Origin of the sequence: Pseudomonas sp. XWY-1 (genome assembly GCF_002953115.1) — a bacterium.
Classification (GTDB): domain Bacteria; phylum Pseudomonadota; class Gammaproteobacteria; order Pseudomonadales; family Pseudomonadaceae; genus Aquipseudomonas; species Aquipseudomonas alloputida.
In genome coordinates this window covers 1,060,340-1,115,476 of record NZ_CP026332.1, presented here as the reverse complement: position 1 = coordinate 1,115,476, position 55,137 = coordinate 1,060,340, and the positions used below count along the sequence as shown (strand labels likewise).

The following is a 55,137-nucleotide window of genomic DNA, read 5'->3' as shown; positions in this document are numbered from 1 at the left end:
AACCCTGAATCATGCAGTTGGTCAGCCACAGGGCGTTAGCCGGCACATGGTTGGCGTTTTCCTTGGCCAGAAAGCGCGGCATGGTCTTGTCCCGCGCCGTGGCGTAAAGGATTTCGGCACACAGCAGCGCCCATGAAAGCAAGGCGCCAAGCAGCGAGACCGCCAGGCCGAGGCTGATCAGCAAGGCGCCCCAGGGGCCGACGATATGCTCCAGCACCGAGGCCAGCGAGGGGTTCTGCAGCCCGGCCAGTTCCGGTTGGGTCATGATGCCCAGCGACAACACGTTGACCAGCACCAGCAGCGCCAGCACACCCAGAAAACCGATGACCGTGGCCTTCCCAACGTCTGACCGACGCTGGGCGCGCCCGGAATACACACTGGCGCCCTCGATGCCGATGAACACGAATACGGTCACCAGCATCATGTTGCGCACCTGCTCCAGCACGCTGCCGAATTGTGGGTTGCTCAAGCCCCAGATATCCCGGGTGAAGATGTCGGCGCGGAAGGCAAATGCAGCGATCACCACGAAAATCAGCAAAGGCACCACTTTGGCGACGGTGGTGACCTGGTTGATGAAGGCCGCCTCCTTGATACCGCGCAGCACCAGAAAATGTACCGACCACAGCAGCAGCGATGCACAACCGATGGCGATGGGTGTGTTGCCTTCGCCGAACACCGGGAAGTAGAAGCCCAGGGTGCTGAACAGCAGCACGAAGTAGCCGACGTTGCCCAGCCAGGCGCTGATCCAGTAGCCCCAGGCCGAGGAAAAGCCCATGTACTCGCCAAAGCCGGCCTTGGCGTAGGCATATACCCCCGAGTCCAGTTCCGGCTTGCGGTTGGCCAGGGTCTGGAACACGAAGGCCAGGGCCAACATGCCGACCGCGGTGATCCCCCAGCCGATCAGCACTGCGCCCACATCAGCACGCGCGGCCATGTTCTGCGGCAGAGAGAAAATACCGCCGCCAATCATCGACCCGACCACCAGCGCGATCAGCGCGCCCAGGCGCAGCTTCTGTCCCGGTTCGCTCATGAGCCTCCCTTTCTTCGAGCCCTGTCATGCGTTTGAAACAGCCTTGCGGGCTATATGAATATCGTTACTTATACTAAAGCTGTGCGTTCAACCTATATCACTCATAACTGCTTTGTCTATGTGCCTGCTCTCTCAAAACTAGCAGCAGTCCGGCAACTAGAAAAGAAACGGATAAAACTCGAAATTCTTGTGGAAAATTTGCGAAAGCGGCAAAAGCAGCTAGTTTCAAGCATCGCAGGCTGAACAGAGCGTTTGCTCTAGAAGGACATGGAGGTGCCAGTACGCAAGGCCTGCAGCTCAAGCTGTCGGCACTCTCCAGGAGCACCCGTGAAGGAAATTTCCTACCTTCACGTCGCCTTAAACTGACGCAAGTCAGGTCAAGGCAAAGGCGTCGGATCTATTCTGTCGTCAACTTTCTCCTGGCAGGAGTTGTTAAATGTCTGATTCATCCGGAAAACTAAAGCTCGGCGCGTTAGTTGCACTTGTCGTCGGCTCGATGATTGGCGGTGGTATCTTCTCGCTGCCGCAAAACATGGCCGCCAGCGCAGGAGTTGGGGCCGTCCTGATCGGCTGGGCGATCACCGCAGTCGGCATGCTGACCCTGGCCTTCGTGTTCCAGACCCTGGCCAACCGCAAGCCTGACCTGGATGGCGGGGTGTATGCCTACGCCAAGGCTGGTTTCGGCGACTACATGGGCTTTTCCTCGGCCTGGGGCTACTGGATCAGTGCCTGGCTGGGCAACGTCGGCTACTTCGTGCTGCTGTTCAGCACCCTGGGCTACTTCTTCCCGATCTTCGGTGAAGGCAACACCCCAGCCGCCATCATTGGCGCGTCGATCCTGTTGTGGGCGGTGCACTTCCTGGTACTGCGCGGCATCAAGGAAGCCGCCTTCATCAACCTGGTCACCACTGTGGCCAAAGTGGTGCCGCTGGTGCTGTTCGCCCTGATCTGCCTGTTCGCCTTCAGGCTCGACATCTTCACCGCCGATATCTGGGCCATGGGCACGCCAGAGCTTGGCAGTGTCATGAACCAGGTGCGCAACATGATGCTGGTCACCGTGTGGGTGTTCATCGGCATCGAGGGCGCGAGCATCTTCTCGGCGCGGGCGGAAAAACGCACCGACGTGGGCAAGGCAACGGTGATCGGCTTCGTGACCGTGCTGCTGTTCCTGGTGTTGGTCAACGTGCTGTCGCTGGGCATCATGACTCAACCGGAACTGGCCAAGCTGCAGAACCCGTCGATGGCTGCGGTGCTGGAACATGTGGTCGGCCACTGGGGGGCGGTGCTGATCAGCGTCGGCCTGGTCATCTCGCTGCTCGGGGCGCTGCTGTCGTGGGTGCTGCTGTGCGCCGAGATCATGTTCGCCGCAGCCAAGGACCACACCATGCCGGAGTTCCTGCGCCGCGAGAACGCCAAACAGGTACCGGCCAACGCCCTGTGGCTGACCAACGCCATGGTGCAGATCTTTCTGGTCATCACGCTGTTCTCGAACAGCACCTACCTGTCCCTGATCTACCTGGCCACCTCGATGATCCTGGTGCCCTACCTGTGGTCGGCAGCCTATGCGTTCCTGCTGGCACTGCGCAGCGAAACCTACGAGCAAGCCCTGGCCGAACGCAAGAAGGACCTGATCATCGGTGGTATCGCCCTGCTGTACGCCGTCTGGTTGCTGTACGCCGGCGGCGTGAAATACCTGCTGCTCTCGGCCCTGCTCTACGCACCTGGCGCGATCCTGTTCGCCAAGGCCAAGCGTGAGGTGGGCCAACCGGTCTTCACCAACGTGGAAAAACTGATCTTCGCAGCCGTGGTCATTGGCGCCCTGGTGGCAGCCTTTGGCCTGTATGACGGCTTCCTGACCCTTTGACCCACGTCTTCGCTCAATTGGAGGAATGAAACCATGTCCGCTGAAAAACAGAAGTACGGTGTCCACTCCGAAGCCGGCAAACTGCGCAAAGTGATGGTTTGCGCCCCGGGCCTGGCGCACAAGCGCCTGACGCCGAGCAACTGTGACGAACTGCTGTTCGACGATGTGATCTGGGTCGACCAGGCCAAGCGTGACCATTTCGACTTCGTCACCAAGATGCGCGAGCGTGGCGTGGATGTGCTGGAGATGCACAACCTGCTGACCGATATCGTGCAGAACAAAGAGGCGCTCAAGTGGATCCTCGACCGCAAGATCACCCCTGACACCGTCGGCGTAGGCCTGACCAACGAAGTACGCAGCTGGCTCGAAGGCCTGGAGCCACGCCACCTGGCCGAATTCCTGATCGGCGGCGTGGCGGGCCAGGACCTGCCGCAGAGCGAAGGCGCCGAAGTCGTGAAGATGTACAACGACTACCTGGGCCACTCCAGCTTCATCCTGCCACCACTGCCCAACACCCAGTTCACGCGCGACACCACCTGCTGGATCTACGGCGGCGTGACGTTGAACCCGATGTACTGGCCGGCGCGTCGCCAGGAAACCCTGTTGACCACCGCCATCTACAAGTTCCACAAGGAGTTCACCGAGGCCGACTTCCAGGTGTGGTATGGCGACCCGGACAAGGACCATGGCAATGCCACGCTCGAAGGCGGTGATGTGATGCCGATCGGCAATGGCATCGTGCTCATCGGCATGGGTGAGCGCACCTCACGCCAGGCCATCGGCCAGCTCGCGCAAAACCTGTTCGCCAAGGGCGCCGTCAAGGAAGTGATCGTCGCCGGCCTGCCAAAGTCCCGCGCCGCCATGCACCTGGACACTGTCTTCAGCTTCTGCGATCGCGACCTGGTCACGGTCTTCCCGGAAGTGGTGAAAGAGATTGTGCCATTCATCATCCGCCCGGACGAAAGCAAGCCTTACGGAATGGATGTACGCCGCATCAACAAGTCGTTCATCGAGGTGGTGGGCGAGCAACTGGGCGTGCAGCTGCGCGTGGTCGAGACCGGCGGCAACAGCTTCGCCGCCGAGCGCGAGCAGTGGGATGACGGTAACAACGTGGTGGCCATCGAGCCGGGCGTGGTCATTGGCTACGACCGCAACACCTACACCAACACCCTGCTGCGCAAGGCTGGCATCGAGGTCATCACCATCAGCGCCGGCGAACTGGGCCGGGGCCGTGGCGGCGGCCACTGCATGACCTGCCCTATCGTGCGCGACCCGATCGACTACTAACGACCATTACGCCCGGCCGCACCCATGAAGTGGCGGCCGGGACATCACCGAACTCAAGGAGAAACTGTCATGGCGTTCAACATTCACAACCGCAACTTGCTCAGCCTGGAACACCACACCACCCGCGAGTTGCGCTACCTGCTGGACCTGTCCCGCGACCTCAAGCGCGCCAAGTACACGGGCACCGAGCAGCAGCACCTGAAGGGCAACAACATCGCCCTGATCTTCGAAAAAACCTCCACCCGTACCCGTTGTGCCTTCGAAGTCGCAGCCTATGACCAAGGCGCCAACGTCACCTACATCGACCCCAACTCCTCGCAGATCGGCCACAAGGAAAGCATGAAGGACACCGCCCGTGTGCTCGGGCGCATGTATGACGCCATCGAGTACCGTGGCTTCAAGCAGGAAATCGTCGAAGAGCTGGCCAAGTTCGCCGGCGTACCGGTGTTCAACGGCCTGACCGACGAATACCACCCGACCCAGATGATCGCCGACGTGCTGACCATGCGTGAGCACAGCGACAAGCCGCTGCACGACATCAGCTACGCCTACCTGGGCGATGCCCGCAACAACATGGGCAACTCGCTGCTGCTGATCGGCGCCAAGCTGGGCATGGATGTGCGCATCGCCGCGCCCAAGGCACTGTGGCCACACGACGACCTGGTCGAGCGCTGCAAGCAGTACGCTGAAGAAAGCGGCGCACGCATTACCCTCACCGAAGACCCGAAAGCCGCGGTCAAAGGTGTCGACTTTGTCCATACCGACGTGTGGGTATCGATGGGCGAGCCGATCGAAGCCTGGGGTGAGCGCATCAAACAGCTCAAGCCTTATCAGGTGAATGCCGAACTGATGAAGTCCACCGGTAACCCACGGACCAAGTTCATGCACTGCCTGCCGGCATTCCACAACTCCGAAACCAAGGTAGGCAAGCAGATCGCCGAACAATACCCGGACCTGGCCAACGGCATCGAAGTGACCGATGACGTGTTCGAGTCGCCAGCGTGCATCGCCTTCGAGCAGGCGGAAAACCGCATGCACACGATCAAGGCGATCCTGGTATCGACCCTGGCTGATCTATAGGTAGCCCGCAGTCCCTGTGGGAGCGGGCGTGCCCGCGAAGGCGTCAGCCGCATCATCGATGATGTCAGGTCTGGCCTCTTCGCGGGCATGCCAGCTCCCACAGCGAACTCCGCATCCTCCGTGCAGCGACAGTCCATTCATTCTTTCGCTAAAGGACATTCCACATGCGTATCGTTGTTGCATTGGGCGGCAACGCCCTGCTTCGTCGCGGCGAGCCCATGACCGCTGACAACCAGCGCGCCAATATCCGCACCGCCACCGAACAGATCGCCAAGATTCACCCTGGCAACGAGCTGGTCATCGCCCACGGCAACGGCCCGCAAGTGGGTCTGCTGTCGCTTCAGGCCCTGTCGTACAAGCCAGACGAGGCCTACCCGCTGGACGTGCTGGGTGCCGAGACCGAGGGCATGATCGGTTACATGATCGAACAGGAACTGGGCAACCTGCTGGCCTTCGAGGTGCCATTCGCCACCTTGCTCACCCAAGTGGAAGTGGACGCCAATGACCCGGCCTTCAGGGATCCGACCAAGTTCATCGGCCCGGTCTACAGCAAGGAAGAGGCCGAGCGCCTGGCCAAGGAAAAGGGCTGGGTGGTCAAGGCCGACGGCGACAAGTACCGCCGCGTGGTAGCCAGCCCGAAACCCAAGCGCATCTTCGAAATTCGCCCGATCAAGTGGCTGCTGGAAAAAAGCAGCATCGTGATTTGCGCAGGCGGTGGCGGCATCCCCACCATGTACGATGAAAACGGCAAGCTCAAAGGCATCGAGGCGGTGATCGACAAAGACCTGTGCTCGGCGCTGCTGGCCGAGCAATTGGAAGCCGACCTTCTGATTATCGCCACCGACGTCGATGCAGCCTACATTGACTGGGGCAAGCCGACGCAGAAGGCCATCGCCCAGGCCCACCCGGACGCGTTGGAAACGCTGGGGTTTGCCGCCGGCTCCATGGGGCCGAAGGTGCAGGCCGCCTGCGACTTTGCCCGCAACACCGGCAAGGTGGCGGTGATCAGTTCGCTGGAGAACATCGAAGGCATCGTCAAAGGCAAAGCCGGCACTCGGGTTTCCACCGAGAAGCCGGGGATCAGCTACCGTTGAATGCAGTCGGCGGGCTTACGCGGCCCGCCATTTTCGACCTTCCAAAGGAGATAGCCATGGCCCAGTATCAGCCCGGTCATGTACACATCGAGCGCTCTGCGCTGAACAACGCCGACCACAGCTATGACCTGAACATCGAGTACGAGGCCGTGTCGGACCCCAAGGAAGGCAGAGGCATTCAGTTCCACATGCATGGCAGCATCGAAGGCAAGACGGTGGAAGAAAAGTTCTTCCTGGCCAAGGACCAGGCCTTGCCCAGCTTCCTCATGCTACTGACCCGCAAGGCGCAGTCATATCTGGCGCCGCCGAAGAAATTCGAGACCCTGAGTTCGCCGCACAAGCTCTATGACCATATGTTCGCGGACATTCGCGAAAAGCTCGATGTGAAATCGGGCGACCCGATCAAACCTGAACATCTGGAGTGACCCTTTTCGCGAGCAAGCCCGCCCCCACAGCAGCAAGCCTGTGGGAGCGGGCGCGCCCGCGAATGCGCCACCGCCAACCTTGGGCCTGACACCCGTCTCAGGGCATACTGGCGGCCTCCATTGCCAACTGTTCGAACCCCATGCGCATCCACGTCAGCTTCATCGACCGCGTCGGTATCACCCAGGAAGTCCTCGCCCTGCTCGGTGCCCGCAACCTCAACCTGGACGCCGTGGAGATGGTCCCGCCGAACGTCTACATCGACGCCCCCACCCTCAGCCCCGCCGTACTTGAAGAACTGCACGACGCGCTGTTCGAAGTACACGGCGTGCAATCGGTGGACGTGGTCGACATCCTCCCCGGCCAGCGCCGCCACCTGCAACTCGATGCCCTGCTGGCCGCCATGAGCGACCCGGTGCTGGCGGTAGATAGTGCAGGCCTGGTGCTGTTGGCCAACCCGGCGCTGATCGAACTGTGCGGCCGCGAATCTGCCGGCCGCTCGGTGGGTGAGCTGTTTGGCGACCCCGCGCTGCTGCAGGCGCTGCTGGACAACAACTTCCACCTGCCCATGCGCGAAATGCAGCTGAACGGCCATAGCCTGCTGCTGGACGCCATGCCGATTACCAACGCCGGTGGCCTGCTGACGCTGTATCCCCCCTCGCGCATGGGCGAACGCCTGTCGGCCCTGCACCACGACCACGCCGAAGGCTTCGATGCCTTGCTGGGCGAGTCGCCGGCCATCCGCACCCTCAAGGCCCGCGCCTTACGCGTGGCTGCGCTCGATGCACCGCTGCTGGTGCATGGCGAGACCGGCACCGGCAAGGAACTGGTAGCCCGCGCCTGCCATGCCGTCAGCAGCCGCCACGCGGCCCCGTTCCTGGCCCTGAACTGCGCCGCGCTGCCCGAGAGCCTGGCCGAAAGCGAGCTGTTCGGCTACGCGCCCGGGGCCTTTACCGGCGCGCAACGAGGTGGCAAGCCTGGGCTGATGGAACTGGCCAACCAGGGCACCGTGTTCCTCGATGAAATTGGTGAAATGTCGCCCTACCTGCAGGCCAAGCTGCTGCGTTTTCTCAGCGATGGCAGCTTCCGCCGGGTGGGTGGCGACCGTGAAGTGAAGGTGGATGTGCGCATCATCAGCGCCACCCACCGCGATCTGGAGCGCATGGTCGCCGAAGGCAGCTTCCGCGAAGACCTGTTCTACCGTCTGAACGTGCTTAACCTGGAGGTACCGCCGCTTCGCGACCGTGGCCAGGACATCCTGATGCTGGCGCACTTCTTCATGCAGCAGGCGTGCACGCAGATCCAGCGCCCAGCCTGTCGGCTGACCCCCTCCACCCATTCGGCACTGCTGGCCAACCCTTGGCCGGGCAATGTGCGCCAGTTGCAGAACGTGATCTTCCGCGCCGCGGCTATCTGCGAGGGCAACCTGGTGGATATCGGCGACCTGGATATCGCCGGCACCTCGGTGGCACGCGGGCAAGACGGCGAAGTGGCCAGCCTGGAACAGGCTGTAGGTGATTTCGAGCGCGAACTGTTACAGCGCTTATACGCCAGCTACCCGTCAACACGGCAACTGGCCGGGCGCTTGCAAACTTCGCACACGGCTATCGCGCAGAGGCTGCGTAAATATGGAATACCCGGGAAACCATGAGGACTGTGGTCAAAACCCATGATTGAATCGGACTTTTCCTAGCCGCTGAGCCACAATTAACTGGAGTGCTCCCCGTAGAATGGCGACATTGTAATTTTGCTTGTCACCTTGAACGAAGAGTACCCTGATGTTCGAACTCGATTTTTACGGGACACTTGTAGCCGCCTCTTTGGTACTGCTACTGGGACGCGGCCTGGTTGCACGCATTGGTTTCCTGCGCGCATACAATATCCCGGAGCCTGTTGCAGGCGGCCTGGTCGTTGCCTTGTCACTCCTGGCATTGCGCAGTTTCGATGTACACGTCCAATTTGATACCTCGTTGCAAACACCGTTGATGCTGGCATTCTTCGCTACCATCGGCTTGAGTGCAGACTTCGCAAGCCTGAAGAAGGGTGGACGGGTGGTCGCCGTATTCCTTCTGGTGGTGACGGGTTTGCTAATGGTTCAGAACGCCATGGGCATCGGCCTGGCAACAGCATTGGGGCTCGACCCGCTGATGGGCCTGCTGGCCGGTTCGATCAGCTTGTCGGGTGGCCACGGCACAGGCGCTGCCTGGGGCGCGACCTTCACTGAGCGGTTCGGCCTGGCTTCGGCTTCGGAACTGGCAATGGCCTCTGCCACTTTCGGCCTGGTGTTGGGCGGTTTGATTGGTGGCCCAGTCGCCCGGTTGCTGATCAAACGGGTCGAAACGCCTGGGGTGCAAGAAGAAGCACCGCAATTACCCAAAGGCTTTGAACAACCGGACAAAGAGCGCCTGATCACCTCGTTTTCATTTATAGAAACCTTGGCACTTATTGCTGTCAGCTTACTGACCGGTACCTTACTTAATGGCTTGTTGAAAGGCACAGCATTCGAACTGCCGACATTTGTTTGCGTACTCTTCGTCGGCGTACTGTTGCGCAATGGGCTTCGGGCTTTAGGTGTTTACAAAGTATTCGAACGGGAAGTGTCGGTACTGGGCAATGTGAGTTTGTCCCTGTTCCTGGCCATTGCCTTGATGTCGCTCAAGTTGTGGGACCTGGCAGCCCTGGCATTACCCTTCTTTACCTTGTTGGCCGCACAGACACTGGTCATGGCGCTGTTCGCAATCTTCGTGACGTTCAAGGTAATGGGGCGCAACTACGATGCAGCAGTTCTGGCTGCCGGCCACTGTGGCTTCGGCCTGGGTGCTACACCGACAGCCATCGCCAACATGCAAGCGGTGACACAACGCTATGGTGCCTCGCACCTCGCCTTCCTGGTGGTGCCGATGGTGGGGGCGTTCTTCATCGACATCATCAATGTCATCGTGATCAAGCTGTACCTGGCATTGCCTTGGTTTGTTGCGGGTTAAGCGAGGTCACGAACCTGTGAAGCCAGGGCAGGCAATCAGCACGTCGTTCTGAGTTGCGTGGGGCCTGCCGGCACAGCCTACCAACGCAGCATGCGGGGGCCCCACCAGGCACCGAGTACCGTCGGCACGAGCATGCCGAGGACATACCACACCCCCCAGAACGGCACGCCCATTTCCGGGCAATGCAGGCAGTAGGCCACTGTTGCGCTCGAGCCCGCCAGCAGGCCACCGGCAGCACCTGCCAGCCGCAACCGGGTCGGCGCCAGGCCTTTCAGCGCCCAGAACACGGTGACAAAGGCTGGCACCGACAGCAACGCGATATTCAGTGCGCAGGTACGCCATGTGCGCCCGAACAACAGGTCGGCGCGCGCCTCCACAGGCGCCCCGGCGATACTCACCGCCGCCCCGCACCAGACAAGCAGCAGTGGCAAGCCAAGCATCTTCCAGCCTGCAGCGCCCTTCCCTCCTGGCCTGGCCAAGCGGCTCGTCAACCACAGCCCGATCAACGCCAAGCTGGTTGGAAAGGCGACTTTGCCCCAGAACAGCGGGGTTTGTGCGACCTCCGTGATATCACTACGTACACCGTAAAGGGTAATAGTCAGCAGCAGTGCTGCGGTCAGCCCGCCCAGCACAGCCACTGCCATCCGCCTGCCAACGGCGTGGCGCGGCACTGGCCCTTCGCCTGCGGCCAGCAAGGCAATCAAATCGTCAGTCTTCATGGTTGTTGGCTCCTCCAATCAGCCTGGATAGCGCTTTCAGACCTCGATGTATCCCAACCTTTACCGCTGAACTGGAAAGCCCGGTAAGTTGTGCCGTCTCTTCGACAGACAACCCCTCCAGCTTGACATGAACAATCGGCAGTCGTTGCCGCTCTGGCAGCTGTTTGAGCAGCTTGGTCAGGTCTCGGCTGGCCTCGGCTGATTCAACCTCCGAGACGGCAAACAGTTGCGCATCATCGTCCAGCACATCATGCCGGGCGTCGCGACGTGAAACACTTCGCAGATGATCCGCCAGCTTGTAACGGGCGATCGCCTGCACCCAGGCAGTCAAAGGCTGCTGCGGCTGGTAAGTGTGGCGCGCGTTATGCACCGCCAGCAGCACATCCTGCACCATGTCCTCTATCTCGGCCGGGCGCCTGCTCAGACGGCTGCGCAGAAACGCACGTACATGCAGCGCAAGCGTGCCAAGAAAATCCTGATAGGCCAGCTGGTCGCCTGTCAGCCCCTGAAGCAACAGTGCTTTCAACCGGGCCTCGCGAGCCTCGAGCTCATCCTGTGAGTTAGTTCGCTGCATGGGTCGCCTGGGTTACACCCTGAATACAATTGACTTGATTCATCCGCTCCCGCCGTGTGGCACGCAGGTGCTGCAAATATGCCATGCCCTTGGCTTCAACATCAGGTCGTGAAGACACGCCCTGAAAAAATTTCTTCCAAGGCTGTAACCCTTTTTACGCGAGGCACGAATTACTCCATGAGCCGCCGGTATAGACCACGGCCACACTCTCAGGAGATTGACCATGAAAACCCTCGCCCTCACCACCGCAGCACTCGCGCTTGCCACGCTTGCAGGCGCCGCCATGGCGGCCGACAGCACGCAACCCGCAGGCAATGGCGCTGCCATGGAAAAATGCTACGGCGTCGCCATGGCAGGAAAGAACGATTGCAAGGCCGGCGCCGGCACCAGCTGCGCTGGCAGTGCGAAGAAGGACTACGACGGCATGCACTGGAAAAACGTCCCCGCCGGCACCTGCACATCGATCAAGACACCCGCCGGCATGGGCTCGCTGACACCTATCAAGTCTTGATCAGGGGAAACCGACCATGAACGCAGACGCACGAATGGGCGCCGGAGTCAGCCTGAAGGCCGAGCACTACGACCAGGCGCTGGCGTGCAATCTCGAAGGGCTCTGGTTTGAAGTTCACCCGGAGAACTACATGGTCGGTGGCCCTCGCCTTGCCTGGCTGAACCGAATCGCAGAGCGGCACCCGGTCTCATTGCATGGTGTGGCACTTTCGCTTGCGGCTGACGCGGCCCCCGATCAGGACCATCTGCAGCGTCTGCGCGCACTGTGCGATCAGACCAAACCGGTACTGGTATCAGAGCACCTGGCCTGGTCAACCTGGCAGGGGCACTACCATCCAGACCTGCTGCCATTTCCGCGCAGCAACGAAGCCCTGCAGCGCATCGCTGAAAACATCCAGCGATGCCAGGAGGTTTTGGGCCGGCGGATATCCATCGAAAACCCCAGTCATTACTTGCAGCTGCAGGGCCATGACTGGGACGAGATCGACTTTCTTGGCGAACTGACACGTCGCACCGGTTGTGGTCTGTTGCTGGACATCAACAACGTCTACGTGAGCGCTCACAATTTGGGGTTCTCGGCAACTGCCTACCTGGACCGCTTTCCAGCGCAAGCCATCACAGAAGTTCATCTGGCCGGGCACAGCGACGACGACCAAGGCAGCCTGTTGATCGACTCTCATGATGCGCAGGTGGCCGAGCCTGTATGGGCGCTGTACCGCAAACTGGTTTCCCGTGTCGGCCCGCGCCCGACCCTCATTGAACGTGACGACAAGCTTCCCCCGTTCACCGAACTGCTTGCTGAACGGTCCATTGCACAGTCGATCATGACTTGCCCAGGTGTATTACCATGAACCTTTCCCTTGGTCAGTTCCAGCAAGCGTTCATCGAGGCGCTCTATTCCCGTCCCGCTCCCCAGCTTGCGGGCGTGACCGAACAAGCGGCGTTCGCGGTTTATCGCAACACGGTGTTGGCCGGCTGCGTGGATGCGCTGCGCGCAAACTTTCCGAGCGTGTGCACACTCGTCGGGCGCACCTGGATGGATGAGACCGCGGCAATCTATGCGCGGCAATTCCCCCCCAGCGATCCCCGGTTGATCTGCTACGGCGCGACCTTCCCGGATTTCCTCGAAGACATTCAGTCACAGCACGCTGTGCCGTATCTGGCGGAAGTCGCCCGCCTGGACCTGCGTTGGACAGAAGCCTTCAGTGCGCCGTACGAAACGTGCCTGAACCTTGTCGAACTGGCAGGCATGACCCCCAGCGATCTTGATCACGGTTGCTTGCACCCCCGTGCCAGTGCTCGCTGGTACTGGTGCGAGGCGCACCCTGTGTACACCCTGTGGCGCTGCGCCCGCGAGCAGGTTGCCTGGCCCGATGACCAACCATGGGTGGGCGAAGGGGTGCTGTTTGTCGGCACCGCTGATGGCGTATGCCACCAGCCACTGGGAAAAGGTGGCCATGCGTTTCTCAAGGCCTGTGCTGCCGGACAGTCGCTGATGCAGGCCTCGGACCTGGCGCGACACGCTGAAACCGACCTGGATTTCACCGAGATGCTCGGGCGCCTGATGACGGCCCAGGCGTTTCGCTCACTCGCCTTCACAGGAGTACACCACCATGGCTAGTGCCGATTTCACACCTCCGGCCAGCAGCCTGCGGCGCGCCTGGAACCACGTTGCACAGAGCCTCGAGCGGCGTTTGAGCGATGACCTGTTGTGCCTGGTCGCCCGGTTCGGGATCGCCTCGATATTCTTTCTTTCCGGACGCACCAAAGTGGAGGGTTTCCTCACCCTTACACCCGGCACCTATGAGCTGTTCCGCACCGAATACGCGCTGCCGCTACTCTCGCCCTGGCTTGCAGCGCACCTGGCCGCCTACGCTGAGCACTTGTTCCCGCTATTGCTGGTGCTCGGGCTGATGACCCGGCTATCGGCGCTGGCACTGCTGGGCATGACGTTGGTGATCGAAGTGTTCGTCTACCCCGATGCGTGGCCCACCCACCTGACCTGGGCGGGGCTCTTGCTGCTCCTGGTTGCCCGAGGCGCCGGCGCGTTTTCGCTGGATCATCTGCTGAAAGTGAGATGACCGAAGGCCATTGGCACCTCGCCAGTCCAGGCACCACATGTATCGTTTTCGCTACGTCGTAGCGAAAACGATACACACCCTCCTCGCCGTCGGTGCACAAGGGTTTGATGCTCAAACCCTTTTCCTCTCAGAGGCACCTGTAACGATATCATTCCACACGATAAATACGGCTTCTCCGTAAATTTACGTAATCTATTGATAAATAAGAAGTTTTATAGGTTGGCCGCATTATTGCTAAGGGAATCCTACCCTAAGAGCGCGGCGCCACCGCGCCCCCAACGCCCTGCTTCCCGAGGATTCCCCATGAGCGAGTTGCGTTTCACTGAAGATCACGAATGGCTGCGCGTCGAAGCCGATGGCAGCGTCACCGTGGGCATCACCGCCTACGCCCAGAATGCCCTTGGCGACGTGGTTTTCGTGCAACTGCCAGAGTTGCAGCAGTATGAGAAAGGCAGCGAAGCGTCCACCGTCGAATCGGTCAAGGCCGCCAGCGGCGTGTACATGCCACTGACGGGTGAAGTGGTCGAGGTCAACGGCCAGCTCGAAGACAGCCCTGAACTGGTCAACGAAGACCCGATGGGCGAAGGCTGGTTCTTCCGCTTCATCCCTGCCGATGCAGAAGCCGTAACCGCTCTGCTCGACCAGGACGCCTACGACCGCCTGCTCAAAGCCAACGACGACGCCTGAGGAATCCCGCCATGACCATCAACCTCGGCACCGCCAACGAATTCATCGCCCGTCACATAGGCCCGCGCGCCGCTGACGAACAGGCCATGCTCACTGCACTGGGCTTCGACTCGCTGGACGCCATGACCGCTGCGGTCATCCCCGACAGCATCAAAGGTACCAGCGTGCTTGGCTCGCACGACGGCCAGAGCGAGGCCGACGCGCTCGCTGCGCTCAAGGCCATCGCTGGCAAGAACCAGCTGTTCAAAAGCTACATCGGCCAGGGCTACTACAACACCCACACTCCGGCACCGATCCTGCGCAACCTGCTGGAAAACCCGGCCTGGTACACCGCCTACACCCCGTATCAGCCAGAAATTTCCCAAGGCCGCCTGGAAGCGCTGCTGAACTTCCAGACCCTGATCAGCGACCTCACCGGCCTGCCGATCGCCAACGCCTCCTTGCTCGACGAAGCCACTGCTGCGGCCGAGGCCATGACCTTCTGCAAGCGCCTGTCGAAGAACAAGTCCAGCCATGCCTTCTTCGCCTCCGTGCACTGCCACCCGCAAACCCTCGACGTGCTGCGCACCCGTGCCGAGCCGCTGGGTATCGAGGTTGTGGTTGGCGACGAGCGCGAGCTGGGCGATGTCAGCGCCTTCTTCGGCGCCCTGCTGCAATACCCTGCCAGCAACGGTGAAGTGTTCGACTACCGCGAGGTCGTGCAGCGCTTCCACGCGGCCAACGCCCTGGTCGCCGTAGCGGCAGACCTACTGGCCCTGACCCTGCTGACCCCACCGGGCGAATTCGACGCCGACGTGGCCATCGGTAGCGCCCAGCGCTTCGGCGTGCCACTGGGCTTCGGTGGCCCGCACGCGGCTTACTTCGCCACCCGCGACGCGTTCAAGCGCGACATGCCTGGCCGCCTGGTCGGCGTGTCGATCGACCGCTTCGGCAAAACCGCCCTGCGTCTGGCCATGCAGACCCGCGAGCAGCACATCCGCCGCGAAAAGGCCACCAGCAACATCTGCACCGCCCAGGTGCTGCTGGCCAACATCGCCAGCATGTTCGCCGTGTACCACGGCCCTGCCGGCCTCAAGCGCATTGCCGAACGCACCCACGCCCTGACCGCGATCCTCGCCGCCGGCCTGAAGGCGCTGGGCGTACAAGTGGTGGGCGCCAGCGCCTTCGATACCCTGACCCTGGCCACCGGCACTGCCACCGCCAGCCTGCATGACAAGGCACGCGCCCAGGGCATCAACCTGCGCCAGATCGATGCCGCCCATGTGGGCCTGTCTCTGGACGAAACCAGCACTCAGGCTGACGTCGAGTCGCTGTGGCAGCTGTTGGGTGGCGAGCAGGCACAGCCTGATTTCACCGCACTGGCCGCCAGCACCGGTTCCCTGCTGCCTGCCGCCCTGCTGCGCCAGTCGGCCATCCTCGAACACCCGGTGTTCAACCGCTACCACAGCGAAACCGAGCTGATGCGCTACCTGCGCCGCCTGGCCGACAAGGACCTGGCGCTGGACCGCAGCATGATCCCGCTGGGCTCGTGCACCATGAAGCTGAACGCCGCCAGCGAAATGATCCCGGTCACCTGGGCCGAGTTCGGCAACCTGCACCCGTTCGCCCCGGCCGAGCAGAGCCAGGGCTACCTGCAGATGACCACCGAACTGGAGGCCATGCTGTGCGCGGCCACTGGCTATGATGCCGTGTCGCTGCAGCCCAACGCCGGCTCGCAGGGCGAATACGCCGGGCTGTTGGCGATCCGCGCCTACCACCGCAGCCGTGGTGAAGGCCATCGCGATATCTGCCTGATCCCGTCGTCGGCCCATGGCACCAACCCGGCCACCGCACACATGGCTGGCATGCGTGTCGTGGTTACCGCCTGTGACGCCCGTGGCAACGTCGATGTCGAGGACCTGCGCGCCAAAGCCATCGAGCACCGCGAGCGCCTGGCCGCAATCATGATCACCTACCCGTCGACCCACGGCGTGTTCGAGGAAGCGATCGGCGAAATCTGCGCGATCATCCACGACAACGGCGGCCAGGTGTACATCGATGGCGCCAACATGAACGCCATGGTCGGACTGTGCGCGCCAGGCAAGTTCGGCGGCGACGTTTCCCACCTGAACCTGCACAAGACCTTCTGCATCCCGCACGGTGGTGGTGGCCCGGGTGTTGGCCCGATTGGCGTCAAGTCGCACCTGGCGCCGTTCCTGCCAGGCCATGCACAGCTGGAAAACACCCAGGGCGCGGTATGCGCTGCGCCGTTCGGTAGCGCCAGCATCCTGCCAATCACATGGATGTATATCCGCATGATGGGCGGTGCCGGCCTCAAACGTGCCTCGCAGATGGCAATCCTCAACGCCAACTACATCGCCCGCCGCCTGGAAGAGCACTATCCTGTTCTGTATACCGGCGGTAACGGCCTGGTGGCTCACGAGTGCATTCTCGACCTGCGCCCACTGAAGGACACCAGCGGCATCAGTGTCGACGACGTGGCCAAGCGGTTGATCGACTTCGGCTTCCACGCCCCGACCATGTCCTTCCCGGTGGCTGGCACGCTGATGATCGAGCCGACCGAAAGCGAGTCCAAAGAAGAACTGGACCGCTTCTGCAACGCAATGATCCAGATCCGCGAAGAAATCCGCGCGGTGGAGGACGGTAGCCTGGACAAGGACGACAACCCGCTGAAAAACGCACCGCACACTTCGGCTGAGCTGGTTGGCGAATGGACCCATGGCTACAGCCGCGAGCAGGCGGTATACCCCCTGGCGAGCCTGGTGGAAGGCAAGTACTGGCCGCCGGTCGGCCGGGTCGACAACGTGTTCGGTGACCGCAACCTGGTGTGCGCCTGCCCGTCGATCGAGAGCTATCAGGACGCCTGATAGCCCTCCCCGCCACCTGGCTTGGGTGGCGGGTTCTGTGTAGGAGCGGGTTTACCCGCGAATGCGATGGTGGCTATACCGCCGCATTCGCGGGTAAACCCGCTCCTACAGGGCTCAATGTCCACCCAACAACCTGGCAGGAGGTCCACATGTCACTGAGCGTCTTCGACCTGTTCAAGATCGGCATCGGCCCCTCCAGCTCCCACACGGTCGGCCCGATGCGCGCCGCTGCGCGGTTTGCCGAAGGGCTGCGCCGTGACGGCCTGCTGGCCCGCACCGCCAGCGTCAAAGCCGAGCTGTATGGCTCACTGGGCGCCACAGGCAAAGGCCACGGCAGTGACAAAGCCGTGCTGCTGGGCCTTGAAGGCGAACACCCGGACATTATCGACACCGACAGCATTCCCGCCCGCCTGCAGGTCATCCGCGACAGCGGACGCATCAACCTGCTGGGCGAGCACAGCATTGCGTTCATCGAAAAGCAGCACCTGGCGATGATCCGCAAGCCGTTGGACTACCACCCCAACGGCATGATCTTCCGCGCGTTCGACGACGCAGGCCTGCAAATCCGAAGCCGCGAGTACTACTCGGTAGGCGGTGGTTTCGTGGTCGACGAGGACGCTGCCGGCCACGACCGCATCGTCGAGGACACCACGGTGCTGGCCTATCCGTTCAAGACCGCCAAGGCGCTCCTCGGCCACTGCACCGCGCATGACCTGTCGGTGAGCCAGGTGATGCTGGCCAACGAGTCCGCCTGGCGCCCAGAAGCAGAAACCCGGGCCGGGCTGCTGCGCATCTGGCAGGTGATGCAAGATTGCGTCGCGGCAGGTTGCCAGCATGAGGGCATATTACCGGGAGGGCTCAAGGTCAAACGCCGCGCACCGGCCCTGTACCGCCAACTGAGCGGCCACCCGGAAGCCAGCCTGCGTGACGCCCTATCCGTGCTCGACTGGGTCAACCTCTATGCCTTGGCGGTGAACGAGGAAAACGCCTACGGCGGTCGTGTGGTCACCGCCCCTACCAATGGTGCAGCGGGCATCGTCCCGGCAGTCCTTCACTACTACATGCGCTTCGTCCCCGGTGCCAGCGAGGACGGGGTGGTGCGCTTTCTGCTCACCGCCGCAGCCATCGGCATCCTGTACAAGGAAAACGCCTCCATCTCCGGGGCCGAAGTGGGCTGCCAGGGCGAGGTCGGCGTTGCCTGTTCGATGGCCGCCGGTGCGCTGTGCGAAGTGATGGGCGGTAGCGTGCAGCAGGTGGAGAACGCAGCCGAAATAGGCATGGAACACAACCTGGGCCTGACCTGCGACCCGATAGGCGGCCTCGTACAGGTGCCCTGTATCGAGCGCAATGCCATGGGCTCGGTGAAGGCCATCAACGCGGTACGCATGGCCCTGCGCGGCGACGGGCAGCACTACGTGTCGCTGGACAAGGTCATCCGCACCATGCGCCAGACCGGCGCCGACATGAAAAGCAAATACAAAGAGACCGCCCGTGGCGGCCTGGCCGTCAACATCATCGAATGTTGACCCAACAATGACAGCAAGGAGTCATCGATGTCCGAAACACTGCTCAAGACCCCACTGCATGCCCTGCATCTGGAACTGGGTGCACGCATGGTGCCGTTCGCCGGCTACGACATGCCGGTGCAGTACCCGCTGGGCGTGCTCAAGGAACACCTGCACACCCGCGAGCAGGCCGGCCTGTTCGACGTCTCGCACATGGGCCAGATCGTTCTGCGTGGCGCTGACGCCGCCAAGGCGCTGGAAAGCCTGGTACCGGTGGACATCATCGACCTGCCGGTGGGTATGCAGCGCTATGCCATGTTCACCAATGAGCAAGGCGGCATTCTCGACGACCTGATGGTTGCCAACCTGGGCGAGGACACCCTGTTCCTGGTCGTCAACGCCGCCTGCAAGGAGCAGGACCTGGCTCACCTGCAAACCCACATCGGCAGCCGTTGCGAGGTGCAGCCGCTGTTCGAGGAGCGTGCCCTGCTCGCCCTGCAAGGCCCGGCTGCAGTCAAGGTGCTGGAACGCCTGGCTCCAGAAGTGGCCGGCATGACCTTCATGCAGTTCCGCCGGGTAAAACTGCTGGGTGTGGACTGCTTCGTCAGCCGCTCGGGCTACACCGGCGAAGACGGCTACGAGATCTCGGTACCGGTCAACGCTGCCGACGCCCTGGCCCGCCGCCTGCTGGCCGAGCCGGAAGTACAGCCGATCGGCTTGGGCGCACGCGACTCGCTGCGCCTGGAAGCTGGCCTGTGCCTGTATGGCCACGACATGAACAGCGAGACTACGCCGATCGAAGCCAGCCTGCTGTGGGCAATTTCCAAGGTGCGCCGTGCCGACGGTGCACGTGCTGCCGGCTTCCCGGGTGCCGAGGCGATCTTCGCCCACGTGCGCGATGGTGTTGCGCGCAAACGTGTCGGCCTGTTGCCGCAGGAGCGTACGCCTGTTCGTGAAGGTGCGGACATTGTCGACGCAAACGATAAACCGGTGGGTAAAGTGTGCAGCGGGGGCTTTGGCCCGACACTCGCTGCCCCTGTCGCCATGGGTTATATCGATAGTGAACATGCTGCACTCGACACCGCACTGTTTGCCGTGGTGCGTGGAAAGAAGGTGGCCTTGAAAGTCAGTAAAATGCCTTTCGTGACACCACGTTACTACCGTGGCTGAAACGGCTTTGTGAAGGTTTTGGGCAGCGTAGACATATTCGTTTTCGAACCTGCCCAATAACTTTTGAACATGGCGCCAGGCCAGGCGCCATGCCGTTTCCGACAAATCGGTCGGTTATCGGCAAGCCGCCAGTTTTCCATACGACCAAGGGCTTGTTTTTCGCTCGGGAGTTGGCGTAGAGTCACTGCACTGTGTTTGCATGGGTCGCAACAGTTCGTGACCTGGGCCAGTAGCCGAGATTTGCTACAACCCGTTCGACGTCTCTTACTTCCTGCAACCCAGCCCAGTAATCTTTCGCTTACAAAAAAGTGCGAAAGTAACTGTCATCAAAATTTAAGTTTCATAGGAAATAAGACAATGGCTGAGCGTCAGAAGGGTACCGTCAAGTGGTTCAATGACGAAAAAGGTTACGGCTTCATCACCCCAGAAAGCGGTCCGGATCTCTTCGTTCACTTCCGCGCTATCGAAGGCAACGGCTTCAAGAGCCTGAAAGAAGGCCAGCAAGTCACCTTCGAAGCAGTCCAAGGCCAAAAAGGCATGCAGGCTGACAAGGTTCAACCTGTCTGATCCAGCGCCAGACTTTGAAAAGCCCCTGCCAAGTGCAGGGGCTTTTTTTTGCCCGTAGAATAGTGGGCTCGTCTTTTGGAGCGTCCTGCATGTCCAAGCCTCTACTCACTCCCCAGGGGGATTTTCCACCGGTCGGCCTGGGCCGGCGCCTGGCAGCGATGTTCTATGACTTTTTACTGTGCACCGCACTGCTGATCGTGACCGCCGGCGCCTACAAGATGATTCAGATGTCGATCATCGGCGAAGCACGCATGCGCGAGCTGACCGAGGCCGGCGCACTGGATGGCGACCCATTGCTGTCTACGGTATTGCTGTTTGCCCTGTTCGGCTTCTTTGCCAAGTTCTGGACCCACGGCGGGCAGACGCTGGGTATGCAGGTATGGGGCGTTCGGGTGCAGAATGCCGATGGCTCGGCCATCAGCCTGTGGCAGGCGCTGTTGCGGTTCGTCGTGTCGATCGCCTCGTGGCTGTGCCTGGGGCTGGGTTTTTTCTGGGTGCTGATCGACAAGCGCAAGCGCGGTTGGCATGACATCTATTCGGAAAGCCAGCTGGTGCGGGTGCCGAAGCAGAAGAAATAAGCCAGAGGATTGGAGTTGCCTTCGGGCCCTTTCCTGATGCCTGCGCGGTACCTGTAGGCGCGGGCTTACCCGCGAACGGGCCGAGCCAGATCAACACCCACGAAAAAGCCGACCCTGAGGTCGGCTTTCTTGTGCAGCTCAGGCTATTACCCTGCCCGGCGCAACAACCACACACCGGCCAAGGCACAGATGCCCGCCGGTATCACCACCGCCAGCAGTGGCGGGAAGCCGAATACCTGGCTCGAAGGCCCAAGCAGATCCTGGCCAATGCGAAACACAAAGCCCACCAGTACACCCGTGAACACGCGCTGACCAAGGGTTACCGAACGCAGCGGGCCAAAGATGAACGAGATCGCCATCAGCACCAGGGCCGCCGTTACCATCGGCTGCAGCACCTTGGTCCAGAACGCCAGCCAGTAGCGGGAGTTGTTCAGGCCCTGATCAGACAAGTAGTGGATGTAATCCCACAACCCGGTAATCGAAAGCGACTCCGGCGCGAGGATCACGGTATTGAGCAGTTCTGGCGTGAGCGAAACATCCCAGCGCTCCTCCGGCGCATTGACCACCTCGGTGTGGTCGCCACGGAAGTAGGTGGTACGCACATCGGCGAGCAGCCAGTGGTCGTTCTGGTACTGCGCACGGCGGGCAAAGCTCGAGGTGACAATCTTGCGCTCGCTGTCGAAGCGGTAGCGGGTCACGCCCAGCAGCAGGCCATCGGGCTGTACGGCGTTGATGTGCACGTACTCCTCGCCCTGGCGGTGCCACATGCCACGTTTGGAGCTTTGTGCTTCACCACCACCCTGGGCCAGGGAACGGTCGGCCTGGGCCTTGTTCTCGGTCACCGGTGCCACATATTCGCCAATCAGCAGCCCCACCAGCATCAGCACCAGCATCGGCTTCATCACCGCCCAGACGATACGGCCAATGGACACGCCGGCCGCACGCATGATGGTCAGCTCGCTGCTGCTGGCCAGACTGCCCAGGCCGATCAGGCAACCGATCAGGGCGGCCATTGGCAGCATTTCATACAGCCGCCGAGGTGCGGTAAGCAGGACAAAGTTGCCCGCTTCCATCACCGTGTAGGTGTCACTCAGGTCGCCCATTTCATCGATGAAGGCGAAAAGCGAAGCCAGGCCGAGGATGATCCCCAGCACGGCCAGGATGGCCAGCAGCACGCTCTGGCCGATGTAGCGATCGAGCTTAGCCATGGGCCACCTCCGCACGGCGGGCGGCACGTTTGAGGCGCAGCGGCTCCCAGTACATCAGGCCAAGGCCGATCAGCAGGAACAGGCCGTGGACCCACCACATGCCCAGGGCGATCGGCAGTTTGCCCTTCTCGAGGGCGCCGCGTACGGAAATCAGCATTGTCAGGTAGGCCATGTACAGAAGAATTGCCGGCAGCAGCTTGAGGAAGCGGCCCTGGCGCGGGTTGACCCGCGACAGTGGCACCGCCAGCAGGGTGACGACGAACACCAGGATCGGCAGCGACAACCGCCATTGCAGCTCGGCGCGCTCACGCAGGCCCTCCTTGCCGATCAGTTCGGAGGTGGGAAGCGCTTCGCGCTCGGTCACTTCCTCGGCGACTTCCGGCTTGGGCAGCAGCACGCCGTAAGTGTCGTACTTGATGGCGCGGTAGTCGGCCTGGCCCGGGTTGCCGTCGTAGCGGTAACCGTTTTCCAGCACCAGGTAGCGGTTGCCGTCGGCCTGGATTTCCTGGTGGCCTTTCTCGGCAACCAGCACCGAGGGGGCGCGGTCCTTGGTCTTGTCCTGGTTGAAGCGCTTCTCGGAGATGAACACCCCGCCCAGGTTGATGCGGTCATCCGACAGTTGCTCGGTATAGGTTACCCGCGAGCCATCACGCAAGGTCTGGAAGCGGCCCGGCACCAAGGTGTCGAACTCGGTCAGGGCATCCTGCTGGCTGATGATCTGCTGCACCTGGGCAACGCCCAGGGGGGCCAGGCTCAGGCTCAGCCAGGCCACCAGCAGGGCAACCAGGGCAGCCGGCGCCATGGTCATGCCCAGCAGGCGCTGCTGGCTCATGCCAGTGGCCGACAGCACGGTCATCTCGCTTTCCAGGTACAGGCGCCCGTAAGCCAGGAGGATGCCGAGGAACAGCCCCAGAGGCAGAATCAGTTGCAGGAAGCCTGGCAAGCGGAAGCCCATAATCAGGAACAACACGCCCGGGTCGAGCACGCCCTGGGCAGCCTGGGCCAGGTACTTGATGAAGCGCCCGCTCATGATGATCACCAACAGCACAGCGCTGACGGCGCTCAAGGTGACCAGGACCTCGCGGGACAGATAACGAAAGACGATCAAACCAGACACTCCTGGGTTGTCAGGGCGGACTGCCATGCAATGGCGCCAAACAATGACTTAGTACATCCAAGACCAATGCCGGTTCGCCAAAGGCGAACCTCCATGTAAAGTGCGCGCATTATCCTGTGATTGACCGCCCCTGTCACTTGGCCGCGTACGAAGGCGCACATCGGGGTTGTCAGCACGCTTGCCACAGGCTCAAACTGGCAGCTTTTCCGCTGGTGCGCGACGACGCGGCCAGGCCCGTCCAGAGCGCTGGAACACACAGCGCCATACGTATCGATCATTCGGGGATCCTGACATGGAACTGGTTGTAAAAAGCGTAGCTGCTGCATCCGTAAAAACCGCCACACTGGTCCTTCCGGTAGGTGAAAACCGCAAGCTCGGCGCTGTTGCCCAGGCTGTCGACCAGGCTAGCGAAGGCGCCATCAGCGCCGTGCTCAAGCGCGGCGACCTGGCCGGCAAGCCGGGCCAGACCCTGCTGCTACAGAACCTTCCGGGCCTGAAGGCCGAGCGCGTGCTGCTGGTGGGCAGCGGCAAGGAAGAAGCCCTGGGCGACCGCGCCTGGCGCAAACTGGTGGCCAGTGTCGCTGGCGTGCTCAAGGGCCTGAACGGCGCTGACGCAGTACTGGCCCTGGACGATATCGCGGTCAGCAACCGCGACGCCCATTACGGCAAGTACCGCCTGCTGGCCGAAACCCTGCTGGACGGCGAATATGTGTTCGACCGCTTCAAAAGCCAGAAAGCCGAGCCGCGCGCGCTGAAAAAGGTCACCTTGCTGGCCGACAAAGCCGGCCAGGCCGAAGTCGAGCGTGCGGTCAAGCATGCCAGCGCCATCGCCAGCGGCATGGCCTTCACCCGCGACCTCGGCAACCTGCCGCCCAACCTTTGCCACCCAAGCTACCTGGCCGAACAGGCGAAGGAGCTGGGCAAGGCGCACAAGGCCCTCAAGGTTGAAGTGCTGGACGAGAAAAAGATCAAGGACCTGGGCATGGGCGCGTTCTACGCCGTGGGCCAGGGCAGCGACCAGCCGCCACGCCTGATCGTGCTCAATTACCAGGGCGGTAAAAAGGCCGACAAGCCATTCGTGCTGGTGGGTAAAGGCATTACCTTCGACACCGGCGGCATCAGCCTCAAGCCAGGCGCCGGCATGGATGAAATGAAGTACGACATGTGCGGCGCCGCCAGCGTGTTCGGCACCCTGCGTGCAGTGCTCGAGCTGCAACTGCCGATCAACCTGGTGTGCCTGCTGGCCTGCGCCGAGAACATGCCAAGCGGCGGCGCCACCCGCCCAGGTGACATCGTCACCACCATGAGCGGCCAGACCGTGGAAATCCTCAACACCGACGCTGAAGGCCGCCTGGTGCTGTGCGACACCCTGACCTACGCCGAGCGCTTCAAGCCGCAGGCGGTCATCGACATCGCCACCCTGACCGGCGCCTGCATCGTCGCCCTGGGCAGCCACACCTCCGGCCTGATGGGCAATAACGACGACCTGGTCGGGCAGTTGCTCGATGCCGGCAAGCGCGCCGACGACCGTGCCTGGCAGTTGCCGCTGTTCGAGGAATACCAGGAGCAACTGGACAGCCCGTTCGCCGACATGGGCAACATCGGTGGGCCGAAGGCCGGTACGATCACCGCGGGTTGCTTCCTGTCGCGCTTCGCCAAAGCCTACAACTGGGCGCACATGGACATTGCCGGTACCGCCTGGGTCAGTGGCGGCAAGGACAAAGGCGCCACTGGCCGCCCGGTACCTCTGCTGACCCAGTACCTGCTGGACCGCGCTGGCGCCTGAAGCCGTGAAGCCGGTGGTGCCTTGCGCGCCACCGGCCGGCGATTCCCACCATGAGCAAAGTCGACTTCTACATTCTGCCCACCGACTCGCTGTCGGCGCGGCTCGATTTCGCCTGCAAGCTGTGCGAGAAGGCCTGGCGCCTCGGCCACCGGGTCTATCTGCACTGCCAGGATGCCGAACAGCGCAGTGAACTGGACCAACGCCTGTGGCGCTTCAAGGGCGAGGCCTTCGTGCCCCACGACCTCGCCGAGGTGCATGCCGATGCTGACGTGGTTCTGGGCCTGGCTGACAACGCCGGCGAGCACCACGGTCTGCTGATCAACCTCGGCGCCAGCGTGCCGGGTTTTGTCGGGCAGTTCGAGCGGGTGGCCGAAATCGTTGTTGAAGAGCCGGCTATCCGCCAATCAGCCCGTGAGCGATTCCGTTTCTACCGCGAACAGGGCTATGCTCTGCAAGACCACCGCTTACAGCGACTTTGACGACGATGGACAAGCCCTCCCCTTTGCCCGATTCCGCCCATCTGCTCGATGACCTCGAGTCGATCCGTCAGCTGCTTGGCGACGCCGACCTGCAACCGCCACTGCTCACCGAGACGGTAGAGCAGATTCCGTTGCTGCTGGACGAAGCCGCCAGCGACCCCGCGGCACCCGCCGAACCGGTAGCTGCCGAGCCCGAGGACGACCCGCAGACCCGCCGCCAGGACACCCTGCTGCACCTGGAAAGCGAGCTGCGCGCCGCAGCGCAGATGATCATGCAGGACGTGATCAACGACTTTACCCCGCATATCGAGAACGAAATCAAGCGCCGGCTGGATGCGCGGATCGAGCGGCTGATCAAGCGTTCCGAGTAGAACCGGCAACGGTGTCGCCTGCTTCGCGGGCGCGCCCGCGCCCACAGGTTCGAAGCCTGCGCTTTGCCCGCGAAACAGGCGACACTATTCCGACAGTTGTCAGCAGCTTGTCGCCTGCGGCCCCCAGCTTGGTTATACTTCCCGGCTTTCCCGAATAAATGCACAGGGTCCCGCCGCGCATGGATAAGACCTACCAGCCGCACGCAATCGAAACTTCCTGGTACAACACCTGGGAGTCCGAGAACTATTTCGCTCCACAAGGTGCAGGCGAGTCCTACACCATCATGATCCCGCCGCCGAACGTAACCGGCAGCCTGCACATGGGCCACGGGTTCAACAACGCGATCATGGACGCCCTGATCCGTTTCCGCCGCATGCAAGGCCGCGACACCCTGTGGCAGCCAGGCACCGATCACGCGGGTATCGCCACGCAGATGCTGGTCGAGCGCCAACTTGAAGCCAAAGGCCAGAACCGTCATGACCTGGGCCGCGAAAAGTTCCTGGAAAAAGTCTGGGAATGGAAGGATCAGTCCGGTGGCAACATCAGCCGCCAGATTCGCCGCCTGGGCTCGTCGGTTGACTGGAGCCGCGAGCGCTTCACCATGGACGACGGCCTCTCCGAAGCGGTAAAAGAAGCGTTCGTGCGCCTGCATGAAGACGGCCTTATCTACCGCGGCAAGCGCCTGGTCAACTGGGACACCAAGCTGCACACGGCCATCTCCGACCTCGAAGTGGAAAACCACGACGAGAAAGGCCACCTGTGGAACCTGCGCTACCCGCTGGCCGACGGCGCCAAGACCGCCGAAGGCCAGGACTACCTGGTAGTTGCCACCACGCGTCCGGAAACCCTGCTGGGTGACGCTGCCGTGGCCGTCAACCCGAACGACGAACGCTACCAGGCACTGATCGGCAAATTCGTCGAACTGCCATTGGTCGGCCGCCGCATCCCGATCATCGCCGATGACTACTGCGACCCCGAGTTCGGTACCGGTTGCGTGAAGATCACCCCGGCCCACGACTTCAACGACTACGAAGTCGGCAAGCGTCACAACCTGCCGCTGCTGAACATCTTCGACAAGAACGCCTTCGTGCTGGCCAGCGCCCAGGCCTTCAACCTCGACGGCAGCGTTAACGAGCAGGTCGACACCCAACTGCCGGCCCAGTACGCCAACCTTGACCGCTTTGTCGCGCGCAAGCAGATCGTCGCCGACCTGGACGCCCAGGGCCTGCTGGTCAGCATCGACGACCACGCCCTGAAAGTGCCGAAAGGCGACCGCTCCGGCACGGTCATCGAGCCGTGGCTGACCGACCAGTGGTACGTTTCCACCAAGCCGCTGGCAGAGCCTGCCATCGCCGCCGTGGAAGATGGCCGCATCCAGTTCGTGCCCAAGCAATACGAGAACATGTACTTCTCCTGGATGCGCGATATCCAGGACTGGTGCATCAGCCGCCAACTGTGGTGGGGCCACCGCATTCCTGCGTGGTACGACGAGGCCGGCCAGGTCTACGTTGGCCGCAACGAGGAAGAAGTGCGCGCCAAGCACAAGCTGGGCGCCGACGTGGTCCTGCGTCAGGATGACGACGTACTCGACACCTGGTTCAGCTCGGGCCTGTGGACATTCTCCACCCTGGGCTGGCCGGAACAGACCGAATTCCTCAAGAAGTTCCATTCCACCGACGTGCTGGTGACTGGCTTCGACATCATCTTCTTCTGGGTTGCGCGCATGATCATGCTGACCATGCACCTGATCAAGAATGAAGATGGCACCCCGCAGGTACCGTTCAAGACCGTGTACGTGCACGGCCTGGTACGTGACGGCCAGGGCCAGAAGATGTCCAAGTCCAAGGGCAACGTGCTGGACCCGCTGGACATCGTCGACGGCATTACCCTCGACGCCCTGCTGGAAAAACGCACCAGCGGCATGATGCAGCCCAAGCTTGCCGAGAAGATCGCCAAGCAGACCAAGGCCGAGTTCCCCGAAGGTATTGCCAGCTACGGCACCGACGCCCTGCGCTTCACCTTCTGCTCGCTGGCCTCGACAGGCCGCGACATCAAGTTCGACATGGGCCGCGTCGAAGGCTACCGCAACTTCTGCAACAAGATCTGGAACGCTGCCCGCTACGTCCTGGACAAGGGCGAAGACTGCGGCCAGAACGGCGAAGCCTACGAGCTGTCGCTGGCCGACCGCTGGATCATCTCGCAGCTTCAGCGTACCGAAGCCGAAGTAACCCGCCAGCTGGAGCAGTTCCGCTTCGACCTGGCCAGCCAGGCGCTGTACGAGTTCATCTGGAACCAGTACTGCGACTGGTACCTGGAGCTGTCCAAACCGGTACTGTGGGACGAAAATGCCCCGGTAGAGCGCGCCCGCGGCACTCGCCGCACCCTGGTGCGCGTACTGGAAGTGGCACTGCGTCTTGCGCATCCGTTCATGCCGTTCATCACCGAAGAAATCTGGCAGCGCATCGCGCCGCTGGCCGGCATCGACGGCAAGACCATCATGCTGCAGCCATGGCCAGTGGCCAACGAAGCACGCATTGACGCCGCTGCCGAAGGCGACATCGAGTGGCTGAAAGAGTTGATGGTCGGCCTGCGCAATATCCGCGCCGAAATGAACATCGGCCCCGGCAAGCCGCTGCCGCTGTTCCTGAAGAACGCCAACGCCGACGACCAGCGCCGCCTGCAGGAAAACGAAGCGCTGCTGAAGAAGCTGGCCAAGGTCGAGTCGTTCACCGTACTGGGTGATGCCGACGAAGCGCCGCTGTCCGCTACCGCCCTGGTAGGTGACCTGCAAGTGCTGGTGCCAATGGCCGGGCTGATCGACAAGGATGCCGAGCTGGCGCGCCTGAACAAGGAAATCCAGCGTCTGCAAGGTGAAGTGCAACGTGTTGGCGGCAAGCTGTCCAACGCAGCCTTCGTCGACAAGGCCCCGCCTGCGGTGATCGAGAAGGAACGCGCCAAGCTGGCCGAGTCCGAACAGGCCCTGGCCAACTTCACCGAGCAGCATGCGCGGATTGCAGCGCTGTAATCACTAGAGAGACCGTTGGGGCCGCTGCACGGCCCTTTCGCGACACAAGGCCGCTCCCACAGGACGGCGCCAACCTTCAAGGCGCCACCCTCCTGTGGGAGCGGCCTTGTGTCGCAAAAGGGCTGCGTAGCAGCTCCAGGGTCTTCAAGCCACCGCTCGTATAGGGCTGGACACTGCCATGACCCCGAACAAACCCACCCTGCACCCGCGCAACCGCCACCAGGGTCGCTACGACTTCCCCAGCCTGATCAAGGCCCACCCTGATCTGGCCCGTTTCACCATCACCAACCCCCACGGCAAGCCCAGCATCGACTTTGCCAACCCCGAAGCCGTCCGCGTGTTCAACCGTGCACTGCTCAAGGCCCAGTACGGCATCCAGCACTGGGACATCCCAGCCGATTACCTGTGCCCGCCCATTCCTGGCCGTGCCGACTACATCCACGTAGCCGCCGATCTGTTGGCCGATGACAATGCCGGCGACGTCCCAAGGGGTGCCCAAGTGCGCGCGCTGGACATCGGCGTGGGGGCCAACTGCATCTATCCACTGCTGGGCTACAGTGACTACCGCTGGCGCTTCCTCGGTTCGGACATCGACCCGGTGGCGCTGGCCTCGGCCAAGGCTATCGTCCAGGCCAATGGCCTGGGCAAAGCCATTACCCTGCGCCAGCAGGCCAACCGAGCGCACATCCTCAGCGGCCTGCTGCAGGAGGGCGAACGCTTCGACCTGACCCTGTGCAACCCGCCCTTCCATGCCTCACGCGACGAAGCCACCCGCGGCAGCCAGCGCAAATGGAAGAACCTCGGCAAACAGGACCCCAAACGCAAGCTGCCCGTGCTGAACTTCGGTGGCCAGAACAATGAACTGTGGTGCGAGGGTGGCGAAATCCGCTTTGTCACCCAGCTGATCGGCGAAAGCGTGCAGTACGCCGAACGGGTACTTTGGTTCACCAGCCTGGTGTCCAAGGCCAGCAACCTGCCGGGCATCGAAGCCGCGTTGAAGAAGTCCGGCGCCAAGGCCGTACGCATCATTGAGATGGGCCAGGGGCAGAAACAGAGCCGCATGGTCGCCTGGAGCTTCCTTGACGACGCCGCACGCCAAGCCTGGCACGCCCAGCGTAAATCACAGGCATGAAAAAACCGCGCCCGGGCAAGCCGGGCGCGGTTTCGTCAAAGCAACAATTACTTGTTGATGGCGTCGGTCAGCACTTTGGCTGGAACGAACTTGACGACTTTCTTGGCAGCGATTTCGATGGCAGCGCCAGTCGAAGGGTTGCGGCCGGTACGGGCAGGACGCTCGGAGACTTTCAGCTTGCCGATGCCTGGCAGAGTGATTTCAGCGCCGTTTTCCAGTTGGTCAGCAACGATCTGGCCCAGTTGCTCCAGAGCGTTCTTGGCGGTGGCTTTTGGCGCGGCGATCGATTCGGCGATGTCGGCAATCAGTTGGTCTTTGGTCAATGCCATGGTGGTGTTCCTTCCCTATCAAATTCGATGGTTAAGCAGCGGACTACGACGTTATCGGGCCAGCCCCTTGAAATGGAGGGCCGCGCCAATTGCGTATGTAGATACGAAAATCGGCGTTTGGTTCGACACGACGAAAGCTTGCTGCCAGCAATGCGCACACGAGGGGCGCAAGACCGCGCAAAACTACCACATGAATGGATAAATATCCGCTTCGCACTTTGATTAAATGCAGGTTTTTCGGGGGTTTCAGCTGAAAACACACAAAATTGAACAAAAAACGAACAACCGACATATCTGCCAACATACGGCCACTGCATCACCTCAGGTCTAGGTTAAACTTGGCAACTTTTGCAGCTCGCCGAGAATTCCATGCCAATCCGTCATTGCATCGTTCACCTGATCGACAAAAAGCCCGATGGCAGCCCCGCCGTACTGCATGCTCGCGACTCCGAACTGGCTGCCTCCGATGCCATCGAAAACCTCCTGGCCGACCTCAATGACAGCTACAACGCCAAGCAAGGCAAGGCCTGGGGCTTTTTCCACGGCGAATCGGGCGCCTACCCGCTGAGCGGCTGGCTGAAGCAGTACCTGGATGAAGAAAAAGACTTCACCGCCTTCAGCCGCGTGGCTGTCGAGCATCTGCAGAAGCTGATGGAAGAGTCCAACCTGTCCACCGGCGGCCACATCCTGTTTGCCCACTATCAGCAAGGCATGACCGAGTACCTGGCGATCGCCCTGCTGCACCATAGCGAAGGCGTGGCGGTGAATGCCCAGCTCGACGTGACCCCTTCCCGTCACCTCGACCTTGGCCAGCTGCACCTGGCAGCACGCATCAACCTGTCGGAGTGGAAGAACAACCAGAACTCCAGGCAGTATATTTCGTTCATCAAGGGCAAGAACGGCAAGAAGGTGTCGGATTACTTCCGCGACTTCATCGGCTGCCAGGAAGGCGTCGACGGCCCGGGCGAAACCCGCACCCTGCTCAAGGCCTTCAGCGATTTCGTCGAAAGCGAAGACCTGCCGGAAGAATCCGCCCGCGAAAAGACCCAGACCCTGGTCGAGTACGCCACCACCCAGACCAAGCTGGGCGAGCCGGTGACGCTCGAAGAGCTGTCCAGCCTGATCGACGAGGACCGCCCCAAAGCGTTCTACGACCACATCCGCAACAAGGACTACGGCCTGTCGCCGGAAATTCCTGCTGACAAACGCACCCTCAACCAGTTCCGCCGTTTCACCGGGCGTGCCGAGGGGCTGTCGATCAGCTTCGAGGCACATTTGCTGGGGGACAAGGTGGAGTATGACGAAGCGGCGGGGACCTTGATCATCAAGGGGCTGCCGACAACCTTGGTGGATCAGCTGAAGCGCCGCAAGGACTGATTTCCCCCAAGCCGCCAAAGGAGGCCACCAGTGCCTCCTTCGCCGACTTGCGCAGCCGTTTCACCAACCGCTCCTGGCGCAGCGCCGCGCTCTTGTCCGGCCACTGCTCCACATACACCAGCGCCTGGGCCGGGCTGGTCTTGAAATAGCGGGCGCCCTGCCCTTTCTGATGCGCGGCGAACCGACGCTGCGGGTCATCGCTGATGCCGCAATACAACGAGCCATTGGCAGCCCTTACCAGATAGACAAACCAGGGCTTACCCATTGCAGGTTCGACGACTTCACTCACCCTGGGCCTGCTGGAATGCGCGCAACCCCTTGAATGCCTGCAGGCGGACCTTGTTCTGCATCAGCGGCGACCACCCCAGCAGCATTCCAGGAACACCCAACGCTTGCCGCGACCAGCGCCACAGGTCAAAGGTGTCGTCATGCTGGCAAATCAGCCCATCACGAATGACAAAGCGTGCCTGGATATCGTTGACCACAACACGGCCGGTCTGGCTGAACAGGTAGGTAGCCACCCAGTGCGCGCTGCCACTGTGCTCATCTGCGCGTATGCTGTCGAATGTCAGGGTGAAGTTCTTGGCGCGGGTGGTGAGCATCCGCCACATATCGCCTGCGTCCTTGCCGCGCAGGGTGCCGAACACCGGGTCGCTGAAAACGATATCGTCGCTGTAGCAGGCCAGCATGGCGTCGGCATCCAGGCGCTGGAAAGCCTGGTAGAAACGGGTGATCAGGGCGCGGTTGGCATCGCTCATTGGGGGCTGGTCCGTCCTAGGTTCGAAAACTGCACGATAATCTGCCCCGGTGGCTTATGCCAGTCCCGCCCTCTTGGCAGGCACGAGGACGGGACTGCTAAAACAGGCCTCAGACTTTTTCGCAGGTCACCTGCACATGCAACGCCCGCCCGGCACCCAGCCCGAACACCACGGCGCCAACGCCCAGCACCGCAAAAATCCAACCCAGTGCCGTCCAGCCGCCGGTCAGGTCATGCACCAGCCCCACCGCAAAAGGCCCCATCGAGGCCAGGGTATAACCCACCCCTTGGGCCATGCTCGACAAGTTCGCCGCCACGTGGGCGTCCTTCGAGCGCAGCACGATCAAGGTCAGCGCCAGGGCAAAGGTACCGCCCTGCCCCAGGCCCAGCACAATGGCCCACCCCCACAGTCCGGAAAGTGGCGCATACAGGCAACCGAACAGCCCCGCCAGCGTGCCCGACATGACCACCACGATTGCCAGCCGCTGGTCCTTGCCGCGGGTGGCCAGCCAGGGGGCGCTGAGCGAACTGATCAACTGCACGATTACCGACCCTGACAGCACCAACCCTGCCTCGGTCGGGGTGAGGCCGCGGCCGATCAGGATCGATGGCAACCAACCGAACACGATGTAAGCCAGTGATGACTGCAGGCCCATATACAGGGTCACCTGCCAGGCCAGTGGGTCACGCCACAAGCCTCGCACGCGATAGGCCACCTTGTGCAGGCCATGCCCCTGACGGGCCTGTGGCAGCCACACCAGCATGGCCAGCAAAGCCGGCAGCACCCAGAAGCCCAACCCCAGTGCCCAGCTGCCGTCGAAATGCTGGGCCAAAGGTACGGTGGCACCTGCGGCCATGGCCGCGCCCAGGCATAACGCCATGGTGTATACACCGGTCAGCGTGCCAGCGTGCTGTGGAAAGTCGCGCTTGACGATACCGGGTAACAATACGCCGATAATGCCGATGCTGGCCCCCGCCATCAGGCTGCCGAGGAACACCCCGATAGCCCCAAAGGTACTTCGTACCACGAGGCCAAGTGCCAGGGTGAGGAGGATGCCAAGAATCACCCGCTCGCTGCCAAAGCGCCGCGCCAGCAACGGCGCCAAGGGAGCAAACAGGCCCAGGCAGAGCACCGGCAAGGTGGTCAGCAAGCCAGCCTGTGAAGCATTCAGCCCCAAGCCTTCAGATACTTGGCCCAGCACCGGCGCCATGCTCGACAATGCCGGGCGCAGGTTCAAGGCCACCAGCACCAGGCCCAGCAGCAACAGCCAGGGCCGCCGCAACACCACAGCCTGCTGCTGGACCTGTTCGTCGTCCGCTTCAGCGTCGATCAGCAGCTCATCGAGATCCCGCTCGTTCGACGGGGAATTACGGGTGATGGATTCAGCCATGGCCTTCTCGGTCTCAGGATTCAATGAGGATACGGGTCAGGCGCTTGGCCCGTTCAGCGTCACGTTGCTCGATGGCGTCGAGGATCTGTCCATGCAAGTCGAACGTGGCCTGGCAGCGCGGAACGGTGGCCATATTGTGTTGCAGCGCGGCAGCCACGACCCCGGAAAAGTAACGGTAAAGCTCGCTTAATGCCGGGTTGTGGGCGGCATCGACCAGCCGCTGGTGGAACACCAGGTCGCAGGCCACATAGGCATCGACATCGCCGTGAAAATGCCCGGCACTGCCTTCCAGGGCATCCCGTAGCGCTTGCAGGTCGGCATCGGTACGGCGCAAGGCCGCCAGCCCGACGGCCTCCGCCTCGAGAATATGGCGGGTTTCACGGGCCTGCTCGGGCGTACACCGGGACATCGCGTGCACCGCCTGCAGCGGGTCCTGGGCAGTGCGCAGGTAGCTGCCGTCGCCCTGGCGAATTTCCACCAGGCCACTGAACGCCAGCACGCGCATGGCCTCACGCACGGTGTTGCGGCTGATGCCCAGCTGCAAGGCAAGCTCTGGCTCGGTAGGCAGGCGCTGACCGACCTGCCAATCGCCCAGCACGATGCATTCGCGCATGCGCTCTACCGCCAACTCCACCAGGGAGCGCTTGGTCAGCTCTGTATTCATGCCACTCAACCAATCATCCGACGAATTGATGCAGCTTACTGGATTGCAGGCAAAGAGGTAAACCACCTGGTATTTCTGCCAGTTGTGGGCATGCCACTTTGTTGCAACGCTCGTTGCGTGCTTTCAAGGATGCGACCCCATGCGACTGGCAAGTTTGCTGTTATTGCTGTTCCTGGCCCTGCAGCCGGGCTGTGACCCGGCCCGGCACCCGAGCCGCCCTAAAACCTTGCTCATCGGCCTTGACGGCGTGCAATTGCAGCAGTACCTGCAATTGGGCGATGCGACTAACCTGAAACAGCGGCTGCACTACGGCAAGGCTTACGCCGGGGGGATCAATGGTAAAGCCAGCGAGCAACCCACCTTGAGTGGCCCAGGCTGGATCACTTTGCTGACCGGCGTGTGGAGCGACAAGCATGGCGTTGAATCGGACGACGACTCGCAACGGGTAAACCCGGCGTTTCCTAGCCTGTTCAAGCGGCTACGCCTGGCCTACCCCAATGCCTACCTCTCCAGCATCGTCAACTGGTCGCCCATCAACACGGCATTTCTGCTGGAGGACGCCCATGGCGCCGATGTACGCGAAAGTGGTTTGCCAGATGAACAAGTGATTGAACGAACGTTGCGGATCCTCGGCGACACACCCGCTGATTTCACGTTCATTCAACTGGACGAACCTGACCAGATTGGCCATCACAGGGGTTATGGTGAGCGCTATGCGCAGGCGTTGCGCAAGGCCGACAGCGAGATCGGGCGGCTGTTGGACAAGGTAGACCAGCGGCGTCGCATGTTCCCACAGGAAGACTGGCTGGTACTCGTCAGTACCAACCATGGCCGGGACTATTGGGGCAAAGGCCATGGCGGCGCTTCGGAGCAGGAAAAGAGCATCTTCATCGCCAGCAACAAACCGTTGAATCAGGAACTGACCGAGCTGAGCATTCCTGTGGAAATGCCTGGGCCCGGCGGTCTGTACGGGCTTCCCGCGCAGACCTCGGTAGCGCCCACGGTGCTGCGCCACATGGGCCTCAAGCTGCAGCCGGAATGGCTATTGGACGGCACGCCTTTACTGGGTGATACCGGCGTGCGCAAGGCGCGGGCCGATGAAAACAAAGGACGGCTACGCTGGAACAGTAACGCCAAGGGTTATCTGACCATTATCAAGAACGGCCATGTGGTTGCCCAGGTTGCGGCCAGAGACGAGCAATGGACCGATCCGGAGGGGATGGACAAGCAGAACGATTATGCACTGGTACTGGATGGTACACCGGCGGCAGTGCGCAACAGGCCTGCAGCCAAGCCATTTGTAATCGAAGACCGCCGCTATTAATCCCTTGGGAAGCAACAGCTCTGTCGTTCCTCAAGGGCTTGCGCGCCCCCCGTAGGAGCGGGTTCACCCGCGAAAGGGCCGGCCCTGCTGGCCAATTTCACCAGCCGTTCACCGTTGCCGCCGCTACCGTATTCGCGGGTAAACCCGCTCCTACGATGGACGCGCACAGGCTGTTGTAGGAGCGGGTTCACCCGCGAATGGGCCGGGCCTGCTGGCCAATTACCACCAGCCGTTCACCGTTGCCGCCGCTACCGTATTCGCGGGTAAACCCGCTCCTACGATGGACGCGCACAGGCTGTTGTAGGAGCGGGTTCACCCGCGAATGGGCCGGGCCTGCTGGCCAATTACCACCAGCCGTTCACCGTTGCCGCCGCTACCGTATTCGCGGGTAAAACCCGCTCCTACGATGGACGCGCACAGGCTGTTGTAGGAGCGGGTTCACCCGCGAATGGGCCGGGCCTGCTGGCCAATTACCACCAGCCGTTCACCGTTGCCGCCGCTACCGTATTCGCGGGTAAACCCGCTCCTACATTGGACGCGCACAGGCTGTTGTAGGAGCGGGTTCACCCGCGAATGGGCCGGGCCTGCTGGCCAATTTCCACCGACCGTTCGCCGCTGCCGCCGCTACCGTATTCGCGGGTAAACCCGCTCCTACACGTCAGCTCAACGCATCCAGCAGCGCCTGGTTCATTTCCGGCGTACCGATGGTAATCCGCAGGAACTGGGCAATACGCGGCTGCTTGAAGTGACGCACGATCACGCCCTGCTCGCGCAAGCGTGCCGCCAGCTCGCCGGCATCCTGCTGCGGGTGGCGGGCGAAGATGAAGTTGGCAGCCGACGGCAGCACCTCAAAGCCCTTGGCCTGCAGCTGACCGACCAACACCTCGCGGCTGTCTATTACCTTGCGGCAGGTTTCCTCGAAGTACTCACGGTCTTCGAACGCCACCGCCGCGCCGACGATAGCTGCACGGTCCAGTGGATAGGAGTTGAAGCTGTTCTTGATCCGCTCCAACGCCTCGATCAGGTCCGGATGCCCCACCGCCAGGCCAACTCGCAGCCCCGCCAGCGAGCGCGACTTCGACAGCGTCTGGGTAACCAGCAGGTTATCGTAGCGGTCCACCAGGCTGATCGCCGTTTCACCACCGAAATCGATGTAGGCCTCATCCACCACCACCACCGAATCACGGTTGGCCTGCAGCAACTCCTCCACCACCTGCAACGGCATCAGGCAACCGGTCGGCGCGTTGGGGTTGGGGAAGATGATGCCAGCGTTGGGCTTTTTGTAGTCCTCAATGCGGATCTGGAACTGCTCATCCAGCGCCACCTGTTCGAAGGCAATGCCGTACAGGCCACAGTAGACCGGGTAGAAGCTGTAGCTGATGTCCGGGAACAGCAGCGGCGCATCGTGCTGGAACAGGCCGTGGAAGATGTGCGCCAGCACCTCGTCCGAACCGTTGCCGACAAACACCTGCGCCGGGGTCACGCCGTAGTACTCGGCCACCGCTTGCTTGAGACGGTCACCGTTCGGGTCCGGGTACAGGCGCAGGTTATCGTTCAGCTCGCCGCGCATGGCCTCCAGCGCCTTGGGCGACGGGCCATAGGGGTTTTCGTTGGTGTTCAGCTTGACCAGGCGGGCCAGCTTGGGTTGCTCGCCCGGCACGTAAGGCACCAGGTCCTTGACGAAGGGGCTCCAGAATCGACTCATGCTCAGTTCCCCTTCTCTTGGGTCAAAATACGGTATTCAGCGCTGCGGGCGTGGGCGGTCAGCGACTCGCCACGGGCCAGGACCGAGGCAGTGTGGCCCAGTTCGGACGCGCCCTGTTCGGAGCAGAAGATGATCGACGAACGCTTCTGGAAGTCATACACCCCCAGCGGCGACGAAAAACGCGCGGTACCTGAAGTGGGCAGCACGTGGTTAGGGCCAGCGCAGTAATCGCCCAGCGCTTCGCTGGTGTGGCGGCCCATGAAGATCGCGCCAGCGTGGCGAATGTGTGGCAGCCAGGCTTGAGGGTCGGCCACCGACAGCTCCAGGTGCTCCGGTGCAATGCGGTTGGCCACTTCCATGGCCTGCTGCATGTCACGTACCTGGATCAGCGCACCACGGCCATTGATCGACTTCTCGATGATATCGGCACGTTCCATGGTCGGCATCAGCTTGTCGATGCTGGCAGCCACGCGATCGAGGAAAGCAGCATCCGGGCTGACCAGGATGGCCTGGGCGTCTTCGTCGTGCTCGGCCTGGGAGAACAGGTCCATGGCAATCCAGTCCGGGTCGGTCTGACCGTCGCACACCACGAGAATTTCCGAGGGGCCGGCGATCATGTCAATGCCTACCTGGCCGAACACGTGGCGTTTGGCGGTGGCAACGTAGATGTTGCCCGGGCCGACGATCTTGTCCACCTGCGGCACGCTTTCAGTACCGTAGGCCAGCGCAGCCACGGCCTGGGCACCACCGACGGTGAACACCCGGTCGACACCGGCGATGCAGGCAGCCGCCAGCACCAGCTCGTTGACCTCACCACGCGGGGTCGGTACCACCATCACCACTTCAGCCACGCCCGCGACCTTGGCCGGGATGGCGTTCATCAGCACCGACGACGGGTACGACGCCTTGCCGCCCGGCACATACAGGCCAGCACGGTCCAGCGGGGTGACCTTCTGGCCGAGCACGGTGCCGTCGGCCTCGGTGTACTGCCAGGAATCCTGCTTCTGCCGCTCGTGATAAATGCGCACACGGTTGGCGGCCTTTTCCAGGGCCTCGCGCTGGACCGGGGTAATACGGGTCAGCGCCAGTTCCAGGCGCGCGCGATTGAGGATCAGGTCGTCAATCGACTTGGCGTCAACACCATCGAAACGCTGGGTGAATTCCACCAACGCCGCATCACCGCGTTCACGCACGGCCTTGATGATGTCGAGCACGCGCTGATTGACCGCGTCATCGGACACACTTTCCCAGCTCAGCAGATGATCCAGATGTCGGGCGAAATCCGGATCAGCGGCGTTGAGACGGGCAATTGCAGTGGACACGGTCATGGCGAGGGCCTCGTAATATTAGCGAATGCTCAGGCGCCCTAGGGGATTGTGCGAAAAGTGCCTGCGCGACGATCATGCTACGTTAAAAACAGGCTCGGAATGCTCATTTGCAACCAGCAAAGTCGGGCGCGACCCCGGCCGTTCCTCGCCTGTTTTCGTTCTTGCATGATCGCCGCTCGGCGACTTTTCGCACAATCCCAAGCTACCAGTCCATCCGCGCGGGCACCCGAGAAAAATGGCTATGACGCGGATAGACGGGCGCGACAGCGAAGGTCGCGCGCAGGAGTCAACCGCGGTGTCGCGATTCGACCGCTTGACGCAGCGTGTCGATCAGGCTCTGGATACGGGCGTGCTGCATTTTCATGGAGGCTTTGTTGACCACCAGGCGCGAGCTGATCGTGGCGATCAGTTCCTGGGGTTCCAGGCCGTTGGCACGCAGGGTGTTGCCGGTGTCGACCACGTCGATGATCTTGTCGGCAAGGTTGATCAGCGGCGCCAGCTCCATCGAGCCATACAGCTTGATGATGTCGACCTGGCGACCTTGTTCGGCATAGTAACGCTTGGCTACGTTGACGAACTTGGTGGCCACACGCAGGCGGCCCTTGGGCTCGGCTGCGCCGACTACGCCCGCGGTCATCAGCTTGCATTGAGCAATCTGCAGGTCCAGGGGCTCATACAGGCCCTGGCCGCCGTACTCCATCAGCACGTCCTTGCCGGCCACACCCAGGTCGGCAGCACCATGCTCGACATAGGTCGGCACGTCGGTGGCACGCACGATCAGCAGGCGCACATCGTCCTGCGTGGTAGGAATGATCAGTTTGCGGCTCTTGTCCGGGTTTTCAGTCGGCACGATGCCGGCCTCGGCGAGCAACGGCAAGGTATCGTCGAGAATACGGCCTTTGGAAAGCGCGATGGTCAACATTGGAACGTCGGTCCTTAAGCGGCTGCTGCCGGCCAGGTCATCGACCTGGCCGCATTCAATTCAAAAGGTGCGTCCTTGCACCCGCGGGGTACTAGCCCGGTACGCGGCGGATTTTCGCGCCGAGCATCTGCAGTTTTTCCTCGATGCACTCGTAACCACGGTCGATGTGGTAGATGCGATCGATCAGGGTATCGCCTTCGGCAACCAGCGCCGACAGCACCAGGCTGGCGGAAGCACGCAGGTCGGTGGCCATGACCGGGGCACCCTTCAGCGCCTTGACGCCAGTGACGATGGCGGTGTTGCCTTCGACCTGGATCTGCGCGCCCATGCGGTGCATTTCGTAAACATGCATGAAGCGGTTTTCGAAGATGGTCTCGATTACCGCGCCAGTGCCTTCGGCAATGGCATTAAGCGAGATGAACTGCGCCTGCATGTCGGTTGGGAACGCCGGATACGGGGCAGTACGCAGGTTGACGGCTTTCGGCCGCTTGCCATGCATGTCCAGTTCGATCCAGTCTTCGCCGGTGTTGATGTCGGCACCCGCTTCCTTGAGCTTTTCAAGCACGGCTTCAAGGATGGTAGGGTCGGTGTCCTTGACCTTGACGCGGCCACCGGTCACGGCAGCGGCAACCAGGTAGGTACCGGTCTCGATGCGGTCCGGCATCACGCGGTAGTTGGCCGAATCCAGTCGTTCGACACCATCGATGGTGATGGTGTCGGTGCCTGCGCCCTGAATGTTCCCGCCCATGGCGTTGATGAAGTTGGCCAGGTCGACCACTTCAGGCTCACGCGCGGCGTTCTGCAACACGCTGCGGCCCTTGGCCAAGGCAGCGGCCATCATGATGTTCTCGGTACCGGTCACGCTGACGGTGTCGAAGAAGAAGTGCGCGCCGCGCAGGCCACCTTCAGGCGCCTTGGCCTTGATGTAGCCGCCTTCCACTTCGATCTTCGCCCCCATGGCCTCAAGGCCACGGATGTGCAGATCGACCGGGCGCGAACCAATGGCGCAACCGCCAGGCAGGGCCACTTCGGCCTCGCCGAAACGGGCAACCATCGGGCCCAGCACCAGGATCGAGGCGCGCATGGTCTTGACCAGCTCGTACGGCGCGACCAGGGTCTTGATGGTGCGTGGATCGATCTCCACCGACAGCTTTTCGTCGATCACAGGCTCGATGCCCATGCGCCCGAACAGCTCGATCATGGTGGTGATGTCGTGCAGGTGCGGCAGGTTGCCCACGGTGACCGGGCCATCGGCCAGCAGGGTCGCTGCCAGAATCGGCAGGGCTGCGTTCTTCGCGCCCGAAATGCGGATCTCGCCGTCAAGGCGAGCGCCGCCAGTAATAATCAGTTTGTCCATTGGAGTCTCGCCGCCAAGTTGGCTCAGGTGCGCTCAGCCCAGGCTGCGCTGCTGAAAAATTTCATGGTTACCGCATGGATGCTGCCATTGGCGATCCACGGATTCAGGTGAGCATAGATCGCCTGCTGGCGTTTGACCGGACTCAGGCCAGCCAACTCGTCGCTGATCACGTTCAACTGGAAGTTGCAGCCTTCGCCTTCAACTTCGACCCGGGAACCCGGCAATTTCTCTTCAAGGAAGCTTTTAACTTCTACGGCCTGCATGCTCAACCTCAATCGGCGCCCGATGCGCACGGGTCGGCCATCATACAAAAAAGCCCCTCGCCTGCGAAGCCCAACGAAGGCTTCGCTGACCGAGGGGCCATCATCCGTGCCTGGCCACTAGCTTGCCAGCACTTCATCGAGATCATAGACCTCGGCAATTTCCCGCATGTCGTCAGGCATGCCACGCACTTCGCACGCCTTGCCAGTGGCCTGAGCATCCCGCATGTACGCAAGCAGCAGCGACAAGCCGACACTCGACGACTTCTCGACAGCCGAGCAATCAAGCACCAGTCGCGGCTCGCGCGAGCCATCGATCAGCACCTTGCCTTGCTTGCGCAAGGCCGGGCCGCTGCGGTAGTCCAGCACGCCAGCCAGACGCAGCACGCCCGGCTCTGCCATGCTTACAGCGGCCTCACTCATTTGACGCTCTTCTCTGGCGAGTTGTCGGCAGCCTGCTTGGCCTTGGCCACTTCGCCGGCCCAGCCGTCGATGGTCTTGTCCAGGTCATTGCCGTTACGCTGCATGGCATCGGCGAACTGGTCACGGAACAGCTTGCCGATGTTGATGCCGTTGACGATCACGTTACGCACCTTCCACTCGCCGCCAATGTTCTCCAGGGTGTACTGCACGGGGTACACGGCACCGTTGTTGCCGGTAACCTTCATGCCGACACTGGCGCGCTTGCCGTCATCGGCTTTAGCCGGGTCGACAGTGATGCCCTGGTTGTTGTACTCGAGCAAGGCATTGCCATAGAACTGCATCAGGCTGCGCTTGAAGTTTTCCTGGAAGCGCTGCATCTGCTCCGGGGTCGCCTTGCGGGAGTATTTCACGGTCATGATGCTGCGCGAGATACCGTCAGCATCCACCACCGGGCCGAGAATGCGGTTGAGCGAGTCATAGAAGGCGTTGGGGTTGGACTTGTACTGCTCCTTGTTGGCCTTGAGGTCACCGAGCAGTTCATTGGTGGTGCTTTGAACCACTTCGTGCGGTGTCTGCACAGCCAGGGCCAGCAGGGGGAAGGCCGCCAGCAGCACCAGCAAGCCACGTCGCAGGATCGAAATCATGGGTACTCCTTAATTAGCCGGTTGCGCTTCTTTCGGTTCCTTGCCAACAGAGTTGAGCAGGAACTTGCCAATCAGATCCTCCAGCACCAGTGCCGACTGAGTGTCATGGATGGTTGCACCATCCTTGAGAACGTCGTCTTCACCGCCAACGCTGATGCCGATGTACTTCTCACCAAGCAAACCGGCGGTCAGGATCGAGGCAGTGGAGTCGGTCGGCAGGTTATCGACCGACTTGTCCAGCTGCAACGTCACCCGACCGGTGTAGGAATCACGGTCCAGATCGATGGCGGTGACCTTGCCGATGGTCACACCGGCCATGGTCACTTTAGCTCTGACCGTCAAACCGGCGATATTGTCGAAGTAAGCATAAACTTTATAGGTATCGCTGCTCGGGCTGGCCGACAGCCCGCTGACACGCAGGGCCAGCAGCAGCAGCGCCAGGATCCCGGCCAGGAGGAACAGGCCGACACCGATTTCCAGGGTGCGGTTTTGCATCAGAAATCTCCAAACATCAAGGCGGTCAGAATAAAGTCCAGACCCAGCACTGCCAACGAGGCATAGACCACGGTCTTGGTGGTTGCACGACTGATCCCTTCTGAGGTGGGCTCACAGTCGTACCCCTGGAATACGGCGATCCAGGTCGAGACGAAAGCAAACACCAGGCTCTTGACCAGCCCGTTGAGCACGTCGTCAGTGAAAGAAACACTGTTCTGCATGTTGGCCCAGAACGAGCCCTCGTAGACACCCAGCCAGTCCACCGCCACCCACGAGCCACCCCAGATACCGACCACGCTGAAGATCAGCGCCAACAGCGGCAGCGAGATGAAACCGGCCCACAGGCGTGGCGCAACGATGTACTTGAGCGGGTCGACACCGATCATTTCCAGGCTCGACAACTGCTCGGTAGACTTCATGTTGCCGATTTCGGCGGTCAGCGCGGAACCGGCACGCCCGGCGAACAGCAACGCCGTTACCACCGGGCCAAGTTCACGCAGCAGGGTCAGGGCGACCATCTGCCCTACCGCCTGCTCCGAGCCGTACTTGGTCAGGATGCTGTAGCCCTGCAGCGCCAGCACCATGCCGATGAACACACCGGACACGACGACGATCGCCAGCGACAGCACACCCACCGAGTACAACTGCTTGGTCAGCAACTGGAAGCCGCCGCCAATACCACCGCGACCGACCAGCGCATGGAACAGGAACAGGCACGAACGCCCGAGCACGGCCAGCACGTCGATTGCCGAGCGGCCCAGCAGGCGGACACGTTCGAGTAAGGATTTTCTGCGCATCAACGCGCCCCCAGCAGGTCGGCGCGGTAGTCAGGCGCGGGAAAGTGGAAGGGAACCGGGCCATCCGGGTCGCCTTTCATGAATTGGCGGATCCGTGGATTGTCCGAACCCATCAACTCATCAGGCGTCCCCTGGCCCAGCACCTGGCCGTCACCTACAACGTAGATGTAGTCGGCGATGCTGGCAGTTTCTGCCAGGTCATGGGAAACCACGATGCTGGTGATGCCCAGGGCATCGTTGAGCAGGCGAATCAGGCGCACCAGTACCCCCATGGCGATCGGGTCCTGGCCGACGAACGGTTCGTCGTACATGAGGATCTGCGGGTCCAGGGCAATCGCCCGGGCCAGCGCCACACGGCGCTTCATGCCACCGGACAGCTCGTCGGGCATCAGGTCGATGGCACCGCGCAGGCCCACGGCCTGCAGCTTCATCAACACAATGTCACGGATCATTTCGTCCGACAGCTGAGTATGCACGCGCAGCGGGAACGCGACGTTCTCGAACACATCGAGGTCGGTGAACAACGCGCCGCTCTGGAACAGTACGCCCATCTGCTTGCGGGCGTCGAACAGGTCGCTGCGCGACAGCGTCGGCAGGTTCTGCCCGGCAACCCATACCTCACCGCTCGCGGGGCGCAACTGTGCGCCCATCAGGCGGAGCAACGTGGTCTTGCCGCACCCAGATGGCCCCATGATGCCGGTGACCTTGCCGCGCGGGATGCTGATGTCCACGTTGCTGAAAATGCTGCGCGAACCACGTTTGAAGGTTACTCCCTTCAACTCGACCGCGTAGGCGCTATCCACACTCATCTAGACTCCTTGCTAATGCAGCCTCGTCCTAATGGACGCCGGCCTCCATCTGGAAGGCACACGCACCCCTGACAGGCCGAATAGCGGCGAACTATAGCACCGCTGACAGCCCCGCCCCAAGGCCGGACAAGCAGTCGTTCAGCCCCGAGACAGGCTTTGGTGGTATTCACTGCAACAATCGAGGAGGTGAGGGTTTTCATCATTGCGCGTATAATCGTCGCCCTTTCATCAGGCATTGCTTTTTCGACATGAGCCAATCCAGCGAGCTGATCCAATCCGCCCAACGCACTCTGCGCCTGGAACTCGAGGCCGTAGAGGCCCTTTTGGCGCGCATCGACGACAATTTCGTCAAAGCCTGCAAACTGATTCTGGCCAGCAAGGGCCGGGTCGTCGTGGTCGGCATGGGCAAGTCCGGGCACATCGGCAACAAGATCGCCGCGACCCTGGCCAGCACCGGCACACCGGCGTTTTTCGTGCATCCGGCCGAAGCCAGCCATGGCGACATGGGCATGATCACCCGTGATGATGTCATCCTTGCGCTGTCGAACTCCGGCAGCACCGCCGAAATCGTCACCCTGCTGCCGTTCATCAAGCGCCTTGGCATCAAGCTGATCAGCCTGACCGGCAACCCGGACTCGCCGCTGGCCCAGGCCGCCGAGGTCAACCTTGACGCACGTGTCGAACAAGAGGCCTGCCCGCTGAACCTGGCCCCCACCTCCTCCACCACGGCAGCGCTGGTACTGGGCGACGCCTTGGCCATCGCCTTGCTCGAAGCCCGCGGCTTCACCGCCGAGGACTTCGCCTTCTCGCACCCGGGAGGCGCGCTGGGCCGCCGCCTGCTGCTGAAGGTCGAGAACGTGATGCACGCCGGCGACGATCTGCCTCAAGTTCCACGCGGCACCCTGCTCAAGGACGCGCTGCTGGAAATGTCCCACAAAGGTTTGGGCATGACCGTGATCGTCGAAGCCGATGGCAAACTGGCCGGGATCTTCACCGACGGTGACCTGCGCCGCAGCCTGGACCGCAATATCGATGTGCACACCACCCTGATCGACCAGGTCATGACCGTTCATGGCAAGACTGCGCGTGCCGACATGCTCGCCGCCGAAGCCCTGAAGATAATGGAAGACCACAAGATCAACGCCCTGGTGGTGGTGGACCGTGAAGACCGCCCGACCGGCGCCCTGAACATGCATGACCTGCTGCGCGCCGGCGTAATGTAAAGGAGCGATGGAATGAACCAGGACCTCATGCAACGCGGCAAAGGCATCAAGCTGGCAGTGTTCGACGTGGACGGCGTGCTCACCGACGGCCGCCTGTACTTCCTCGAGGATGGCAGCGAATTCAAGACGTTCAATACCCTCGACGGCCAGGGCATCAAGATGCTCATGGCCTCGGGCGTGACCACCGCGATCATCAGCGGGCGCAAGACCCCCGTGGTCGAACGCCGGGCCAGGAACCTCGGTATCCCGCACCTCTACCAAGGCCGGGAAGACAAATTGGTGGTGCTTGACGGCCTGCTCGCCGAACTGGGCCTAAGCTATGATCAAGTGGCTTACCTGGGCGACGACCTGCCCGACCTGCCGGTGATTCGCCGGGTGGCTCTGGGCATGGCCGTAGCCAACGCCGCACCGTTCGTACGCCAGCACGCCCACGGCGTGACCCAGGCACGTGGCGGCGAAGGCGCGGCCCGTGAATTCTGCGAAATGATCATGCAGGCCCAGGGCACCCTGGACGCTGCCAACGCCAACTACCTGTAAGGCTGCCCATGCTCAGCAAGAAAGCCCGAAACATTGCGCTGCTCGGGGCGATAGCCGCCCTGTTGGTAGCCATTGGCTACTGGAATGTCAGCCCGGAGAGCTTCCTCGACAAGCCCGTGGCCCAGGTCGACGAAAGCGCCATCGATTACTACGCGATCAACGCCCACAGCGTGCAGTTCCTGCCCGACGGCAAGCTGCAATACGAAATGACCGCCGACAGGATCGAACACCTCAAGACCAGCGAAATCACCCAGGTGACCACACCGGACCTGCACCTGTACCGCGGCACCGAGTACCCGTGGCATGTGCAGAGCACGCGCGCCGAGGTCAATCCTGACGGTACCGAGGTCGAACTGATCGACAAGGTGCGGATTGCCCGCACCGATGAAAAGCAGCGTGAAACCATCATCACCAGCTCACGCATGACCGTGTTCCCGCAGAAGCAATATGCGCAGACCGAGCAAGCCGTTAGAATCGACGGCGCCGGAGGCACCACTACGGGCAAAGGCATGAAAGCGTATTTGAAAGAAGGCAAGATGGACTTGCTCTCTAACGTAAGAGGACAGTATGAGGCTCGTTAAAACCCTCCCCCTTTTGCTCAGCCTGAGCGCAGCACTGGGAAGCGCGAGCGCCCTCGCCCTGCCGAACGACCGTGACCAGCCTATCCGCATCCAGGCCGACAACGCTCACCTGGATGACAAGCAAGGCGTGGCCACTTACACCGGCGACGTGATCATCACTCAGGGTTCTATGATGATCAAAGGCAACACCGTGACCATTACCCGCTCCGCCTCTGGCGATATCGACGTAGTGACCTCGGTGGGCAACCTGGCCTACTTCGAGCAGCAGCAGAGCGCAGCCAAGCCGGACAAGATGAAAGGCTGGGGCGTAACCATCCAGTACCAGTCGCAGAAGGACTTGGTCATTCTCACCGACCGCGCCAAGGTCGAGAGCGAAGGCAATACCACCGAAGGCGAAAAGATCGTCTACAACACCCAGACCCAGGTGGCGACCGCCGGTCGCGGTGGCAATGTGACAACACCCCGTCAGCGCATCGACATGGTGATCCAGCCCAAGAAGAAGGCCGAGTAAATGGCAACCCTCAAAGCCCAGCACCTGGCAAAGAGCTACAAGGGGCGGCAGGTAGTACGTGATGTCAGCCTGTCTATCGACAGCGGCCAGATCGTCGGCCTGCTCGGCCCCAACGGCGCCGGCAAGACCACTTGCTTCTACATGATTGTCGGGCTGGTCCAGGCCGAACAGGGCCGCGTACTGATCGACAACCTCGATGTCAGCCACCAGCCCATGCACGGCCGCGCCCGCGCCGGAATCGGCTACCTGCCGCAGGAAGCCTCGATCTTCCGCAAGCTGTCGGTCGCCGACAACATCATGGCCATCCTCGAGACCCGCAAGGACCTCGACCGGGACGGCCGCCGCAAAGAGCTGGAAAGCCTGCTGCAGGAGTTCCACATCAGCCACATCCGGGACAACCTCGGCATGAGCCTGTCCGGTGGTGAACGCCGCCGCGTCGAAATTGCGCGCGCCCTGGCAACCGCACCCAAGTTCATCCTGCTGGACGAACCGTTCGCCGGTGTCGACCCGATTTCGGTCGGCGACATCAAGCAGATCATCCACCACCTCAAGGCCAAAGGTATCGGCGTACTGATTACCGACCACAACGTGCGTGAAACCCTGGATATCTGCGAAACCGCTTATATCGTCAACGATGGCCGACTGATCGCCGAAGGCGACGCTGAAACCATCTTGGCAAACGACCTGGTCAAAGAAGTTTACTTGGGTCACGAGTTCCGCCTCTGACCCGGCACGTGCCTGAAGTACTGGCAAACAGCCCTGAAACTGCGGGTAAAGTTGTTACGGTACTCTAGGCAAACGCTACAATTTAAGGCATAAAACTTGCTTGATCTGGCGCTCCGGCGCCCTCGTGTAGTGGATGGCGCATGCGCGCCGGCGAACAAGGTATTAAGCCCCTGCCATGAAACCATCGCTCGTCCTAAAAATGGGCCAGCAACTGACGATGACACCTCAGTTGCAACAGGCCATCCGCCTGCTCCAGCTCTCTACCCTGGACCTCCAACAGGAAATCCAGGAAGCGCTGGAGTCGAACCCGATGCTCGAACGTCAGGAAGACGGCGAAGACTTCGACAACAGCGACCCGATGGCCGACAACGCCGAGAACAAGCCGGCCGCCGAAGTTCAGGACAACAGTTTCCAGGAAAGCACCGTCAGCGCCGACAACCTGGAAGACGGAGAGTGGAGCGAGCGCATCCCCAACGAGCTCCCGGTCGATACCGCCTGGGAAGACATCTACCAGACCAGCGCCAGCAGCCTGCCGAGCAACGATGACGACGAATGGGACTTCACCACGCGCACATCGGCCGGCGAAAGCCTGCAAAGCCACCTGCTGTGGCAGTTGAACCTGGCGCCGATGTCCGACACCGACCGCTTGATTGCCGTGACCCTGATCGACAGCATCAACGGCCAGGGCTACCTGGAAGACACACTCGAAGAAATCTGCGCCGGTTTCGACCCCGAGCTGGATATCGAACTGGACGAGGTCGAAGCCGTACTGCACCGCATCCAGCAGTTCGAGCCGGCTGGCGTCGGCGCCCGCAATCTCGGCGAATGCCTGTTGCTGCAACTGCGCCAACTGCCCGCTACAACCCCGTGGATGACCGAAGCCAAGCGCCTGGTCACCGATTTCATCGACCTGCTCGGCAGCCGTGACTACAGCCAGCTGATGCGGCGGATGAAAATCAAGGAAGACGAGCTGCGCCAGGTCATCGAACTGGTGCAAAGCCTTAACCCGCGCCCTGGTTCGCAGATCGAGTCCAGCGAGCCCGAGTACGTGGTGCCCGACGTCATCGTGCGCAAGGACAGCGACCGTTGGCTGGTAGAACTGAACCAGGAAGCCATCCCACGCCTGCGCGTCAACCCACAATACGCCGGCTTCGTGCGCCGTGCCGACACCAGCGCCGACAACACCTTCATGCGCAACCAGCTGCAGGAAGCGCGCTGGTTCATCAAGAGCCTGCAAAGCCGTAACGAAACCCTGATGAAGGTTGCCACGCAGATCGTCGAGCACCAGCGCGGCTTCCTCGACCACGGCGACGAAGCGATGAAGCCGTTGGTACTGCATGACATTGCCGAAGCCGTAGGCATGCACGAATCGACCATTTCGCGGGTTACCACGCAGAAATACATGCACACCCCGCGTGGCATCTACGAACTGAAATACTTTTTCTCCAGCCATGTCAGCACCTCCGAAGGCGGAGAATGCTCGTCCACGGCGATCCGCGCGATCATCAAGAAACTGGTTGCGGCGGAAAATCAGAAAAAGCCATTGAGTGACAGCAAGATCGCTGGTTTACTGGAGGCACAAGGCATCCAGGTAGCCCGTCGCACCGTCGCCAAGTACCGCGAGTCCCTCGGCATCGCACCGTCGAGCGAACGCAAGCGACTGATGTAGCCCCTGAGATGTGCCACAGCGTTTTCGTGGCAGGTGCAAGACCTGCCTCTTTATGCACGGGCAACAAAGGAGAAGCTGTATGCAAGTCAATATCAGTGGACAGCATGTAGAAGTCACCCAGCCACTGCGCGATTACGTGCTTGAAAAGCTCGCCCGCGTGGAGAGTCACTTCGACAAGATCACCAACGTGCAGGTAATCATGAAAGTCGAGAAGCTTCAGCAGAAGGTCGAGGCGACCCTGCAGATTCCCGGCGGCGAAGTGGTAGCCAACGCCGAACACGAAGACATGTATGCAGCGATCGACGCCCTGGCCGACAAGCTCGACCGCCAACTGAAAAAACACAAGGAAAAACAGCAAAGCCTGCTGCAAGGTGCAGCTGCCCGCTGATCCCCCTCATCCATGATCCGACTTGAAACCATCCTGACCCCCGGCCGTTCCCTCGTGAACGTGCCGGGCGGCAGCAAGAAGCGCGCCCTGGAAAAGGTCGCCACTGTCATCGCCGACCAAGTGCCAGAACTGGAGATGCAGGACGTCTTCGAAAAACTGGTAGCCCGGGAAAAGCTCGGCTCTACCGGTTTCGGCAACGGCATCGCCATCCCGCACTGCCGGCTTGAAGGATGCTCCGCGCCAGTCAGCGCCCTGCTGCACCTGGAAGCGCCTATCGATTACGACGCCATCGATGGCGCGCCGGTGGACCTGCTGTTTGTGCTGCTGGTGCCCGAAGCGGCCACCGATGCCCACCTTGAACTTCTGCGTCAGATCGCCAGCATGCTCGATCGCAAGGAGGTCCGTGATCGACTGCGTGCGGCCACCAGCAACGAGGCCCTGTTCCAGGTTGTCCTGGACGTACAGAACGAGCACTGAACATGCGCCTGATCATCGTCAGCGGCCGGTCCGGCTCCGGCAAGAGCACCGCCCTCGATGTCCTGGAAGACAGCGGTTTCTATTGCATCGACAATCTGCCCGCCGGGCTACTGCCGCAGTTGGCGGAAAATGCACTGATCAACACCGAATTGCTGCAGCCCAAGGTGGCGGTTTCGATCGACGCGCGCAACCTGCCCAGCCACCTGATGCGCTTTCCCGAGCTGCTCGAAGAAGCCCGCGCACGGCACATCCAGTGCGATGTGTTGTACCTGGATGCCGATGAAGAGGTCCTTCTCAAGCGTTTCTCGGAAACCCGCAGGCGGCACCCCCTGACCAACGCCAACCGCTCGCTCGCGGAAGCGATCCGCGTGGAAAGCGATTTGTTGGGCCCCATTGCCGACCTGGCCGACCTGAAGATCGACACCACCAACCTGAACCTGTACCAGTTGCGTGACTCGATCAAACTGCGCCTGCTCAACCAGCCCGAGCCTGGCACAGCGTTTCTGGTCGAGTCGTTCGGCTTCAAGCGGGGCATGCCGGTCGACGCCGACCTGGTTTTTGACGTGCGCTGCCTGCCCAATCCCTACTGGAAACCGGAACTGCGTGAGCACTCGGGCCTCGATCAACCCGTGATCGACTACCTGGCCGCACAACCGGATGTCGAAGACATGTACAACGACATCTCCAGCTACCTGCTCAAATGGTTGCCCCGCTTCGCTGCCAGCAACCGCGCCTACGTAACCATTGCCATCGGCTGCACTGGCGGACATCACCGTTCGGTGTACATCACCGAGCGCCTTGGTCGACAGCTGCAGCAAACCCTGAAAAACGTCCAGGTCCGCCATCGCGACCTCTAGCCCAAGGATCCGCCCCAGATGCCCGCCCGCGAAATCACCATCATCAACAAGCTGGGTCTGCATGCCCGGGCGGCAGCCAAGTTCGTTGGTGTGGCCGGCCGCTTCCCCTGCCAGGTACGGGTGGGTCGCGCCCCGGACAAGCTGGTGGATGGCAAGAGCATCATGGCGGTGATGATGCTGGCCGCAGGCAAAGGCACCCAGGTGCACCTGCATACCGAGGGCGAGCAGGACAGCGACGCCATGGACGCACTGGTCGAGCTGATCAACAATTTCTTTGACGAAGGCGAATAGGCCTCGCAAACCTGCGCTTGCACCAGGTCAGGACATCGCGGTATCCATCACCATCATCAGACAGAAGCCTGTACACAGCCCAAGGCTGGCCAGACGATGATGGCCGTTGCTGCGCGATTCGGGGATGATTTCCTGGGTGACCACCAGCAACATCGCCCCCGCTGCACAGGCCAGCCCCAGCGGCAGCAGCAGTTCGGCAACATTCACCAGCCAGGCACAGATCAACGCCGCCAGCGGCTCGACCAAGCCTGAGGCTGCGCCGATCAGGAAGGCCTTGAAGCGCGGCATGCCCGCCCCTGCCAGCACCAGCGCGATCACCAGCCCCTCAGGCACATCCTGCAAGGCAATGCCCATGGCCAGGCTGTCGGCGTCGGCCATTCCACCCCCGGCCGACACACCAATGGCCATACCTTCGGGGATGTTGTGGGCAATGATGGCAATCACGAAAAGCCAGATGCGCGCTGCAATCACCGGCTGGTTTGCCGTGCCCACCAGCGCTTCCGGCGAAGCCCAGGATACCTTGAGGTCGACCAGGAACAGGCACAACGCCCCGAACATCAGGCCAAAGCTGACCAGGCCACCTGCCCCCCAAGGGCTGAAACCAATAGACTGAGCCGCCGCCAGGCCCGGCATGATCAGGGAAAACGCGGTGGCCGCCAGCATCACGCCAGCACCGAAGCCCAACAGCGTATCCGCCAGCGCCACCGGCATATTGCGAATGACCAGTACCGGTACTGCGCCCAGTGCCGTACCCAGTGCGCATAAAGCACCGCCCTCCAGGGCGCGCAGTATGCGCGGGTCGAGATCTAGCCAGGCGAGGCCGCGCGCCACCAATAACGCGGCGCCAGCCAGCAAAAGCAAAGTCCCAAGCGCCAGGCGGAACAGGCGCACACTGCTGACAGACATCACCTCAGAGCGCATACCGGTCCGACTCACTTCAGGGCTTCAAGGTAACGACGTTCAACTTCCACCCAGTCAATGACGTTGTAGAAGGCACCGATGTATTCCGGACGACGGTTCTGGTACTTGAGGTAGTACGCGTGCTCCCACACGTCCAGGCCCAGGATCGGCGCATTGCCGTACATCAGCGGGCTGTCCTGGTTGCCGCTACTCTCCACCATCAAGGTTTTTTGCGGCGTCACGCTGAGCCAGGCCCAACCGCTGCCGAAGCGGGTCAACGCGGCTTTGGTGAAAGCCTCCTTGAAAGCCTCGAAGCCGCCAAGTTGTGCAGTGACGGCTTGCGCCAGCTGGCCCACAGGCTCGCCACCGCCCTGAGGCGACATGACAGTCCAGAACAGGCTGTGGTTGGCGTGACCACCGCCGTGGTTGGTCACGGCGCCACGCAGGTTTTCCGGCAGCTGCTTGACGGCAGCGACCAGTTTTTCCACCGGCCATTCGGCCCACTCGGTACCTTCGAGGGCAGCGTTGAGGCCGTTCACGTAGGTCTGGTGATGCTTGGTGTGGTGGATTTCCATTGTCTGGGCATCAATGTGTGGTTCCAGCGCATCGTAGGCGTATGGCAATGCAGGCAAGGTATGGGGCATGTCAGTGAATTCCGTAGGCATGGTTTCTGGGTGCCACATCCGGCAGGGCAGCGAGCTCGCTGGCCCCGGCGCTGTGGCGGTTGAGCAAGCGCTCGGTACGCGGGTACTGGCCATACTCGGCAATGAAACTCAGCAGCTCGGTGTAAGTGCGCGCACTGTGGCGCAAGGCTGCATCACGCAGCCCCTGAGGCAGGCGCGCTTCCTGGCAGGCCTGCAGCAGTCGCTGGTGAGCAGCGCACAGGTAGTCGGCGCTTTCATGCGGCTGGTCAAGGCGCAGGTGCAGGTCAGCCAGGTTGTGGTGGGCGATGACGAATGCAGCCACCGCTTCGTCCACGTCATGCCAGCGCTCGAACAGCACCTGGGCCAACGCCAAGGCTTGCAGGTAGTGTTCCCGGGCGTCCACCAGTTCGCCTTGTTCGAATAGGCGGTTGGCGGTTTCCGTGGTGCGTTTCCAGTGCTGCATGGTTGTCTCCTGGGCGGTGACGCCGTGTCAGATACCGCCGGCGGTGAGTTTTTCCGGGTCCAGCAGCGCTTCAAGCTGGTCGCGGGACAGGTCGGTGTGCTCCAGCGCCACATCGATGATTGGACGACCCTGCTTGTAGGCGGTCTTGGCGATTTCGGCGGCCTTGAGGTAGCCGATGATCGGATTCAACGCCGTGACCAGAATCGGGTTGCGGGCTAGGGCTTCCTTGAGTTTGTCTTCGTTGACCTTGAAGCTGGCGATGGCTTTGTCGGCCAGCAAGCGGCTGACATTGGCCATCAGCTCGATGCTTTCCAGCAGGTTGCGGGCGATCACCGGCAGCATCACGTTCAGCTCGAAGTTACCGGCTTGGCCTGCGACGGCGATGGTCGCGTCGTTGCCAATCACTTGGGCGGCGACCATGGCAGTGGCCTCCGGGATCACCGGGTTGACCTTGCCTGGCATGATCGAAGAGCCCGGCTGCAGAGCTTGCAGCTCGATTTCGCCCAGACCGGCCAGCGGGCCGGAGTTCATCCAGCGCAGATCGTTGGCGATTTTCATCAACGCCACAGCGGTGGTCTTGAGCTGGCCCGACAAAGCCACGGCAGTGTCTTGCGAGCCGATCAGGGCGAACAGGTTCTGGCCGGGCGTGAACTCGACCTTGGTCAGGCCACTGAGCTGGCGAGCGAAACCGACAGCGAACTGCGGATGGGCATTGATGCCGGTACCCACTGCGGTTCCGCCCTGGGCCAGCGCCTGCAAGTGCGGCAGTATCCCTTCGATGTGCGCCTTGGCAGCATTGATCTGCGCAGCCCAGCCATCCAGCACCTGGCTCATGCGCACGGGCATCGCGTCCATCAGGTGAGTACGACCGGTCTTCACGTATTGATGTACTTGTGCCGACTTGACCTCGATCACCTGTACCAGGTGCGCCAGGGCTGGCAGCAACTGCTCGTGCAGGGCCAGCGCGGCGCTGACGTGGATGGTGGTTGGAATGATGTCATTGCTGCTCTGGCCACAGTTGACATGGTCATTGGCATTGACCGCCTCACCCAGTACATGGGTAGCCAAGGTGGCGATCACCTCATTGGCGTTCATGTTCGAACTGGTGCCAGAACCTGTCTGGAACACATCCACCGGGAAGTGCTGGAT

At 61.7% G+C, this 55,137-nt stretch carries 58 protein-coding genes (2 of these 58 only partly in view); 34 read left to right on the top strand and 24 right to left on the bottom strand.

What is annotated here, in order from left to right; translation table 11 throughout:
• Nucleotides 1–1,030: the 5' portion of an arginine-ornithine antiporter gene (gene arcD, locus PRJ_RS05315; RefSeq protein ID WP_104960868.1), read on the bottom strand. 398 nt of this gene lie to the left of the window's left edge; only the first 1,030 of its 1,428 coding nucleotides appear in the window; the start codon lies at nucleotides 1,028–1,030; its stop codon lies off the left edge, out of view.
• Nucleotides 1,031–1,466: 436 nt separating this feature from the next.
• On the opposite strand from arcD (PRJ_RS05315), the gene arcD (PRJ_RS05305) reads away from it, so the two are divergent.
• From arcD (PRJ_RS05305) to gltS, 7 genes are all read left to right on the top strand, one after another.
• A complete protein-coding gene (arcD, locus tag PRJ_RS05305) occupies nucleotides 1,467–2,894 on the top strand; it encodes an arginine-ornithine antiporter (RefSeq protein WP_020189897.1) in 1,428 nt (475 codons plus the stop codon).
• 33 nt (nucleotides 2,895–2,927) lie between these two features.
• The gene (gene arcA, locus PRJ_RS05300; RefSeq protein ID WP_021781892.1) at nucleotides 2,928–4,181 is read left to right on the top strand and encodes an arginine deiminase; all 1,254 of its coding nucleotides are present in this window, start codon (nucleotides 2,928–2,930) and stop codon (nucleotides 4,179–4,181) included.
• Between the two features lie 69 nt (nucleotides 4,182–4,250).
• Nucleotides 4,251–5,261, top strand: coding sequence for an ornithine carbamoyltransferase (locus PRJ_RS05295; protein WP_010952185.1), 1,011 nt, complete (start codon nucleotides 4,251–4,253; stop codon nucleotides 5,259–5,261).
• Nucleotides 5,262–5,425: 164 nt separating this feature from the next.
• Entirely contained in the window at nucleotides 5,426–6,355 is a 930-nt protein-coding gene (arcC, locus tag PRJ_RS05290; protein ID WP_104960867.1) for a carbamate kinase, read from the top strand.
• 56 nt (nucleotides 6,356–6,411) lie between these two features.
• Nucleotides 6,412–6,780 (top strand): DUF5064 family protein, encoded by a 369-nt coding sequence (locus PRJ_RS05285; RefSeq protein WP_003255077.1) that lies wholly within the window; start codon nucleotides 6,412–6,414, stop codon nucleotides 6,778–6,780.
• Nucleotides 6,781–6,920: 140 nt separating this feature from the next.
• Nucleotides 6,921–8,429 (top strand): sigma-54-dependent transcriptional regulator, encoded by a 1,509-nt coding sequence (locus PRJ_RS05280; RefSeq protein ID WP_003255078.1) that lies wholly within the window; start codon nucleotides 6,921–6,923, stop codon nucleotides 8,427–8,429.
• 127 nt (nucleotides 8,430–8,556) lie between these two features.
• Complete coding sequence (gene gltS / locus PRJ_RS05275; RefSeq protein WP_020189901.1) at nucleotides 8,557–9,762, top strand: sodium/glutamate symporter; 1,206 nt, start codon at nucleotides 8,557–8,559, stop codon at nucleotides 9,760–9,762.
• Nucleotides 9,763–9,839: 77 nt separating this feature from the next.
• Here gltS and PRJ_RS05270 read toward each other — a convergent pair whose 3' ends face one another.
• On the bottom strand, nucleotides 9,840–10,481 hold the full coding sequence (locus PRJ_RS05270) for a DUF1109 domain-containing protein (protein WP_104960866.1): 642 nt from the start codon (nucleotides 10,479–10,481) through the stop codon (nucleotides 9,840–9,842).
• Entirely contained in the window at nucleotides 10,471–11,055 is a 585-nt protein-coding gene (locus tag PRJ_RS05265) for a sigma-70 family RNA polymerase sigma factor (protein WP_010952180.1), read from the bottom strand. Before PRJ_RS05265 ends, PRJ_RS05270 begins: the two co-directional genes overlap by 11 nt.
• 223 nt (nucleotides 11,056–11,278) lie before the next feature.
• On the opposite strand from PRJ_RS05265, the gene PRJ_RS05260 reads away from it, so the two are divergent.
• The 10 genes from PRJ_RS05260 (at nucleotide 11,279) to PRJ_RS05215 (ending at nucleotide 21,020) form a co-directional block, all read left to right on the top strand.
• Nucleotides 11,279–11,566, top strand: coding sequence for a DUF2282 domain-containing protein (locus tag PRJ_RS05260; RefSeq protein WP_010952179.1), 288 nt, complete (start codon nucleotides 11,279–11,281; stop codon nucleotides 11,564–11,566).
• Nucleotides 11,567–11,582: 16 nt separating this feature from the next.
• Nucleotides 11,583–12,416 (top strand): DUF692 domain-containing protein, encoded by an 834-nt coding sequence (locus tag PRJ_RS05255; protein WP_177429882.1) that lies wholly within the window; start codon nucleotides 11,583–11,585, stop codon nucleotides 12,414–12,416.
• Complete coding sequence (locus tag PRJ_RS05250; protein ID WP_104960864.1) at nucleotides 12,413–13,186, top strand: DNA-binding domain-containing protein; 774 nt, start codon at nucleotides 12,413–12,415, stop codon at nucleotides 13,184–13,186. Before PRJ_RS05255 ends, PRJ_RS05250 begins: the two co-directional genes overlap by 4 nt.
• The gene (locus PRJ_RS05245; RefSeq protein ID WP_014589844.1) at nucleotides 13,179–13,646 is read left to right on the top strand and encodes a DoxX family protein; all 468 of its coding nucleotides are present in this window, start codon (nucleotides 13,179–13,181) and stop codon (nucleotides 13,644–13,646) included. The genes PRJ_RS05250 and PRJ_RS05245 overlap by 8 nt, the downstream gene beginning before the upstream one ends.
• A gap of 303 nt (nucleotides 13,647–13,949) precedes the next feature.
• The gene (gcvH, locus tag PRJ_RS05240) at nucleotides 13,950–14,333 is read left to right on the top strand and encodes a glycine cleavage system protein GcvH (RefSeq protein WP_003255087.1); all 384 of its coding nucleotides are present in this window, start codon (nucleotides 13,950–13,952) and stop codon (nucleotides 14,331–14,333) included.
• Between the two features lie 11 nt (nucleotides 14,334–14,344).
• Complete coding sequence (gene gcvP / locus PRJ_RS05235) at nucleotides 14,345–17,200, top strand: aminomethyl-transferring glycine dehydrogenase (protein ID WP_104960863.1); 2,856 nt, start codon at nucleotides 14,345–14,347, stop codon at nucleotides 17,198–17,200.
• Nucleotides 17,201–17,349: 149 nt separating this feature from the next.
• Nucleotides 17,350–18,726 (top strand): L-serine ammonia-lyase, encoded by a 1,377-nt coding sequence (locus PRJ_RS05230; RefSeq protein WP_003255090.1) that lies wholly within the window; start codon nucleotides 17,350–17,352, stop codon nucleotides 18,724–18,726.
• A gap of 27 nt (nucleotides 18,727–18,753) precedes the next feature.
• Nucleotides 18,754–19,875 (top strand): glycine cleavage system aminomethyltransferase GcvT, encoded by a 1,122-nt coding sequence (gcvT, locus tag PRJ_RS05225; RefSeq protein ID WP_104960862.1) that lies wholly within the window; start codon nucleotides 18,754–18,756, stop codon nucleotides 19,873–19,875.
• 357 nt (nucleotides 19,876–20,232) lie between these two features.
• Entirely contained in the window at nucleotides 20,233–20,442 is a 210-nt protein-coding gene (locus PRJ_RS05220) for a cold-shock protein (protein ID WP_014589840.1), read from the top strand.
• An 89-nt stretch (nucleotides 20,443–20,531) separates the two neighbouring features.
• Nucleotides 20,532–21,020, top strand: coding sequence for an RDD family protein (locus tag PRJ_RS05215; RefSeq protein ID WP_003255094.1), 489 nt, complete (start codon nucleotides 20,532–20,534; stop codon nucleotides 21,018–21,020).
• Nucleotides 21,021–21,166: 146 nt separating this feature from the next.
• On the opposite strand, the gene lptG is transcribed toward PRJ_RS05215, so the two are convergent.
• Both lptG and lptF read right to left on the bottom strand, forming a co-directional pair.
• Nucleotides 21,167–22,228 carry an LPS export ABC transporter permease LptG gene (gene lptG / locus PRJ_RS05210; protein ID WP_010952171.1) on the bottom strand — a complete coding sequence of 354 codons (1,062 nt, stop codon included), beginning with the start codon at nucleotides 22,226–22,228 and terminating at the stop codon, nucleotides 21,167–21,169.
• The gene (gene lptF, locus PRJ_RS05205; RefSeq protein WP_004575655.1) at nucleotides 22,221–23,336 is read right to left on the bottom strand and encodes an LPS export ABC transporter permease LptF; all 1,116 of its coding nucleotides are present in this window, start codon (nucleotides 23,334–23,336) and stop codon (nucleotides 22,221–22,223) included. The genes lptG and lptF overlap by 8 nt, the downstream gene beginning before the upstream one ends.
• Nucleotides 23,337–23,637: 301 nt before the next feature.
• Between lptF and PRJ_RS05195 the strand changes: the two genes are divergently transcribed.
• The 5 genes from PRJ_RS05195 to rlmF all read left to right on the top strand — a co-directional run bounded on the left by PRJ_RS05195 (nucleotide 23,638) and on the right by rlmF (nucleotide 30,139).
• Nucleotides 23,638–25,131, top strand: a complete 1,494-nt coding sequence (locus PRJ_RS05195) for a leucyl aminopeptidase (protein ID WP_104960861.1) — start codon at nucleotides 23,638–23,640, stop codon at nucleotides 25,129–25,131.
• Between the two features lie 50 nt (nucleotides 25,132–25,181).
• A complete protein-coding gene (locus PRJ_RS05190) occupies nucleotides 25,182–25,610 on the top strand; it encodes a DNA polymerase III subunit chi (protein WP_010952168.1) in 429 nt (142 codons plus the stop codon).
• 5 nt (nucleotides 25,611–25,615) lie between these two features.
• Nucleotides 25,616–25,981 carry a hypothetical protein gene (locus PRJ_RS05185; RefSeq protein WP_003255102.1) on the top strand — a complete coding sequence of 122 codons (366 nt, stop codon included), beginning with the start codon at nucleotides 25,616–25,618 and terminating at the stop codon, nucleotides 25,979–25,981.
• A gap of 179 nt (nucleotides 25,982–26,160) precedes the next feature.
• A complete protein-coding gene (locus PRJ_RS05180) occupies nucleotides 26,161–29,007 on the top strand; it encodes a valine--tRNA ligase (protein ID WP_003255103.1) in 2,847 nt (948 codons plus the stop codon).
• Between the two features lie 178 nt (nucleotides 29,008–29,185).
• Nucleotides 29,186–30,139 (top strand): 23S rRNA (adenine(1618)-N(6))-methyltransferase RlmF, encoded by a 954-nt coding sequence (gene rlmF, locus PRJ_RS05175; RefSeq protein ID WP_010952165.1) that lies wholly within the window; start codon nucleotides 29,186–29,188, stop codon nucleotides 30,137–30,139.
• A 47-nt stretch (nucleotides 30,140–30,186) separates the two neighbouring features.
• Here rlmF and PRJ_RS05170 read toward each other — a convergent pair whose 3' ends face one another.
• Entirely contained in the window at nucleotides 30,187–30,468 is a 282-nt protein-coding gene (locus tag PRJ_RS05170) for an HU family DNA-binding protein (RefSeq protein WP_003255106.1), read from the bottom strand.
• Between the two features lie 369 nt (nucleotides 30,469–30,837).
• Here PRJ_RS05170 and yejK point away from each other — a divergent pair, with 369 nt between their 5' ends.
• Nucleotides 30,838–31,845, top strand: coding sequence for a nucleoid-associated protein YejK (gene yejK, locus PRJ_RS05165; RefSeq protein WP_010952163.1), 1,008 nt, complete (start codon nucleotides 30,838–30,840; stop codon nucleotides 31,843–31,845).
• Here yejK and PRJ_RS05160 read toward each other — a convergent pair.
• The 4 genes from PRJ_RS05160 to PRJ_RS05145 all read right to left on the bottom strand — a co-directional run bounded on the left by PRJ_RS05160 (nucleotide 31,793) and on the right by PRJ_RS05145 (nucleotide 34,657).
• Entirely contained in the window at nucleotides 31,793–32,134 is a 342-nt protein-coding gene (locus PRJ_RS05160) for a GIY-YIG nuclease family protein (protein ID WP_049586473.1), read from the bottom strand. The two genes, yejK and PRJ_RS05160, sit on opposite strands and share 53 nt — an antisense overlap.
• A complete protein-coding gene (locus PRJ_RS05155; RefSeq protein ID WP_010952161.1) occupies nucleotides 32,127–32,603 on the bottom strand; it encodes a nuclear transport factor 2 family protein in 477 nt (158 codons plus the stop codon). The genes PRJ_RS05160 and PRJ_RS05155 overlap by 8 nt, the downstream gene beginning before the upstream one ends.
• A gap of 109 nt (nucleotides 32,604–32,712) precedes the next feature.
• The gene (locus PRJ_RS05150; protein WP_064493186.1) at nucleotides 32,713–33,993 is read right to left on the bottom strand and encodes an MFS transporter; all 1,281 of its coding nucleotides are present in this window, start codon (nucleotides 33,991–33,993) and stop codon (nucleotides 32,713–32,715) included.
• A gap of 13 nt (nucleotides 33,994–34,006) precedes the next feature.
• Complete coding sequence (locus tag PRJ_RS05145; RefSeq protein WP_010952159.1) at nucleotides 34,007–34,657, bottom strand: FadR/GntR family transcriptional regulator; 651 nt, start codon at nucleotides 34,655–34,657, stop codon at nucleotides 34,007–34,009.
• A 139-nt stretch (nucleotides 34,658–34,796) separates the two neighbouring features.
• On the opposite strand from PRJ_RS05145, the gene PRJ_RS05140 reads away from it, so the two are divergent.
• The gene (locus PRJ_RS05140; RefSeq protein ID WP_104960860.1) at nucleotides 34,797–35,981 is read left to right on the top strand and encodes an alkaline phosphatase family protein; all 1,185 of its coding nucleotides are present in this window, start codon (nucleotides 34,797–34,799) and stop codon (nucleotides 35,979–35,981) included.
• Nucleotides 35,982–36,639: 658 nt separating this feature from the next.
• On the opposite strand, the gene hisC is transcribed toward PRJ_RS05140, so the two are convergent.
• The 10 genes from hisC to PRJ_RS05090 all read right to left on the bottom strand — a co-directional run bounded on the left by hisC (nucleotide 36,640) and on the right by PRJ_RS05090 (nucleotide 44,721).
• Complete coding sequence (hisC, locus tag PRJ_RS05135; RefSeq protein WP_104960859.1) at nucleotides 36,640–37,686, bottom strand: histidinol-phosphate transaminase; 1,047 nt, start codon at nucleotides 37,684–37,686, stop codon at nucleotides 36,640–36,642.
• A 2-nt stretch (nucleotides 37,687–37,688) separates the two neighbouring features.
• Complete coding sequence (gene hisD / locus PRJ_RS05130; protein WP_064492416.1) at nucleotides 37,689–39,014, bottom strand: histidinol dehydrogenase; 1,326 nt, start codon at nucleotides 39,012–39,014, stop codon at nucleotides 37,689–37,691.
• A gap of 286 nt (nucleotides 39,015–39,300) precedes the next feature.
• A complete protein-coding gene (gene hisG, locus PRJ_RS05125; protein WP_003255118.1) occupies nucleotides 39,301–39,936 on the bottom strand; it encodes an ATP phosphoribosyltransferase in 636 nt (211 codons plus the stop codon).
• Between the two features lie 91 nt (nucleotides 39,937–40,027).
• A complete protein-coding gene (gene murA / locus PRJ_RS05120) occupies nucleotides 40,028–41,293 on the bottom strand; it encodes a UDP-N-acetylglucosamine 1-carboxyvinyltransferase (protein WP_003255119.1) in 1,266 nt (421 codons plus the stop codon).
• Between the two features lie 23 nt (nucleotides 41,294–41,316).
• Entirely contained in the window at nucleotides 41,317–41,556 is a 240-nt protein-coding gene (locus tag PRJ_RS05115) for a BolA family protein (protein WP_003255121.1), read from the bottom strand.
• Nucleotides 41,557–41,673: 117 nt separating this feature from the next.
• Nucleotides 41,674–41,976, bottom strand: a complete 303-nt coding sequence (locus PRJ_RS05110) for a lipid asymmetry maintenance protein MlaB (RefSeq protein ID WP_003255122.1) — start codon at nucleotides 41,974–41,976, stop codon at nucleotides 41,674–41,676.
• Nucleotides 41,973–42,620: a phospholipid-binding protein MlaC gene (locus PRJ_RS05105; RefSeq protein WP_010952153.1), complete on the bottom strand. Its 648-nt coding sequence runs from the start codon at nucleotides 42,618–42,620 to the stop codon at nucleotides 41,973–41,975. The genes PRJ_RS05110 and PRJ_RS05105 overlap by 4 nt, the downstream gene beginning before the upstream one ends.
• Nucleotides 42,621–42,629: 9 nt before the next feature.
• A complete protein-coding gene (mlaD, locus tag PRJ_RS05100) occupies nucleotides 42,630–43,115 on the bottom strand; it encodes an outer membrane lipid asymmetry maintenance protein MlaD (RefSeq protein ID WP_014755441.1) in 486 nt (161 codons plus the stop codon).
• Nucleotides 43,115–43,912 carry a lipid asymmetry maintenance ABC transporter permease subunit MlaE gene (gene mlaE, locus PRJ_RS05095; RefSeq protein WP_003255125.1) on the bottom strand — a complete coding sequence of 266 codons (798 nt, stop codon included), beginning with the start codon at nucleotides 43,910–43,912 and terminating at the stop codon, nucleotides 43,115–43,117. The genes mlaD and mlaE overlap by 1 nt, the downstream gene beginning before the upstream one ends.
• The gene (locus PRJ_RS05090) at nucleotides 43,912–44,721 is read right to left on the bottom strand and encodes an ATP-binding cassette domain-containing protein (protein WP_003255127.1); all 810 of its coding nucleotides are present in this window, start codon (nucleotides 44,719–44,721) and stop codon (nucleotides 43,912–43,914) included. The genes mlaE and PRJ_RS05090 overlap by 1 nt, the downstream gene beginning before the upstream one ends.
• 248 nt (nucleotides 44,722–44,969) lie before the next feature.
• Here PRJ_RS05090 and PRJ_RS05085 point away from each other — a divergent pair, with 248 nt between their 5' ends.
• The 10 genes from PRJ_RS05085 (at nucleotide 44,970) to PRJ_RS05040 (ending at nucleotide 51,981) form a co-directional block, all read left to right on the top strand.
• Complete coding sequence (locus tag PRJ_RS05085) at nucleotides 44,970–45,944, top strand: SIS domain-containing protein (protein ID WP_104960858.1); 975 nt, start codon at nucleotides 44,970–44,972, stop codon at nucleotides 45,942–45,944.
• A 12-nt stretch (nucleotides 45,945–45,956) separates the two neighbouring features.
• Nucleotides 45,957–46,481 (top strand): HAD family hydrolase, encoded by a 525-nt coding sequence (locus PRJ_RS05080; protein WP_014589828.1) that lies wholly within the window; start codon nucleotides 45,957–45,959, stop codon nucleotides 46,479–46,481.
• Nucleotides 46,482–46,489: 8 nt separating this feature from the next.
• Nucleotides 46,490–47,062, top strand: coding sequence for an LPS export ABC transporter periplasmic protein LptC (gene lptC, locus PRJ_RS05075; RefSeq protein WP_019438078.1), 573 nt, complete (start codon nucleotides 46,490–46,492; stop codon nucleotides 47,060–47,062).
• The gene (gene lptA / locus PRJ_RS05070; protein WP_003255131.1) at nucleotides 47,049–47,573 is read left to right on the top strand and encodes a lipopolysaccharide transport periplasmic protein LptA; all 525 of its coding nucleotides are present in this window, start codon (nucleotides 47,049–47,051) and stop codon (nucleotides 47,571–47,573) included. The genes lptC and lptA overlap by 14 nt, the downstream gene beginning before the upstream one ends.
• Entirely contained in the window at nucleotides 47,574–48,299 is a 726-nt protein-coding gene (lptB, locus tag PRJ_RS05065; RefSeq protein ID WP_003255132.1) for an LPS export ABC transporter ATP-binding protein, read from the top strand.
• A gap of 175 nt (nucleotides 48,300–48,474) precedes the next feature.
• Nucleotides 48,475–49,968, top strand: a complete 1,494-nt coding sequence (locus tag PRJ_RS05060; protein WP_003255133.1) for an RNA polymerase factor sigma-54 — start codon at nucleotides 48,475–48,477, stop codon at nucleotides 49,966–49,968.
• 79 nt (nucleotides 49,969–50,047) lie between these two features.
• Complete coding sequence (gene hpf / locus PRJ_RS05055; protein ID WP_003255135.1) at nucleotides 50,048–50,356, top strand: ribosome hibernation-promoting factor, HPF/YfiA family; 309 nt, start codon at nucleotides 50,048–50,050, stop codon at nucleotides 50,354–50,356.
• A 12-nt stretch (nucleotides 50,357–50,368) separates the two neighbouring features.
• Nucleotides 50,369–50,833, top strand: a complete 465-nt coding sequence (gene ptsN / locus PRJ_RS05050) for a PTS IIA-like nitrogen regulatory protein PtsN (protein ID WP_003255137.1) — start codon at nucleotides 50,369–50,371, stop codon at nucleotides 50,831–50,833.
• Nucleotides 50,834–50,835: 2 nt separating this feature from the next.
• Nucleotides 50,836–51,690, top strand: a complete 855-nt coding sequence (rapZ, locus tag PRJ_RS05045; RefSeq protein ID WP_010952145.1) for an RNase adapter RapZ — start codon at nucleotides 50,836–50,838, stop codon at nucleotides 51,688–51,690.
• Between the two features lie 18 nt (nucleotides 51,691–51,708).
• Nucleotides 51,709–51,981 (top strand): HPr family phosphocarrier protein, encoded by a 273-nt coding sequence (locus PRJ_RS05040; RefSeq protein ID WP_010952144.1) that lies wholly within the window; start codon nucleotides 51,709–51,711, stop codon nucleotides 51,979–51,981.
• 27 nt (nucleotides 51,982–52,008) lie between these two features.
• Here PRJ_RS05040 and PRJ_RS05035 read toward each other — a convergent pair whose 3' ends face one another.
• The 4 genes in view from PRJ_RS05035 to PRJ_RS05020 are tightly spaced (at most 27 nt apart) and all read right to left on the bottom strand, a layout consistent with a single transcriptional unit that may run on beyond the window.
• Nucleotides 52,009–52,902, bottom strand: a complete 894-nt coding sequence (locus PRJ_RS05035; protein ID WP_104960857.1) for a ZIP family metal transporter — start codon at nucleotides 52,900–52,902, stop codon at nucleotides 52,009–52,011.
• Nucleotides 52,903–52,913: 11 nt separating this feature from the next.
• A complete protein-coding gene (locus tag PRJ_RS05030) occupies nucleotides 52,914–53,525 on the bottom strand; it encodes a superoxide dismutase (protein WP_104960856.1) in 612 nt (203 codons plus the stop codon).
• Between the two features lies 1 nt (nucleotide 53,526).
• Nucleotides 53,527–53,988 carry a hypothetical protein gene (locus tag PRJ_RS05025; RefSeq protein WP_064492413.1) on the bottom strand — a complete coding sequence of 154 codons (462 nt, stop codon included), beginning with the start codon at nucleotides 53,986–53,988 and terminating at the stop codon, nucleotides 53,527–53,529.
• Nucleotides 53,989–54,015: 27 nt separating this feature from the next.
• Nucleotides 54,016–55,137 carry the 3' portion of a lyase family protein gene (locus PRJ_RS05020; RefSeq protein ID WP_029615372.1) on the bottom strand. The gene runs 255 nt beyond the window's last position, so 1,122 of the gene's 1,377 nt are visible here — the last part of the coding sequence; its start codon lies beyond the right edge, outside the window — the gene reads right to left on this strand; its stop codon occupies nucleotides 54,016–54,018.

Excerpts from the sequence above, each read along its gene's own strand:
- PRJ_RS05040 (WP_010952144.1), top strand. The coding sequence starts at position 51,709 with ATGCCCGCCCGCGAAATCACCATCATCAACAAGCTGGGTCTGCATGCC.
- PRJ_RS05295 (WP_010952185.1), top strand. The coding sequence starts at position 4,251 with ATGGCGTTCAACATTCACAACCGCAACTTGCTCAGCCTGGAACACCAC.
- PRJ_RS05280 (WP_003255078.1), top strand. The coding sequence starts at position 6,921 with ATGCGCATCCACGTCAGCTTCATCGACCGCGTCGGTATCACCCAGGAA.
- PRJ_RS05230 (WP_003255090.1), top strand. The coding sequence starts at position 17,350 with ATGTCACTGAGCGTCTTCGACCTGTTCAAGATCGGCATCGGCCCCTCC.
- PRJ_RS05155 (WP_010952161.1), bottom strand. The coding sequence starts at position 32,603 with ATGAGCGATGCCAACCGCGCCCTGATCACCCGTTTCTACCAGGCTTTC.
- PRJ_RS05060 (WP_003255133.1), top strand. The coding sequence starts at position 48,475 with ATGAAACCATCGCTCGTCCTAAAAATGGGCCAGCAACTGACGATGACA.
- PRJ_RS05255 (WP_177429882.1), top strand. The coding sequence starts at position 11,583 with ATGAACGCAGACGCACGAATGGGCGCCGGAGTCAGCCTGAAGGCCGAG.
- lptG (WP_010952171.1), bottom strand. The coding sequence starts at position 22,228 with ATGGCTAAGCTCGATCGCTACATCGGCCAGAGCGTGCTGCTGGCCATC.
- PRJ_RS05220 (WP_014589840.1), top strand. The coding sequence starts at position 20,233 with ATGGCTGAGCGTCAGAAGGGTACCGTCAAGTGGTTCAATGACGAAAAA.
- PRJ_RS05250 (WP_104960864.1), top strand. The coding sequence starts at position 12,413 with ATGAACCTTTCCCTTGGTCAGTTCCAGCAAGCGTTCATCGAGGCGCTC.
- arcA (WP_021781892.1), top strand. The coding sequence starts at position 2,928 with ATGTCCGCTGAAAAACAGAAGTACGGTGTCCACTCCGAAGCCGGCAAA.
- PRJ_RS05085 (WP_104960858.1), top strand. The coding sequence starts at position 44,970 with ATGAGCCAATCCAGCGAGCTGATCCAATCCGCCCAACGCACTCTGCGC.
- gcvH (WP_003255087.1), top strand. The coding sequence starts at position 13,950 with ATGAGCGAGTTGCGTTTCACTGAAGATCACGAATGGCTGCGCGTCGAA.
- murA (WP_003255119.1), bottom strand. The coding sequence starts at position 41,293 with ATGGACAAACTGATTATTACTGGCGGCGCTCGCCTTGACGGCGAGATC.
- ptsN (WP_003255137.1), top strand. The coding sequence starts at position 50,369 with ATGATCCGACTTGAAACCATCCTGACCCCCGGCCGTTCCCTCGTGAAC.
- PRJ_RS05245 (WP_014589844.1), top strand. The coding sequence starts at position 13,179 with ATGGCTAGTGCCGATTTCACACCTCCGGCCAGCAGCCTGCGGCGCGCC.
- gcvP (WP_104960863.1), top strand. The coding sequence starts at position 14,345 with ATGACCATCAACCTCGGCACCGCCAACGAATTCATCGCCCGTCACATA.
- PRJ_RS05215 (WP_003255094.1), top strand. The coding sequence starts at position 20,532 with ATGTCCAAGCCTCTACTCACTCCCCAGGGGGATTTTCCACCGGTCGGC.
- PRJ_RS05260 (WP_010952179.1), top strand. The coding sequence starts at position 11,279 with ATGAAAACCCTCGCCCTCACCACCGCAGCACTCGCGCTTGCCACGCTT.
- PRJ_RS05105 (WP_010952153.1), bottom strand. The coding sequence starts at position 42,620 with ATGATTTCGATCCTGCGACGTGGCTTGCTGGTGCTGCTGGCGGCCTTC.
- PRJ_RS05090 (WP_003255127.1), bottom strand. The coding sequence starts at position 44,721 with ATGAGTGTGGATAGCGCCTACGCGGTCGAGTTGAAGGGAGTAACCTTC.
- PRJ_RS05185 (WP_003255102.1), top strand. The coding sequence starts at position 25,616 with ATGGACAAGCCCTCCCCTTTGCCCGATTCCGCCCATCTGCTCGATGAC.
- PRJ_RS05170 (WP_003255106.1), bottom strand. The coding sequence starts at position 30,468 with ATGGCATTGACCAAAGACCAACTGATTGCCGACATCGCCGAATCGATC.
- PRJ_RS05265 (WP_010952180.1), bottom strand. The coding sequence starts at position 11,055 with ATGCAGCGAACTAACTCACAGGATGAGCTCGAGGCTCGCGAGGCCCGG.
- hpf (WP_003255135.1), top strand. The coding sequence starts at position 50,048 with ATGCAAGTCAATATCAGTGGACAGCATGTAGAAGTCACCCAGCCACTG.
- rlmF (WP_010952165.1), top strand. The coding sequence starts at position 29,186 with ATGACCCCGAACAAACCCACCCTGCACCCGCGCAACCGCCACCAGGGT.
- PRJ_RS05080 (WP_014589828.1), top strand. The coding sequence starts at position 45,957 with ATGAACCAGGACCTCATGCAACGCGGCAAAGGCATCAAGCTGGCAGTG.
- yejK (WP_010952163.1), top strand. The coding sequence starts at position 30,838 with ATGCCAATCCGTCATTGCATCGTTCACCTGATCGACAAAAAGCCCGAT.
- mlaD (WP_014755441.1), bottom strand. The coding sequence starts at position 43,115 with ATGCAAAACCGCACCCTGGAAATCGGTGTCGGCCTGTTCCTCCTGGCC.
- PRJ_RS05195 (WP_104960861.1), top strand. The coding sequence starts at position 23,638 with ATGGAACTGGTTGTAAAAAGCGTAGCTGCTGCATCCGTAAAAACCGCC.
- PRJ_RS05030 (WP_104960856.1), bottom strand. The coding sequence starts at position 53,525 with ATGCCCCATACCTTGCCTGCATTGCCATACGCCTACGATGCGCTGGAA.
- gcvT (WP_104960862.1), top strand. The coding sequence starts at position 18,754 with ATGTCCGAAACACTGCTCAAGACCCCACTGCATGCCCTGCATCTGGAA.
- PRJ_RS05140 (WP_104960860.1), top strand. The coding sequence starts at position 34,797 with ATGCGACTGGCAAGTTTGCTGTTATTGCTGTTCCTGGCCCTGCAGCCG.
- PRJ_RS05270 (WP_104960866.1), bottom strand. The coding sequence starts at position 10,481 with ATGAAGACTGACGATTTGATTGCCTTGCTGGCCGCAGGCGAAGGGCCA.
- PRJ_RS05285 (WP_003255077.1), top strand. The coding sequence starts at position 6,412 with ATGGCCCAGTATCAGCCCGGTCATGTACACATCGAGCGCTCTGCGCTG.
- PRJ_RS05025 (WP_064492413.1), bottom strand. The coding sequence starts at position 53,988 with ATGCAGCACTGGAAACGCACCACGGAAACCGCCAACCGCCTATTCGAA.
- PRJ_RS05180 (WP_003255103.1), top strand. The coding sequence starts at position 26,161 with ATGGATAAGACCTACCAGCCGCACGCAATCGAAACTTCCTGGTACAAC.
- hisG (WP_003255118.1), bottom strand. The coding sequence starts at position 39,936 with ATGTTGACCATCGCGCTTTCCAAAGGCCGTATTCTCGACGATACCTTG.
- gltS (WP_020189901.1), top strand. The coding sequence starts at position 8,557 with ATGTTCGAACTCGATTTTTACGGGACACTTGTAGCCGCCTCTTTGGTA.
- PRJ_RS05145 (WP_010952159.1), bottom strand. The coding sequence starts at position 34,657 with ATGAATACAGAGCTGACCAAGCGCTCCCTGGTGGAGTTGGCGGTAGAG.
- rapZ (WP_010952145.1), top strand. The coding sequence starts at position 50,836 with ATGCGCCTGATCATCGTCAGCGGCCGGTCCGGCTCCGGCAAGAGCACC.
- PRJ_RS05110 (WP_003255122.1), bottom strand. The coding sequence starts at position 41,976 with ATGAGTGAGGCCGCTGTAAGCATGGCAGAGCCGGGCGTGCTGCGTCTG.
- mlaE (WP_003255125.1), bottom strand. The coding sequence starts at position 43,912 with ATGCGCAGAAAATCCTTACTCGAACGTGTCCGCCTGCTGGGCCGCTCG.
- PRJ_RS05115 (WP_003255121.1), bottom strand. The coding sequence starts at position 41,556 with ATGCAGGCCGTAGAAGTTAAAAGCTTCCTTGAAGAGAAATTGCCGGGT.
- PRJ_RS05035 (WP_104960857.1), bottom strand. The coding sequence starts at position 52,902 with ATGCGCTCTGAGGTGATGTCTGTCAGCAGTGTGCGCCTGTTCCGCCTG.
- arcC (WP_104960867.1), top strand. The coding sequence starts at position 5,426 with ATGCGTATCGTTGTTGCATTGGGCGGCAACGCCCTGCTTCGTCGCGGC.
- arcD (WP_020189897.1), top strand. The coding sequence starts at position 1,467 with ATGTCTGATTCATCCGGAAAACTAAAGCTCGGCGCGTTAGTTGCACTT.
- PRJ_RS05150 (WP_064493186.1), bottom strand. The coding sequence starts at position 33,993 with ATGGCTGAATCCATCACCCGTAATTCCCCGTCGAACGAGCGGGATCTC.
- PRJ_RS05190 (WP_010952168.1), top strand. The coding sequence starts at position 25,182 with ATGAGCAAAGTCGACTTCTACATTCTGCCCACCGACTCGCTGTCGGCG.
- lptA (WP_003255131.1), top strand. The coding sequence starts at position 47,049 with ATGAGGCTCGTTAAAACCCTCCCCCTTTTGCTCAGCCTGAGCGCAGCA.
- lptC (WP_019438078.1), top strand. The coding sequence starts at position 46,490 with ATGCTCAGCAAGAAAGCCCGAAACATTGCGCTGCTCGGGGCGATAGCC.
- lptB (WP_003255132.1), top strand. The coding sequence starts at position 47,574 with ATGGCAACCCTCAAAGCCCAGCACCTGGCAAAGAGCTACAAGGGGCGG.
- hisD (WP_064492416.1), bottom strand. The coding sequence starts at position 39,014 with ATGACCGTGTCCACTGCAATTGCCCGTCTCAACGCCGCTGATCCGGAT.
- hisC (WP_104960859.1), bottom strand. The coding sequence starts at position 37,686 with ATGAGTCGATTCTGGAGCCCCTTCGTCAAGGACCTGGTGCCTTACGTG.